The following is a 55,569-nucleotide window of genomic DNA, read 5'->3' on the forward strand; positions in this document are numbered from 1 at the left end:
CCCTGCCCGCCGCGCTGCGCGTCGCCGTACCTGCCGATGCATGTGGCCCTCCTGATAGTAAGCGTTTGCTGTCGTGATTGGCAGTAACCATGAAACGTTCACCGCCTTGCTGTCAAGCACTAACTGGAACTTGTCTTGACCTGTGGTGGTCGAGCTGTCTACGGTTTCTAGTAACCGTTTACTAGGAGTGATTCGTGCCGAACCCCCACGCTGTCCCGCGCCTACGCACCCTCGTAGCCATGCCCGTGGACACCTGGTCAGAGGTGATCACCCCAGCCGCCCGGCACCGGCTGGAAGACGCAGCCGACCTGCTCGGATTGGATCCGGGCGGTCGGCCGCGGTTGGAGGCGTCGTTCGACGAGGTGGGCGACGAGTTGGCTGCGGCGGAGGTGTTGCTGACCGGTTGGGGATGCCCGCGGATCACGGTCGACGTACTCGATGCGGCGCCGAAGGTGCGGGCGATCGTGCACGCGGCCGGGACGATCAAGACGTTCGTCGATCCGGCAGTGTTCGAGCGCGGGATCGAGGTGTCGTCGGCGGCCGCGGCGAACGCGATCCCGGTGGCGGAGTTCACGCTGGCGGCGATCGTGCTGGCTGGGAAGCGAGCGTTCCGGCACCGGGAGTGGTTCCGGGATTCGGGTGTGAAGAGACCGTTGCCTGGGGCACCGATTCTGGGAACGCTCGGTACGACGGTCGGCGTGCTGGGCGCGTCACGGATCGGTCGGCTGGTGATCGCGCGGTTGCGTTCGCTGGACGTCGAGGTGCTGGTGAGCGATCCGTACCTGAGCCCGGCGGAAGCTGCCGAGCTGGGTGCTCGATGGTGCGACCTGCCGACACTCTTCTCCGCGAGCGACATCGTCACGGTGCATGCGCCACTCCTGCCGGAAACCCACGGACTGGTCTCCGCGGAGCTGCTCTCGTCGATGCCGGACGGCGCGGTCTTGATCAACACCGCGCGTGGTGCGCTGGTAGATCACGCAGCTCTCGAACGCGAATGCGTCTCCGGCCGGCTGGACGCCGTACTGGACGTGACCGACCCCGAACCCCTACCGCCAGAATCTCCGTTGCTGCGGGCCCCCAACGTCTTCATTACCCCCCACCTAGCCGGGGCCATGGGCAACGAAACCACCCGCCTAGGTGAAGCGGCCGTAGCCGAGATCGAACGCCTCGCAGCCGATCAGCCGCTTGCCCACGGCATCAACCGCGCCGACCTGGGTCGCATCGCATGAGCCGGAGTATGCGGTTGCCTGCGCCTGATCGGGTGTTGTCGTCGCGGACGGGGTATACGCGGGAGACGTGGTTGGCGGTGGCTGATCATCTGCTGGACTCGTTGGTGCCTTGGTTTTCGGCGAGTGCGGCTCAGGTGCGGTTGCCGGGGCGGGGGAGTTGGTCGGGGGCCGACTGTGACGGGTTGGAGGGGTTTGCTCGGTCGTTCCTGCTGGCTGCGTTTCGGATTGCGGCGACGGACGGAGATGAACGGCTGGTCGAGCGGTACTCGCGCGGGCTCGTAGCGGGTGCGGCGGGTGAGTGGCCGCGGTTGACACCGTGTTCGCAGCAGATGGTGGAGGCGGCGGCGATCGCGGTCGGGTTGCACGAGTCGCGGGCATGGCTGTGGGACAAGCTCGACGTACCCGAGCAGGAGAAGGTGGTCGACTGGCTGAGCGGGTTCGTCGGGTCGCGGACGTGGGACAACAACTGGCGGTTGTTCCAGGTTGTCGGAGAGCAGTTCCTGGCGTCGGTCGGTGCGCCGTACTCACAGGACGACATCGACGCGGGTCTCGACCGGATCGAGGATTGGTACGTCGGCGATGGTTGGTACTCCGACGGGGACGGCCAGAACTTCGACCACTACATCGGCTGGGCGATGCACCTGTACCCGGGCCTGTGGACCCGCATGGCCGGCCCGTCCGCCGACGGTCGCCTCGCCGTCTACAAAGAACGCCTGCACCGGTTCCTCGAGGACGCCGTACACCTCACCGGCACCGACGGCGCACCGATCCACTTCGGGCGCTCGCTCTGCTATCGGATGGCCACCGTCGCGCCGTACTGGATGGGTGCCCTCCTCGACGCGACCCCGCTGACCCCCGGCCAAACCCGCCGCCTGTGCTCCGGCACCCTCCGCCACTTCGTCGACCACGGCGTACCCGACGACCGCGGCCTCCTCACCCTCGGCTGGCACCACCACTTCCTCCCCACCACCCAGCCGTACTCCGGCCCAGCCTCCCCCTACTGGGCCTCCAAGGGCTTCCTAGGCCTCCTCCTCCCCGCCCACCACGAGGTCTGGACAACCCGCGAATCCGCCCTACCCCTGGACGAGCACGACCAACTCCGCCCCATGCCCGCCCCCGGCTTCCTCATCCAATCAACCAAACACGACGGCATAACCCGCCTCCTAAACCACGGCTCCGACCACAACGGAGAAGGAGACCCCCACTACAACCGCCTGGCTTACTCAACCCGAACGGCCCCGGAACTCACCGGGCCTGCTGGTGGTGCCGATGGCACCGGGCGTGTGGGTGGTGCCGGTGGCACCGGGCACTCTGGGGGTGCCGGGGGCACCCAGCTCGGTGACCGGAGTTGGGAGCACCTCGACAACCATCTCTTGCTTGTTGGCGCCGGTGGGTTGCCTGGGCACCGGCGAAGCATTCGGCGCCTTGGGGTGACGGGAGGGCAGGCGGCTTCTTGGTGGGAAGCGGGGGAGGCGCGGTTTGAGGTGGTGAGTTTGGTTTGGGGGCGGGTTGAGGTGCGGTGTGTGTTGGTTGAGGGGCCGGAGGGGGTGGTGCGGCATGGGGGGTATGCGGTGGCGGGGGTTGAGCGGCCTGGGGTGATTGCGGATGAGATGTGGGCTCAGGCGACGCGGGTGGATCGGCTGACGAGTGTGGTGGTGGGGTTGTACGGGTACGACGGCGCCGGCGTGCGGCGTGGGCTTGATTCGAATGCGTTTGGGCCGCATTCGGCGACGCCTTACCTGGAGGCTCAGTACGACGGAAGAGGTCCGCGGGTGCTGGTCGCGGCGGTGGTACTGTCCGGCGACACGGTCTGGCCGGAGGCGTTGGCGGAGAGTATCGAGGTCGCGGTCGACGGGTTCGACGTACGCGTGCGGTTCCCGGACGGTACGACGGCCGACGTACGACTGGGCGAGGAGGTGGGTGATGGCGGAGCAGCCCCGGACGCGGGCGCGCCGGCGTGACCCCGAGTCCGCCCGGACGATCCGTGACGTCGCGGCCCGCGCGGGCGTCTCCACCGCGACCGTCTCGCGTGTTGTCAACGGCAACTATCCGGTCGCGGCCTCGACCCGCGCCGCGGTCGAACGCGCGATGCGTGACCTCGGGTACGTCGCCAACGCGCACGCCCGCGCCCTCGCCGGCTCGACCACCCGCGTCGTCGGCATAGTGGTCAGCGAGATCGTCGACCCGTTCTTCGCCTACATCGCCCGCGGCGTACAGGCCGAAGCACTCGCATCCGGCCGCCTGTGCCTGGTCTGCTCCACGCAAGGCGGCGAATCCGCCGAGCTCCGCTTCGTCGACCTCCTGCTCGAGCAGCGCGCCGACGCGGTGATCCTGGTCGGCGGTGCGGTCGAGGACAAGGAGTACTTCGCGGCCGTCGGCCAACGGGCTCGTCAGCTTGCGAACAACGGCTCCAGTCTCGTCCTCTGCGGCCGGCCGGGGCTCGAGACCGGCGTACCGGCGTACGCGGTCGAGTACGACAACCTCGGCGGCGCCGCGGCGATCACCGACCACCTGCTCAGCGCCGGCCACACGAAGATCCTGTACCTCGGCGGCCCGACCACCCTGTCGACGACGACCGCTCGCCTGGAGGGCTTCCGCCAAGCGTTCGCCGCTCGCAAGCTCGAGCACGACCCGAGCCTCGTCCGCACCGGCGCGTTCGGCCGTCAGTGGGGCTACCAGCAGACCCTGCGCGCGCTCGACGACGGCCTCGACTTCACCGCGATCTTCGCCGCCAACGACATCGTCGCCGCGGGGGCGTACGTCGCGCTGCGCGAGCGCGGCCTGAGCATTCCCGGCGACGTCTCCGTGGTCGGGTACGACGACGTGCCGGTCGCGACGGAACTGCAGCCGGCCCTGACCACCGTCCGGGTGCCGCTGGAGGAGCTCGGCCGCGCCGCCGTCCGGGCCGGTCTCGCCGGGCAGGAGCCGAACGCGGACCCGTTCGCGCACCAGCAGCCGATGACCACGCTCGGGACGGTCGTCGTGGTCCGTGATTCGGTCGGTCCGCCGCGGTGATCACTCACAGCTAACTCCCAGCGTGAGCATCCCTCGGTGATCATCGTGATTCGCAGCGTGACCAGCGATGACACTATGTCAGGACCTGGTGGGGCTCGTATCTCAGCGTGACTGGGGAGTGCTTGACATATCCGGTGGGGACGATTGAGACTCAGGTCACTTTCGCGATCCGAGAGCGCTCTCAACTCCGTCCAAGTTCCAGGGAGCACGTCACATGCGGCCCAGCGCCCGCTACCGCCCCATCGCCGGACTGCTGGCCTGCGCCGCGGTCCTGCTCGTCACCGCGGCCTGCGGCGGCGGTTCCAGCTCGTCCGATCCGACCGCCGCCAAGACGGACGGACCGAAGATCGAGCTGACCATCGCGACCTTCAACGAGTTCGGGTACGACGACCTGTACGCCGAGTACGAGGCCGCGCATCCGAACATCACGATCGTCGAGCAGCACGCCAAGACGGTCGACGACCACGTCAAGAACCTCGACGCGAACCTGGCGTCCGGGACCGGGCTGGCCGACATCGAGGCGATGGAGGTCAGCTGGATCTACAAGTACCTGGCGAAGTCGGACAAGTTCGTCGACCTGCGGCAGTACGGCGCGGACGACCTGAAGGACCGCTGGCTCGACTGGAAGGTGGCCGGCGCGACCACGCAGGACGGCAAGATCATCGGGTACGGCACCGACATCGGCCCGGAGGCGATCTGCTACCGGCGCGACCTGTTCGCGAAGGCCGGGCTGCCGACCGACCGTGCGCAGGTGGCGAAGCTGTTCCAGGACTGGCCGTCGTACTTCGCGAACGGGCGCAAGTTCAAGGAGAAGGTGCCCGGCTCGGCGTGGTACGACTCCGCCGTACTGACCTGGGAGGCAATGCGCAACCAGCTGATCCAGGCGTACTACTCGAACCAGGACCGCTTCCTCGCCGGCGAGAACCCGCGGCTGAAGTCGACCTGGAACCAGGTGGTGGCCGGGAGCAAGGACGGTCTGTCCGCCGGGTTGGTCGCCTGGAGCGACGAGTGGAACGCGGCCTTCCGCACCGACAAGTTCGCGACGATGGCCTGCCCGGGCTGGCTGCTCGGCGTGATCCAGGACAACGCGGGCAGTTTCGGCAAGGGCAAGTGGGACGTCGCCGACGTGTTCCCCGGCGGTGGCGGCAACTGGGGCGGCTCGTACCTGACCGTGCCGATCCAGTCGCCCCAGCCGGAGGAAGCCGCGAAGCTGGCCGCCTGGCTGACCGCGCCCGAGCAGCAGGTGAAGGTGTTCAAGAAGATCGGCTCGTTCCCGTCGACGCTCGACGCGTACAACGACCCGCAGGTGAAGTCGCAGGTCAACGCGTACTTCAACAAGGCGCCGGTGGGGCAGATCTTCATCGACCGGGCCCGCAACGTGATCCTCAAGCAGCACAAGGGTCCCCGGGACGGCGAGATCAACCAGATCTTCAGCGCCGCGCTGGCTCGCGTCGACAACGGCAAGCAGTCGCCGGACGCAGCCTGGGCGCAAGCCGTCGACGAGGCGGACAAGGTTGCGAATACCCGGGTCGGGAACTGAAGAAATCTGTCAACACGCCCCGGCGGGTGGCCAATGGCTGACGCGCGTTCGACCTAGGACGTACTACCGTGTGAACGCAGGCCGATCGACAGCCGAGGAGGGCCGATGGACGGATCTGGTTCTCCGACGTTGGAGCAGGTCGCGGCGGTCGCCGGGGTGTCGCGGGCAACGGTCTCGCGGGTCGTGAACGGTTCGCCGAAGGTATTGCCGGACACGGTCGCCGCGGTCGAGCAGGCGATCAGGCAGTTGGGGTACGTACCGAACCGGGCGGCTCGAGCGCTGGTGACTCGTCGTACGGATTCGGTGGCGATCGTCGTACCGGAGCCGGACACCCGAGTGTTCTCGGACCCGTTCTTCGCTGGGATGCTCAGCGGGGTCAGCCGGACGTTGGCGCCGACGTCGTCGCAGCTGGTGCTACTGATCGAGCCGGCCGAGGGGGACGACCAGCGGTTCATTCGGTACTTGCGCGGCGGGCATGTGGATGGCGCGATCATCATCAGCCACCACGGGCGCGACAACGTGCTGCAGGAGATCGCGCAGTTGCCTTTGCCGATCGTCTTCAGCGCACGGCCGCTCGGGGTCGACGTACCGGTGGCCAGCGTCGACGTGGACAACGTGGCCGGGGCGCGGACCGGGGTTCAGCATCTGCTGACGATCGGGCGGCGGAAGGTCGCGACCGTTGCCGGGCCTTTGGATATGACGGCCGGGCTTGATCGGTTGACCGGCTACAAGGACGTGATGAAGGAAGCCGGGCTGCCGGCTCTGATCGAGTACGGCGACTTCACGGCCGACGGCGGCGAGCAGGCGACGCTGCGATTGCTCGATGCGCATCCGGATCTCGATGGCTTGTTCGTGGCGTCGGACCTGATGGCGACTGCCGCTCTTCGGGTGCTGTCCGAGCGGGGGCGTCGGGTGCCAGGAGACGTCGCCGTCGTCGGCTTCGACGACTCGGTCCTGGCTACCACGACCACTCCCAAGCTCACCACCGTCCGCCAGCCGGTAGAACAGCTCGGCGCCCGCCTGGCCGAGATCCTCCTCGCCAAGATCGGCGGCGCGCACCTCACGAGCCCGGAGATCTACAACACCGAACTGATCATCCGCGACAGCGCCTGACGCTTCCCCGGCACACGGCACGCTTGTGTTCGGTGTATATGTTGGTGGTGCCAACGTTGGCATGGCCAATATAAACCTGGGAGTTCGAATGAACGCACGTGTGTTGGTTGTGGGGCGTAGTCCGAGTGTGCTGGAAGCAACTGTGGAGCTGTTGCGGGCGGGCGGGTACCGCGCGGATGCCACCAACCAGTTCGAGCGGGTGCTCGACGACTATGACGTCAGCGCGCTGGACGTGCTGGTGTTCGGCGGCATGGTGCCTCCGGACACGAAGAAGTATTTGAGGACGGAGATCGGGCAGCGGAACGCTGGGATCGCCGTCGTACAAGGGCTGGTGGGGATTCCGGGGGTTATTGCCGCGCAGGTTGATGTGGCGACCCGCGGAGAGCAGGCAGCGGACGTCGAGTACCTCGAGGAAAGCAGGACCATCAGGGTCACGCTGCCGAGCGACGTGCGGGTGAGTGTCGACGCGTTCTGGATGACGTCGTGGACGCCGCCCGAGCCAAGCAGCACCTCCTCAAAGGTGTTCGACAGTGAACTCGCGGCGGGAACGCATGACCTCGCGCTACCGGACCGCGTGCCGCGCGAGGGATCGTTCGCGGTGGTGACGGTCGGCGTCGAGGTGTGGGCGTTTGCGGTCGGGCCGATGCCGGCGGCGCTTGCGCGGATGGCTCCGAAGTCGGCGGCTGATCAGCGGCTGCCTGAGGTCGCAAAGGTCAGCACCCACACCGACTAGGGCGGGTCGTTCTGGAACTGGAACTGGACTCGGATCGAGTCGTCGAGGGGGATGACGACGGTGGTGTTGGAGGGGGACCAGGTTTGGGGGACCAGGAAGAGGCGGTTCTGGCCTACTACCAGTAGGCGGAGGCCTCGGTAGCGGTAGTTGAAGGTCTGGCCGGTGCCGGCGCGCAGCGCAGTTTCTTCGATGCCGGGGGAGCGGAGGGCCAGCTTCTCCTTGGTGTCGAGGATGACGACCGGGAAGCGGTTGAGGTGGCGCGCGTCGGCGCGGGCCAGGCCACGGCCGGAGTAGTGCGCTGTGGTCGCGGTTGCCCAGAAGGCGCAGGTGACGGTGGCGACGGCGAGCAGGGCGATGAGGATGCGTTGCGGCCCGAGGGTCGGGTCGGCTTTGCGGCGCAGATAGGTGAGGTAGGCAAGCGCCGCAGCGGAGAACCCGATCACGGCGGGGATGATGAGGGCGTAGTACGGGATGTGGCCGATGAGCGGATACGCGAGCAGACCGGCTACGCCCACGACGAGGATCAGTACGGCGACGCGGGCGGCGCGGCGTACTGCGACGGGTGTCGGGTGGATCGCGTTGTGCAGCAGAAGAGCCGCCACCGCGAGCAACGTGATCACCAGGAGCGGGACGAGCAGCGGCTGGGGACTGCGGATCACGTAGTCCTGCGTGCTCAGGCCGATCGTGTCGACGTCGATCCCGAAGTACTCGTACTGCGAACGCGAGGAGACGTACCCGAAGTAGAACAGCAGTGCGCTGAGCAGCGTCACCGGCGTGATGATGCCGGCGGCGAAGCTGATCCAGCGCTCGGCCTGCGATCGTTCGTCGGCCATCTGTCAGCCGCCGGATGGGGTCTCGGCCGGCAGGGCGGTCAGGACGATCTGGCTGCCGCTCCGACCGAGCAGACTGTCGCAGTCGGACTGGCTCTCGCACGTGGCCTGGCCGGGGACCTGGAGTGTGGTGCTGCCGGAGCTGACAAGCTGGCGGACGCCGACGTAGCAGGTGTCGTGCTGGTCGGCTGTCCACTGGACGCCGGTGCAGGCCGGAAGGTCACCGGGGCAGGACTGCTGGTCGGCCGCGAAGACGCCCTCGGGATCGAAGGTTGCCGAGCCCAACTCGATCGTGGTGCCGGCCGGGACTGACGTGTCGGTCAAGCTGACAGACCAGCAGTTCGGATGCTGGTCGTCGACGGACGAGCCGCCGATCGGGAGCGAGGCGACGCTGATCGACGGTTGCCTCTGTTCCGGTTGGGTCGATTCGGCGCCGGTCGGTTCGGGTGCCGGTTCGGTGGTGTCGTCGGCGGTCGCGGTCACGACAGGCGTCGGCGTACCCCCGTCACTCGACGAGCATCCCGTCAGCAACAGGACTGTCACCGAGATCGACGCAACCAACGCTCGCATGACAACCACCCCCACGACCCAGAATGACCCTCTGTGCAGACTGCGACAACCTTTTGTTCACTCTCCGCTGCGACAACGGTTCATCCGTGATATCCCTATGGACAAAAGGGGGACCTGAATGACCGACCACGAGATCCGGATCGCGCTGGTTCTGAACGGTGGTGTCAGCCTGGCGGTCTGGATGGGCGGGGTGACGCACGAGCTGGATCTGATCCGGCGTGCGTCCGGCGGGTCCGACGCGCCGGAGTCCCAGCCGTACGACGCTGTGCTCGCGGACCGCTGGCGCGAGTTGTGCCACCGGGGCGAGGAGCGGCGGCGCGTGGTGGTCGACGTGATCGCGGGGACGAGCGCCGGCGGACTGAACGGTTCGTTGCTGGCGACAGCGATCGCGAACGGTTCGACGCTGGACCCCGACGGCGACAACGGTCCCTGGCTGCGGCAGAAGTGGGTCGCGCTCGGATCGCTCGACGTCGGCAAGCTGGTGCCGTCGGCCGGCGCGAAGTCGTCGTCGGTGCTCGACGGCAAGTACTTCCTGCAGCAGCTCGAGGACCTGCTCAAGGGTGTGGCCGACGCGGGCGACAGCGACGCCGAGGAGCCGGTGACGTTGTTCGTGACGGCGTCGGGGCTGGGCGTGCAGCAGTTCAAGGCCAAGGACGCGGCCGGACAGGCATTCGTCGTACCGGATCATCGGTATCTGTATGGGTTCACGAGCGAGGACGCCCCGACGTACGACGGGGCCAAGCGCAAGTTCTCGGTCAAGGACACGAACGGTTTGAAGGACACCGAGTTGCTCGCGCGAGCGGCGCGGGCGTCCGCGTCGTTCCCGGCCGCGTTCGGTCCCGTTCTGGAGACGCCCGAGCTGGCGGCGAGCCCGCCACGGATGCAGCCCGGTCCGGCCGAGGCGGGGTCGTGGCTGGTGGACGGCGGCGTGCTCGACAACGCGCCGTTCGGTCCCGTGCTCGATGTGGTCGCCCGGCGGCCGGTGACCGGCAAGGCGACGCGATACGTGCTGTACGTCGTACCGTCCGCCGGGATCGGGCACGCGTCGACCGCGTTGCCCGGTGCGAAGGAGCCGAGCTGGCGGGTGTCCGCGTTGTCCGCGGTGCAGTTCCCGCGCGAGGTGGACTTCCGGTCGGACGTCGAGCAGCTCGAGCGGTTGCTGCTGGAGGCCGACGCGTCCTGGTCCGACACCCAGCGGCTCTTCGACCGTTGCCTGAAGCAACCAGAAGAGCGAGCCCGGTTGAAGGCGGCCGCGGCGGCGCTGCAACCGGCGTACTCGCGGGGTCGTGCGGCCGGCGGGGTGTGGGAGGCCGTGACGATCGCGAGCCACGACCAGTCGACCGTGCTGGATGCCGCGACCGCGTTGTCGGAGCCGGAGATCGACGAGATCCTCGCGACCAAGCATCCGTGGGTGCCGGGGCCCGACGGCTCGACGACCGCCGTACGCGACGATGCCGACGGCAACCCGAGCTGGCTGTGGGGGACCGGCGCGGCCGAGCGGATCGTCCGGCTGATCCTGCGTTCGCTGCGGAATCGGATCAGCAAGGCCCCACACGCCGAGCGCGCGGAGCTGGACAAGCGGCTGACCGCGGCGAGCGACTGCCTGATGAAGGTGCAGGCCGTCCGCGACGCTCTCGACGTCGCGTTGGCCGCCGCGGATCTGGACCTGCGGCCGGCCGGTGGCGCGGAGGCTGTTGCGGTCGGGTTGAACGACATCTTCGAGCAGTTGCAGATCCAGCGGGCGCTCGGTGACGCTTTCGCCGAGTTGGTCACGGTCGTCGGCTGGGAGCTCGTCGACACTGCGCTCGAGGTAGAGATCGTCTCTCGCTGTACGTCGGCGCGCACTCCGCAGCAGCGCAGCGCGCCGTTCCAGTTCCTGCGGCTCGGGCCGGACATTCCACTCGCCGTGCTCGACGAGCTGCAGGAAGGCTCGATCGCGAACCAGCTCAACGAGCGCATCCTGTACGGCAGCCAGGTCGGGCACTTCGGCGCGTTCGGCGCGGCCGACTGGCGGCGGTGGGACTGGCTGATGGGCCGCCTGCACTGCGTCGCGCACCTCGGCTCGATGCTCGGCGCTGACGCGGACTGGATCCGCGAGACCCAGCGGCAGGTGCTGCAGGCCGAGGGCTGGCAGATCAGCGCGGTCGCCGAGCGGATCGAGCGGCTGGCCAAGGACTTCCCGGTCGACGCCGGGATGGGCGCGCTGGTGACAATGCGGAACGAGCTGAACGCGTCGCCCGAGGGCCGCGCGATCACCAAGGGCATCGCCGACCGGATGGTCGACGTCTCGTCCGGTCTCGGTCCCGAGGTCGGCAACTGGGTGAAGGCAGCAGCGGGCCGCAAGCATCAGCCCGGATCGTGGCTGTTGCGTACGGCGCGCTGGTTCACCGAGCCGGCCCGCCAGACGGCGTGGGAGCGGATGGTTCGCGGCGTCAAACTGAGTCCGGCGCACCGGCCGCAGATCTTCGAGCCATGGTTGCCTGCAGCAACGGCTGTGATCGGCATCCTGCTGCTGATCCTCGCGGGCACCGTCGACGGAGTGCGCTTCGTCGCAGCGCTCCTTGCCGGGGCGGTGCTTGCCTTGAGCGCCGTACTCGGTGTCGTCACCTGGTATGTACGGCGCGCCCGCCGGCGGATCCGCGCGTGGCTCGAGCGGCGGATGCCGGCGATCAGTCCAGAGTCACGAAATCGATGAGCTCCTCGACCCGGCCCAGCAGCGCCGGGTCGAGATCGGCGAAGCTGTTCACCTTCGACAGGATGTGTTTCCAGGCCGCGGCCACGTCGGCCTGATCGGTGGCCGGCCAGCCGAACGACTGCAGCACGCCCTTCTTCCAGTCCTGCCCGTGCGGGATGCGCGGCCAGGCCTTGATCCCGACCGACGACGGCTTCACCGCTTCCCAGATGTCGATGTACGGGTGTCCGACGACGCGCACATAGCGGTTGCTGACCTGCGCGGCGATCTTCGATTCCTTCGATCCCTCGACCAGGTGATCAACGAGTACGCCGAGCCGCCGGCCGGGAGCGGGCTGGAACCGGTTGACGATCTCGACCAGGTCGTCGACGCCTTCGAGGTACTCGACCACGACGCCCTCGATCCGCAGGTCGTCGCCCCAGACCTTCTCGACCAACTCCGCGTCGTGCCGGCCCTCGACGTAGATCCGGCTGGCGCGCGCGACCTTGGCCCGGACGTTGTCGACCGCGACCGAGCCGGACGCCGTCCGGGTCTTCTTCGCCGGGCCGGCCTTCTTGGGTGGCTTGAGGCTGACCGGTTTGCCGTCGATCCAGAAGCCCGGACCGAGCGGGTACGTGCGGATCTTGCCGTGCCGGTCCTCGAGGTCGACGACGCCGTGCTCCCAGCGCACGATCGCGCCGACGAACCCCGAAGTGGGCTCCTCGACGACCATCCCCTTCTCGATCTCGACCTCGACGGTCCGCCCGTTCTTCGGCTTACGCCAGTCCCCACTGAGTACGTCGTTCCCATACCTGTCAGCCACCCGCCCAACGGTATGTGACGCAGGTGCCCCGGCCGGGGTCGACACAACTACTCGTGGGCTGACACAGGCAATAAGGTGAGTCAGCCCACCGGTTCCTGTGTCAGCCTGGCGGGTTGGCGGGCGGAGGTGGCGGCGGTTAGGGCGAAGTACGCGACGAAGCCGACTACTAGGCCGACGGCCCAGGAGTAGTCGTAGAGGGGTTTGAGGAAGGGGATGAGGCCGTCATGCGGGAACGGGCCGGCGCCCGGGTTCGAGTACGCGCCGCCGACGGCGAGCAGTGAGCCGAGGAGGGTCGCGACGACACCGCGCCAGTTCCAGCCGGCGGTGTACCAGTAGCGGCCGTTCGGTTCGTACAGGTCGGCGAGGAACAGGTTGGTCCGGTCGATCAGCCAGTACCCCGCGATCAGCACGCCGGCGACCGACGCGAGCAGACCGCCGTAGAACGACAGCCAGACGAAGATGTAGATCGACGGGTCCGAGATCAGCCGCCAGGGCTGGATCACGATGCCGATCACGCCGGTGACCAGGCCCGCGGTCCGGAAGTTCAGCCAGCGCGGCAGCGCGTTCGCGAAGTCGTACGACGGGCTCACGACGTTGGCCGCGACGTTGCAGGACATCGTCGCGAGGATCGCCATGATCAGGCCGATCGTGACGATCACCGGGTTCTCGAACCGGCGGGTGAGCTCGACCGGGTCCCAGATCGCCGAGCCGTACAGCACGACCGTGCCGGAGGTGGTGATGATCGAGACCAGCGCGATGAACGACATCGTCGTCGGCAGGCCGATGATCTGGCCCCAGACCTGTTGCCGCTGGCCCTTCCCGAACCGGGTGAAGTCCGGCATGTTCAGCGACAGCGTCGCCCAGAACGCGATCATGCCCATCAGCGACGGCGCGAAGATCTTCCAGAAGTCGGCGTCCCAGCCCAGCTTCGACGGCTGCGACAGGATCGGGCCGAAGCCGCCGGCCTTGACCAGGATCGCGACCATCAGCGCCACGAACGCGACCGTCACCAGCGGCGCCGCCCAGTTCTCGAACCGGCGCAGACCCTCGATACCGCGGAAGATCAGCACCATCTGCAGCACCCAGAAGAACGCGAAGCTCAGCCACATCGTCCACGGATGCCCGCCGATCGCCGACGCGTTCAGCCAGCCGTTGCCGAACAGCTCGCCGAGGATCACGTAGATCGCCTGGCCGCCGATCCAGGTCTGGATCCCGAACCAGCCGCAGGCGATGAACGCCCGCAGCAGCGCCGGGAAGTTCGCGCCGCGCACGCCGTAGAACGCCCGCGCGAACACCGGGAACGGGATGCCGTACTTCGTTCCCGCGTGGCTGTTCAGCAGCAGCGGGACGAGCACGATCAGGTTCCCCAGCGTGATCGTGAGGAACGCCTGCAACCAGTTCATCCCGATCGCGACCAGGCCGGACGCCAGCAGGTAGCTCGGGATGTTGTGCGCCATCCCCATCCACAGCGCCGCGTAGTTGTACGTCGTCCACGTCCGCTGCGGCAATCGCGTCGGCGCGAGCTCGGCGTTCGCGTACAGGCTGTTCGCCAGCGCGTCGGGATCGGTCAGTTCAACTCGTCCATCGGAGTGAACAGTCTGCTCGGCAGTGGCCACAGGTCCCACCTCATCCGGTCGGGCGATGTCCGTTCCGAACAAGTTGCGCGACAAGATGACGTCGTGTCAACGGACAACTACCCGAAAGGGTCATCCCGGGCCGAGCAAGGGCAGAGTCGGGCGCTGCGGCGCACCTAATGCTCGGTAGCCGCGGCGGATCGCGTCCTGGAGTTTCTCGACCGGCCACGGCCAGTCCTCGGTGTGCTTGAGGGCGTCGTCGAGCGGCGTGCCGGCGTGGTGCAGCGTCGAGATCGTGTTGGCGACCCTGCCCAGCTCGATCGCCTGGTCGCGGGCGAACTCGATGTCGACGACCGCGCCGTGCCCGGGAACGATCTTGGTTGCCGCGGTCATCATCCCGACCACGGCTTCGATCGTGTCGGGCCACTCGAGCGGGAACGAGTCCTCGCCGAACGACGGGGGCGCCGACTCCTCGATCAGATCGCCGACGAAGACCACGTCCGCATCCGGTACGACGACGACCGCGTCGCCGGACGTGTGCGCGTTGCCGACGTACAGGAGCTCGACGCGGCGGTCGCCGAGATCGATCACCTTGGCGGCGGCGAACGTCGTACCGGCGAGGTTTTCTTCGGTCGCAGCGTTCTCGTGCAGGTAGACGGTTGCGTCGGTGAAGACGCTGTTGCCGGCGACGTGGTCGAAGTGTGCGTGGGTGTTGACGACCCAGCGGACGGGCAGGTCGGTCAGCTCGCGGATGTGTTCACGCAGTTGCTCGGCCTCTTCGGTGGTGGCACGGGTGTCGATCACCAGTGCGCCCTCGGAGCCGACGACGAGGCCGACGTTCAGGTCCCATTCGTCGTACCGCCGGACCCAGGTGCGGTCGCCGATTTCCGTCCACTCATTCATGCGGTCGAGGTTACTTGCTGAGTACGTCGCCCTTGATCACCTGGTCGCGCTGGATGCCGCGGAGCAGCAGGCCGACGTTGTCGCCGGCCTTCGCGGTCTTCACGATCTTCCGGAACATCTCGACGCCGGTCACCTCGACCTGCAGCATCGGCTGCCCGGCTCGGCTGAGCAGCACCTGCTCGCCGACCGACACCGTGCCGGCCTGCACCCGCCCGGTCACGACCGTGCCGCGCCCGGTGATCGAGAACACATCCTCGACCGTCATCCCGAACGACCCGACCGGCAACGTGTCCTGCGGCCGCGGCGGTCCCGGAAAGGTCGGAGCGTCCTTCTTCCAGAACTTCCAGCTCATCCTTCGACACTAGCGGTTGGCAAGCCCTCTCCTCGGGACTTAGGCTCGCAAGTGTTCCGATCGGAACGTCGAAACTTTCGAAGGGTGGTCGGTGTGACGACACGACGTGCTGTGGTGGTCCGGGGCGGTTGGGAAGGGCACTCCCCGGTCGAGGCGACCGACCTGTTCATCCCGTTCCTGAAGGAGAACGGCTACGAGGTCACGGTCTCCGACACGACCGCGAGCTACCTCGAGCTCGACGGCGTCGACCTCGTCGTGCAATGCGTCACGATGAGCGAGATCGAGCCCGAGCACTTCAAGGGTCTGGAGGCGGCGATCCGGCGCGGCACCGGGTTCGCTGGCTGGCACGGCGGTATCGCGGACTCGTTCCGCAAGAACGTCGACTACAGCTTCATCACCGGCGGCCAGTTCATCTCGCACCCGCACGGCTTCACCGACTACCGCGTCGAGATCGTCAAGGATCACCCGATCGTCGAAGGCATCGAGCACTTCGACGTGCACACCGAGCAGTACTACGTGCACTACGACCCGACCAACAACGTGCTGGCCACGACGACGTTCAAGTCGCACCCGGACTACCCGTGGATCGAGGGCGCCGTGATGCCGGCGGTCTGGACCCGCACCTGGGGTGAGGGCAAGGTTTTCGTCTGCACGGTCGGCCACAAGCTGGACGATCTGGAGACGCCCGAGGTACGCACGATTATCGAGCGGGGGCTGCTGTGGGCGAGCAAGTGACCAACATCGGCATCGTCGGCACCGGAGTCATCTCCGGCACGTACCTCGACCACCTGGCCAAGCTGCCAGGCGTCGACGTCATCGCAGTGGCCGACCTGGACCGCAGCCGCGCCGAGGCGATCGCGGACCAGCACGAGGGCATTCGCGCGCTCACCCCGGACGAGCTGTACGCCGCGGACGACGTCGAGATCGTGCTCAACCTGACCATCCCGGCCGCGCACGCTCCGGTGCACCAGGCCGCGATGGAAGCCGGCAAACACGTGTACGGCGAGAAGCCGCTCGCCGTGGACCGTGCCGCCGCCGAGCCGCTGCTCAAGTACGCCGCGGCGAACAACCTCCGCGTCGGCTGCGCACCGGACACCGTGCTCGGCACGGGAACCCAGACCGCTCGCGCAGTGATCGACCGCGGCGACATCGGCGTACCGCATGCTGCTTTTGCGGCCTTCACCACGCCGGGCCACGAGCTGTGGCACCCGGCGCCGGAGTTCTACTACCAGCCGGGTGGCGGCCCGGTCCTCGACATGGGGCCGTACTACGTGACCAGCCTGGTCACCCTGCTCGGTCCGGTACGCCGGGTCACCGCGCGGGCCGGTCAGTCGAAGCAGGAGCGCAAGATCCACTCCGGACCGCGGGAGGGTACGACGTTCCCGGTCGAGGTGCCGACGCACGTCACCGGCGTACTGGAGCACGAGTCCGGTGCGTTGACCACGGTGTTGATGTCGTTCGACGTCTGGGCGGCCCGGCTGCCGCGGATCGAAGTACATGGGACCGAGGGCAGCCTGTCGGTGCCGGACCCCAATGGCTTCGACGGCACGGTCGAGATCGCTACGGCTGCGCAGCGCGAGTGGACCGAGGTCCCCGTCGCCGGTGGGTACGCCGGAGCCGGCCGGGGCGTCGGCGTGGCGGACATGGCACGCGCACTGCGTCGCGGTGAGCCACATCGCGCTGACGGAGCGTTGGCGTACCACGTGCTCGACGTACTCGAGTCACTGCTCGAGGCGGCGGTCCAGGATCAGCCCGTGGACGTCGCGAGTACGGTCGAGCGGCCTGCCGCCGTACCGTTGGGGGCGTCGCCCGAGATCGCCTGAGACCCGTCCCACGCCGGAGTGCGTCGGCGTGGGTACTACGGCTCGGTAGACTGGCACTCGGAACTTTCGAGTGCCAAGGTCGATCGAGAGAGGGTGGTGTGCGCGTGCTGGATGACCGCAAGCTGGATGTGCTCCGCGCCATCGTCGAGGACTATGTGGCGACCCATGAGCCGATCGGGTCGAAAGCGCTGGTCGACCGGCACAACCTCGGCGTCTCGCCGGCGACGGTCCGCAACGACATGGCCGCGCTGGAGGAGGAGGGGTACATCACCCAGCCGCACACCAGCGCCGGGCGGATCCCGACCGACGCCGGGTACCGGCTGTTCGTCGACAAGCTCAGCACGGTCAAGACGCTGTCGGTCGCCGAGAAGAAGGCGATCACGTCGTTCCTGGCCGGCGCGGTCGATCTGGACGACGTGGTCCGCCGTACCGTCCGGCTGCTCGCGCAGATCACCCGCCAGGTCGCGATCGTGCAGTATCCGTCGCTGAACCGGTCGAGCGTGCGGCACATCGAGATCGTCACGATGAGCCCGCGCCGGCTGCTGCTCGTGCTGATCACCAGCAACGGCCGGGTCGAGCAGCGGATCGTCGAGCACCCGCACGACGTCGACGAGCAACTGATCGCGGACCTGCGTTCGCGGCTCAACTCGGTGCTTGCCGGACAGCGCCTGACCGACGCGACGACGTCGCTCGGCGGCGTGCCGGAGCTGTTCGCGCCGGGCGACCGGGCGCTGGTCGCGTCGATCGTCACCACGCTGCTCGAAGCCTTCACCGACGAGGTCGGCGAGCAGCGGATCGCGGTCGGCGGCGCGGCCAACCTGACCCGGTACGGCGACGACTTCGAGCGGAACGTGAAGCCGGTGCTGGAGGCGCTCGAGGAGCACGTCATCCTGCTGCGCCTGCTCGGCGAGGCGACGAACCCGCAGACGCTGACGGTCCGCATCGGTCACGAGAACCCGTTCGAGGAGCTGGCCACCACGTCGGTGGTCGCGACCGGATACGGATCCAAGTCGGAGGCGCTGGCCACCCTCGGCATCGTCGGCCCGACCCACATGGACTACCCGAGCACAATGGGCGCAGTACGAGCCGTAGCCCGCTACGTCAGCCAACTACTGGCCGACTCCTGATGATTACTACCCCCTGGTCTGGAGTATGAGCACCGATTACTACGCCGTCCTTGGCGTCAGCCGTGACGCCTCAGCGGACGAGATCAAGAAGGCGTACCGCAAGCTGGCACGCCAGTACCACCCGGACGTGAACGACTCCGAGGACGCGCACCAGAAGTTCCAGGAGATCGGGCGCGCGTTCCAGGTGCTCAGTGACCCGCAGAAGCGGCAGATGCACGACCTCGGCGGCGATCCGTTCGCGACCGCGGGCGCCGGGCCGGGCGGAGCCGGGTTCGGGCAGGCGTTCACGTTCACCGACATCATGGACGCGTTCTTCGGCCAGACCGGCGGCGCGACCCGTGGACCGCGGCCACGGACCCGGCGCGGTCAGGATGCGCTGATCCCGCTGCGGATCGACCTGGCCGAGGCGGCGTTCGGTACGACGCGGGAGCTCAAGGTCGACACCGCCGTACTGTGTCCGACCTGTAGCGGGTCCGGTGCGGCCGCCGGGTCCGAGCCGGTCACCTGCGAGATCTGCCACGGTCGTGGCGAGGTGACGCACACGCAGCGGTCGTTCCTCGGCGAGGTGCGGACGATGCGCCCGTGCCCGAACTGCCGCGGTTACGGCACCACGATCCCGAGCCCGTGCGTCGAGTGCGCCGGCGACGGGCGGGTGCGCTCGCGCCGGACCGTCACCGTGAAGATCCCGGGCGGCGTCGACAGCGGGACCCGGGTCCAGCTGTCCGGCCAGGGCGAGGTCGGCCCCGGCGGCGGACCGGCCGGCGATCTGTACGTCGAGATCGAGGTCGAGCCGCACGACATCTTCACCCGCAACGGCGACGATCTGCACTGCACGGTCACGCTGCCGATGACGGCGGCTGCGCTCGGTACGACGATCGACCTGCCGACGCTCGAGGGCGAGACGACCCCGTTGGAGATCCGGCCGGGTACGCAGTCCGGGACGGCGCAGACGCTGACGGCGCGCGGCGTACCGCGGCTGCGGCACGCGGGTCGTGGTGACCTGATCGTCCAGGTGATCGTCGAAACCCCGACGAAGCTCGACGACGACCAGGCTGACCTCCTCCGCCAGCTGGCGGTTGCCCGCGACGAGGAACGCCCCCAGGGCCACGTCCAAGCCACCCACAAGGGCGTCTTCGGCCGCCTCCGCGACGCCTTCGGCGCCCACTAGATGCCGGACCGGCGCATGCTCCGCCTGCCCTCGGTTGCGCAGGCGGAGCCTGCTTGTGCGGGAGGTGCTGGGTAGGTGGGGGTTGCGGTGTTCTTTCACCCCGGCCTTGGCGGGGACGAACTGGTGCTGGACGGCCCGGAGGGTCGGCATGCCGCGGTTGTGCGGCGGATCGGGCCGGGTGAGCGGATCCGGCTGACGGATGGGCAGGGTACTTGGGCTGAAGGGCCTGTGGTGGGGGCTTCGAAGGCTGGGCTGACTGTGGCGGTGGATGAGCGCGGGACGGTGGCGGCCGCTGATCCTCGGGTGGTTGTGGTGCAGGCTCTGCCGAAGGGGGAGCGGGCCGAGCTTGCGGTCGAGATGCTGACTGAGGTCGGCGCGGATGTGATCGTGCCGTGGAACGCGGAGCGGAGTCAGTTCCGGGCCAACCCGGAGCGGGTTGAGAAGACGCTCGCGAAGTGGCGGGCGTGGGCGTTCGAGGCGAGCAAGCAGTCGCGGCGCTCCTGGTTCGCCGAGGTCGCTCCGCTCGCGTCGACGGCCGACGTCGCGGAGCGGCTCGCCCGCGCGGCGCTGCCCGTCGTACTGCACGAAGAGGCGACCGTCCCGCTGGCGTCGCTGGACGTTCCGCCGTCGGGCGACATCGTGCTCGTCATCGGCCCCGAGGGCGGGATCGCCCCGGCCGAGCTCAAGACCTTCGACGTCGAACCGGTCCGCCTCGGCGACACCGTACTGCGGACGTCGACCGCCGGCGTCGCCGCAGCAGCCGCCCTCCTCGCGCCGACCCGCTGGACCTAACCCCGCACCGCCTGCTGGTACGCCGCGAGCGCATCCGCGTCGTCGATGCTCCCGTGGTGATGAACCTGCCGCCACGCCCCGTCGTACGCGAAGATCCGCGTCGTCCGGATCCGCAACGGCTGCTCACCCAGCGCCGGATGCTGGTACGTCCCAACCTCCCGCCCCGCGAACACCACCGAGCCCTCAAGCCAGTACGTCGCCGCGTCGCCGAACGTCACCTGCACATCCAGCGACCCCGCGAACACCCGCTCGTACAGCGACCGCACCGCCTCCCGCGACCGCAAGATCCCGCCGATCGGGTTGTTCAGCTGCACCAGCGGATCATCCGCCCAGCCGGCGACCAGCGTCTCCAGGTCCTTCCCGTTGAGCGCGTAGTAGAACGTCTCCAGCGCCGCGAGCGCACCCTCCCGCCCCGGCAACCGCGCTTCGTCCGCCCGCGACCGCGCCCCGGGCCCGAATCCGTAGTCGACCAGCTCGATCATCGCGAACCCCTCGCTAGACTGTTAGACAGGAACCGAACATAACTGTACGACAAGGATCGAACACCATGGTCGTCGAGTCAGCCCGCGCCCGCACGCTCAGCCACGTGGATCCGGCCGAGGTGCCGTTGCAGACGGCCCTGGACGCGCTCGCGGACCCGGTCCGGCGTTCGATCCTGCGCGACCTCGCGACCCACGACGACTGGACCCGCGCCTGCGGCACCTTCGACCTCCCGGTCAAGAAGGCGACCGCCAGCCACCACTTCGCCGTACTGCGTTCCGCCGGTCTGATCGAGCAACGCGACGAGGGCGCCCGCCGCCTCAACCGCCTCCGCCGCGAAGAGTTCGACCGGTCCTTCCCCGGCCTGTTGTCCGCAACCGTCGACCGCGCGGACTGACGAACTCTTACAAACCCCGAACACTGCCCCGAAGCTCCTCGAACGCCCGCCGGGCAGAGTCGTTCTCGTCAGCACGAACGAGCACGAACGACAACGAGGAGCACCCCATGCGCAGGTCTGTGCGCGGCGCGATCGCGGCCGGTACGTCGGCCGTCGTCCTGGTCGGCGGACTCGTCGCGAGTACGACGATCGCGGCGGCCGATCCGACCCCGAAGCCTTCGGCGAGTACGTCGTACAAGCCGGTCACGCTGAGCCCGGAGGAGTCGCAGAAACTCTGCGCCGACCGGCTGCCGAAGATGATCGCGCGGCGCGACAAGCTGGCTCAGCGGATCAATGGTGGCGCCGACGTGAAGGGTTCGGTCGCGTGGATCAAGGCACGCGCGGCCAAGCAGAAGGCGAACGGCCACGAGAAGGCGGCCGCGCAACTCGAGAAGCGGGCCGAGCGCCGCTCGGAGCGACTGAAGCAGCTCGGCACGGTGAAGACCAAGCTCGAGGCCTTCAAGACCGAGCACTGCCAGGCGGTCAAGTGATGCGCAAGGCGCTGGCCGTGCTGCTCGGTACGGCGTGTCTCGGCCTCGGACTGTCCGGATGCGGCAGCTCCGGCAACCAGCCCGGTGGGCAGGGCACCGGTCCTGCTCCGGCGACCCAACAGGTGGGGTCGCCGGAGCAGGAGCTGGATCAGATCGGGTCTACCCTGGACGCGATCGATCGCGAACTGGCCGGGGACGACGCACCCTGACCGAGAGTCTCCAGGAGCAGAGGATGGCCGAAGCCGGCCGCGGGCTGGTTCTGGTGGTGGAGGACGAGGCAGCGATCGCCGAGGTGATCGAGCTGTACCTGCGCCGCGACGGCTTCGACGTCCGGACCGAGTCCGACGGCGAGGCGGCTCTCGCTGCGTGGCGGCGGCTGCGCCCGGTCGCGGTGGTCCTCGACATCGGACTGCCGGGGCGCGACGGCGCGGACGTCTGCCGGACGATGCGGGCGGCGGGGGACTGGACGCCGGTCCTGTTCGTCACCGCCCGGGACGACGAGGTCGATCGTCTGCTCGGGCTGGAGCTCGGCGCGGACGACTACATCACGAAGCCGTTCAGCCCGCGGGAGCTGGCCGCCCGCGTCCGGACGGTCCTCCGGCGTACGGCGGGCGGCGTTTCGGCAGGCGGCGCTCAGGCGGCAGGCGAGGTGCTGTCGGTGGGTCTGGTGCGGGTCGATATCGGCCGCCGCCGGGCCTGGGCGGGTGAGGCCGAGGTGAGCTTGACGTCGACCGAGTTCGACCTGCTGGCGCAGCTGTTCCGGCGCCCCGGCCGGGTGTTCGAACGCGACGAGCTGCTCAGTTCGGTCTGGGGCTACCAGTCAGCCGCAGGCACCCGGACCGTCGACGTACACATCGCCCAGCTGCGCGCGAAGCTCGGCGAGGCCAGTCCGATCCGTACCGTGCGCGGCGTCGGCTACGCGGCCGACCGCGACTGATGGCCGTCGAGGTTCGGACCCCGGACGAGGCCGGCCGTGGCTCACTGGCCACCCGGATCGTGCTGACCTGTGTGGCGGTCGCAGGGATCGCTGTGCTGGTTGCGGGTCTGGTGATGGCAGGGCTCGCCAGGCGGTCCGCCCAGAACGTGCTGCAGCAATCGCTGGCCGCGCAGGCCGACGTGATCGCCGGCCAGGTGGATCAGCGTGGCCTGAGTTCGCGTGCGGCCGGGCTCGGAAGGGTCGCGCAGGTCGTCCGCGGCCAGGGCATCGTCGTCGTACTGCTCCTGCCGCGGCGCGGCGTCCAGTCGACCGACGGCAACTCCACCCAGGCAGCGATCACGGCAGGCCTCGACGGCATCGGCAGTACGCAGCGGATCTCCACCGAGGTACCGGTCGGCGGCACCGATTACCTGGTCGAAGCTCGCGGTCTCGGCGACAGCTCGGGGTTCGCCCTGGTCGAACCGGTCCGGCTGGCCGCCGACACCCAGCGGATCCTGATCCGCAACATCCTGTTCGCGCTCGGCGCCGGTCTGCTGGTCGCCAGCCTCGCCGGTGCCCTGCTCGGACGGCTCCTGGGACGTCCGCTGCGCCGTACGGCGGACGTCGCGGCCGCGATGCGTCAGGGCCGGCGTGATCTCCGGGCACCGGTCGAAGGGCCGACCGAGGTGGCCGAGGTCGCCGCCGCGGTCAACGAACTCTCCATCGCCCTGCAGCACAGCGAGGCGCGGCAGCGCGAGTTCCTGCTCTCGGTCTCGCACGAGCTGCGTACGCCGCTGACCGCGGTTCGCGGGTTCGCCGAGTCGCTCGCCGACGGGGTCGCGACCGATCCGCGGCATGCCGGTCAGGTGATCCAGCAGGAGTCGCTGCGGCTCGAACGGCTGGTCAGCGACCTGCTGGACCTCGCGCGGATCGGTGCGGATCAGTTCCGGCTCGATCTCGTCCAGGTCGACCTGCGCGAGACGCTCGTCGCGTGCGCCGAGGTCTGGCGGGTGCGTTGCGAGCGGCAAGGCGTCCGGTTCCACCTCGACCTGCCGCCGGTGCCGGCCGTCGCGACGACCGACCCGCGACGGATCCGGCAGGTCCTGGACGGCCTGGCCGAGAATGCTCTCCGCATTACCCCGCCGGGTGCGCAGCTGACGATGGCGCTGGATCGAACGCCGGGAGACATCACGATCCAGGTGCGCGACGGCGGTCCGGGCCTGGCGCCGGAGGACTACGCGGTCGCCTTCCAGCCCGGCGTGCTCAACCAGAAGTACCGCGGCCGGCGGCCGGTCGGGTCGGGAATCGGGCTCGCGCTGGCTGAGGGACTGGTCATCAGGCTCGGCGGCGCGCTCACCGCGGGGCCGGCGCCGGAGGGCGGCGCCGGGTTCACGATCGTGCTGCCGGCTACCTGACCAGGATCGTCTTCGAGTCGGTGTTGGTGACGCTGCCGTCGGCGTCGGAGATCAGATAAGCCTCGATCTGCCACGGCCCCGGCGTCAGCGAGACCGAGAACGCGAACGGCGAGAACTTCTGACCCTCCGTCGTATTGGTGAAGCTCTTCTTCGTCTCGCGGGTCTTCAGGTTCGTCAGCTGATAGTTGACGGTCGCCTCGAAGGCGCTCGCGGTGCCTTCGACGGTGACCTTGCTGCCGGTCACCGCGCCCTGACTGGGCGAGGTGATCCAGACCAGCGCCTGCACATCCGCGGCCTGCGCGCGGCCGAGCGGAGTACTGGTGTCGACCTGCCCGAAGAGCTTCCCGACCGCGCGGCCGGCTTGGGTGACCTGGATCGAGGTCGTGTCGTCCTGGAGCGCGCCCTGCACGGTGTAGATCAGCTGCTGGGTGGCGACCCGCGCGAGATCGGGGTCGAGGTCGGTCTTCGGGAGCTGCTTGAAATCGACCGTGACGACGTCGTCCGAGCGGGTGACCCGGTTCACCGCGGCACCACGCCAGACCGAGTAGTAGTCCGGGTCCTCCGGCTGCTTGGTGGTCATGATGCGGACCGCTTCTTCGGCCGGATGGCCGCTGACCTCCGCCCAGGTGCGATACAGCTTCGCGGCCGACTTCTTCGGTACGCCGACCTGCTGACCGAGCCAGTAGACCGGGACAACCGCGTTGCTCACCGATTGCTCGGGTACGCCGCGGTCGGTCGGGCCGGCCGTCTTCACCGCTGACGATGGCGACGTGGCCGGCGGCTGGGTGGCCGCGGTGGGGACCGGTGACGGTGCGGGGGAGACGACGGACGGCGTCTGACTCGGGAGTACGCCGGTCGCGCTGGTCGTCGTACCCGGGCCGGCCACCGCGTCGCCGTCGTTCGCGGTGTTGTTGTTTCCGTTGAACACGGTGAACGCACCGACCGCCGCGGCGGTGCCGAGCGCGGCCACGCCGGCGGTCAGGAGCCAGGGGCGTCGGGCGACCGGCCGGCGCTGGGCGTGCGCGCGGGCGCGGATCTCCGGCAGCGCGTCGGCCGGCTCGATCCGGTGCGCCTCGTCCCGCAGGGCCCGGCGCATCAGCTCGTCGAACTGCTCGTTCGGGTTCTGGTCGTTCATGCGTTCTGCTCCAGGAGCTGGCGTAGCGACTTGGTCGCACGCGCGGCGTGGCTCTTCACGGAGCCCCGGCTGATGCCCATCGTGTCGGCGATCTCGGCCTCCGACAGGTCGCCGTAGTACCGGAGCACCATCACCGTGCGCTGCTTCTCCGGCAGGGTCCGCATCGCCTCGATGACGCGATCGGTCTCGGCGGTCCGCAGGACCGCCTGCTCCGCGCTGGGCTCGTCAGGGAGTGACTTCGGGGTGTGCTTGTCCACCACCACCAGGTGGCGCTGGCGGGACCGGCATCGGTTCACCACCGCGGTCCGCAGGTACGCGAGCGCCTTGTGCGGGTCGCGGAGCCGGTGCCAGCGACCATGCATCGCGACGAACGCGTCCTGCACGATCTCCTCCGCACTACCGGTGTCGCGCAGCAGCAGGGAGCCTAGGCGGACGAGCGAGGTGTAATGGGCGGTGTAGACAGCCGTCAGCGCCTCGTCGGCATCCCACGAGGACTCATGTGTCACGCACTCTTCGTACACCACGGCCGGTTGAGCCACGAAAAGACGACGCTAAGACCCTGTCCCAGGTTGACAACAGGTTGGCCCGATCTGGTGGGAACCTGAAGGGATGAAGCAGCGCGGTGACGGCCGGTGGTCGGGCCATCACGACATCACGTACGCCGCGGTCACACGGCTCTACCAGCACCTCGCCGAGCCGGACGCGACGATCCACGGTCTGCGACAGGACGAGTACGCCGCCGCGCTCGACAAGGCCCAGGCGTATCAGGACCGCCCGCTCGGCGCCGGCGTGATCACGAACTTCGGCGGACTCGGCAAGTCCTTCCCGTACGTCGGCCTCGGTCCGACGACGCACTCGGCGTACGCGAACCCGGACGCCCAGCGCGAGCACTTCATGGCCGACCCGTTCCGCAAGGGCTGGGACAACCTGGACACGAACACGGCGTACGTCTTCGAGCAGCTCGCCACCGCGCAGGCGTCGCCGGCCCTCGAGTTCGGGCATCTCGGTGCGGCCGCGCATGCCCTGCAGGACAGCTACTCCGGAGCGCACGCCTGGCGCGAGGACTCGGTGTACGACGGTGATCCGACCGCCCCGCTGGTCTCGCTGCACGTGTTCACGCCGGCGCACACGGTGGGAGTCGACGACGGCAGGAACACCCACTCCGACGAGTTCGACACCCCGCCGGCGACCTCCGGGTCCACGCGGGCGGCAGTCGAGGCGACGTACCGGATGTTGCGTTCCTACGAGCTCAACCGGGGATCTTCGCTGGAGAACGCGTTGCAGGCCGACCTCGGTCCGATGCTTCGGCCGTCCGTGGCCGGGGTCACTGTCAGCCTGCACCCGAGCCGGGAATGGTCCCTCGAACGGAACCGGCGGCTCGCGCTCGAGCACGGTGTGATCACGCCCGGTCCGGAAGCGGACGAGGTCGCCCGGCTGAGCGGGATCCTCGCCCCGAACGCCGCACCGGGCCGGCCGAGCACGCAGCAGACCACGCAGCAGACCACCCAGCAGACCACCCCGGCGAGGCCCTCCGGGAGCGTGTCCCGGGGAATTTCGAGTGAGGGTGTCGGACGGGGCGGCTAGCATGGACAACCTCAGCAACACTCGACCCAGGAGGAAGAGCCTGTCCAGGCCACGCAGTATCGAACCGGAGGCGCGCGCGAACGGCACCGTTCAAGGCGCAGCCGCCAGCGCGCAGGCGTCGCACAAGATCGTCGTGCCGAACAGCATCGACATGGTGGCCCTGCTCGGAGCCCGGGACGAGTTCCTCCGCATCGTCGAGAAGGAGTTCGCCGCCGACATCATGGTCCGCGGCAACGAGATCACGCTCAACGGCGAGCCGGCCGAACTGGCCCTGGCCGAGCGGCTGATCGACGAGCTGATCGTGGTGATCCGGACCGGGCACGGGCTGACCGCCGACTCGGTCGAGCGCAGCATCGCGATGATCAAGCAGGCCACGGCCGAGAGCCCGGCCGACGTGCTGACGCAGAACATCCTGTCCAGCCGCGGCCGCACGATCCGCCCGAAGACGCTGAACCAGAAGCGGTACGTCGACGCGATCGACAAGAACACGATCGTCTTCGGCATCGGCCCGGCCGGTACCGGTAAGACCTACCTGGCGGTCGCCAAGGCGGTCCAGGCGCTGCAGGCGAAGGAGGTCAGCCGGATCATCCTGACCCGGCCGGCCGTCGAGGCCGGTGAGCGGCTCGGGTTCCTGCCCGGCACGCTGTCGGAGAAGATCGACCCGTACCTGCGCCCGCTGTACGACGCCCTGCACGACATGCTCGACCCGGAGTCGATCCCGCGGCTGCTGACGGCCGGCACGATCGAAATCGCGCCGCTGGCCTACATGCGCGGCCGGACGCTGAACGACGCCTTCATCATCCTCGACGAGGCGCAGAACACCTCGCCGGAGCAGATGAAGATGTTCCTCACCCGGCTCGGATTCGGCTCGAAGATGGTCGTCACCGGCGACGTCACCCAGGTCGACCTGCCGACCGGGACGAACTCCGGTCTGCGCGTCGTCCAGGACATCCTCGAAGGTGTGCAGGACCTGACCTTCTGCCGGCTGACCTCGCACGACGTGGTCCGGCACAAGCTGGTCGGCCGGATCGTCTCGGCGTACGAAAACTATGAAGGTAGTGCTGACAACCACCGATGAACGTCGAGGTCAACAACGAGTCCGGGGTGGAGATCGACGCCCACGGACTGATGCGGCTCAGCAGGTTCGTGATGTCGTCCCTGAAGCTGCACCCGGAGTGTGAGCTGTCGATCAAGCTGGTCGACGAGGACACCATGGCGCGGTATCACGTCGAGTTCCTGGACCTGCCGGGTCCGACCGACGTGATGTCGTGGCCGATGGACGAGCTGCGGCCGGGTCCGTCCGACGATGACGACGGCGACCTGCCGCTCGGTCATCTCGGCGACATCGCGCTCTGCCCGACCGTCGCGGCCGCGCAGGGCGCGAAGGCCGGCCACGGCACGTGGGCCGAGCTGGAGTTGCTGACGGTGCACGGCATCCTGCACCTGCTCGGGTACGACCACGCGGAACCCGCCGAGAAAGCGGAGATGTGGGACGTCCAGGGCCGCCTGCTGGAAGCATGGCGGGCACCTGGGAACCGGCTCGAGAGTGTCTGAGGCAGGAGTGACGTTGCGGTGACCTCCCACGACCTCGTTCTCCTGGTTGTGGCTGCGGTGCTCGTCCTGCTCGCCGGTCTCTTCGCCGGCGCCGAGGCAGCGCTGTCGTCGTACTCGAAGGTGCGCGCGAACGAGCAGGTCGAGCTGGGCAACCTGCGGGCCGTCCGGCTGCGGGACCTGCTGTCCGACGCCCCGCGGTACCTGAACTCGCTGCTCCTGCTCCGGCTGATCTGCGAGATCACCGCGATCGTGCTCGTCACCCAGGCGCTGTCCGAAGTCCTGTCGGTGACCTGGGAGCACATCCTGATCACCGCCGTGGTGATGGTGCTGGTGTCGTACGTGATCATCGGGGTCGCGCCGCGGACGCTCGGCCGGCAGCACTCGGACCGGTTCGCGATCATCTCGGCCGGTCCGGTGATGGCGCTGACCAAGATCCTCGGACCGCTGCCGAAGTTCCTGATCCTGATCGGCAACGCGCTGACCCCGGGCAAGGGATTCGCCGAGGGGCCGTTCGCGACCGAGGCCGAGCTGCGCGCGCTGGTCGACTACGCGGAGAAGTCGGCGGTGATCGAGTCCGGCGAGCGGCAGATGATCCACTCGGTCTTCGAGCTCGGTGACACGATCGTCCGCGAGGTGATGGTGCCGCGGACCGACATGGTCTACATCGAGCGGCACAAGAAGCTCCGTCAGCTCACGTCGCTGGCGCTGCGCTCCGGCTACTCGCGGATCCCGGTGATCGGCGAGTCGCTCGACGACATCCTCGGCGTCGTCTACCTCAAGGACGTGATGCGCCGCGTCTACGACAACGCGCAGGCCGAGTCGACCGAGCGGGTCGAGTCGGTCATGCGGCCGTGCATGTACGTCCCGGACTCCAAGCCGGTCGACGAGCTGCTCCGCGAGATGCAGGCGGCCCGGATGCACCTCGCGATCGTCGTCGACGAGTACGGCGGCACGGCGGGCCTGGTGGCGATCGAGGACATCCTCGAGGAGATCGTCGGCGAGATCACCGACGAGTACGACGAGGATCCCGACTCGGTGCAGGAGCTGTCCGACGGCTCGTACCGGGTGTCGAGCCGGTTGCCGATCGACGAGCTGGGCGAGCTGTTCGGCGTACCGCTGGACGACGACGATGTGGACACGGTCGGCGGTCTGATGGCCAAGCTGCTCGGCAAGGTGCCGATCCCCGGCGCCGAGGTCGCGATCGAGGGCCTGTCGCTCACGGCGGAGCGGCCGTCCGGCCGCCGCAACCAGGTCGGTACGGTTCTGGTACGACGCGAGGAGACCACCCCCGCGCCCCAGGACCAGAACCACCAGCACGCCTAGCCCCCACCACCCCTCCTTTGGAGCTTTTGTTGTCAGACCTTTCGGCGGAGGACGCCAAACTTGTCACGCTCGCGCGCGCTGCCCGGGCCCGGACTCGGGCCGCTGAAGGGGCCGCTGTCCGCGACTCCGACGGGCGCACGTACGCCGCGTGCACGGTCGCGCTCGACACCGTCGAGCTGACCGCGCTGCAGCTCGCGGTCGCGATGGCGCTCGCGTCGGGTGTGAAGGGTCTGGAAGCCGCCGCGGTCGTCACCGACGCGGATTCCGTCGACGTCGGGGTCGTACGGCACTTCGCCGGCGCCAACGTTCCCGTAGTACATGCCAATGGCACCGGAGAGGCCCGCGATGTCGTCCACACCTGAGAACTTCAAGGCAGGGTTCGCCTGCTTCGTGGGTCGGCCCAACGCCGGCAAGTCCACGCTCACCAACGCGTTGGTGGGCCAGAAGATCGTCATCACCTCGTCGAAACCGCAGACCACGCGGCACGCCGTCCGCGGGATCGTGCACCGGCCGGATGCCCAGCTGATCCTGGTCGACACCCCCGGACTGCACAAGCCGCGCACGCTGCTCGGCGAGCGGCTGAACGACGTGGTGAAAACCACCTGGGCCGAGGTCGACGTGATCGCGGTCTGCCTGCCGGCCAGTGACAAGATCGGTCCCGGCGACCGGTTCCTGGTGAGCGAGGCGGCGAAGGTCGCGAAGACGCCGAAGGTTGCCCTGGCCACCAAGGCGGACCTGGTCGAGCCGGATCGGATGGTCGAGCACCTGGCCGAGATCGCCAAGCTGGGGGAGTCGGTCGGGATCGAGTGGGCGTCCGTGGTCCCGGTCTCGGCGACGTCCGGCTACCAGGTCGACGTGGTCGCCGACGAGTTGGTGAAGCTGCTGCCGGTCGGTTTCCCGCTCTACCCGGACGGTGACATCACCGACGAGCCGGAGGAGACGCTCGTCGCCGAGCTGATCCGCGAGGCCGCGCTGGAAGGTGTGCGGGACGAGCTGCCGCACTCGATCGCGGTCACCATCGACGAGATGAACCTGCGCGAGGACCGTCCCGAGGACAAGCCGCTGCTGGACATCTACGCGAACATCTTCCTCGAGCGGGAGAGCCAGAAGGGGATCGTGATCGGCCACAAGGGCGCCCGCCTGCGCGAGGTCGGCGCTGCGGCGCGCAAGCAGATCGAGTCTCTCCTCGGTACGCCGGTGTACCTCGACCTGCACGTCAAGATCGCCAAAAACTGGCAGACAGACGCGAAGAACCTGCGCAAACTGGGATTCTGATGAGCCTCCAGAACCCTGTGTACGCCGCCCTCACCGGCCCGCACTCCCACCTCGCCGAGATCCGCGGCAACGCCCGTCGCTATCCGTCGGCCGTCGCCCCGTTCCTCGCCCTGCCCGACGAGCCCACCGAGCAGGACTGGTCCGACGCGGCCGCACTCCTCGGCCCCGGCACGACGGGCGCGCTGATGCGGCCGGACTTCCCGGTTCCCGCGTCGCTCAAGCTCGACCGGCAGTTCGACCTGGTCCAGTTCGTCGCCCCCGAGGGCCTCGCGGCGCCCGACGACGAGGCGATCCAGCTCGGCCCGAACGACGTCGCAGAGATGCTCGCGCTCGTCGCCCTCACCGACCCCGGCCCCTTCCGCAGCCGCACCATCGAGTTGGGCACCTACCTAGGCATCCGCCGCGACGGCGACCTCATCGCCATGGCCGGCACCCGCTTCGCGCTCCCGGACTACACCGAGATCAGCGCCGTCTGCACCCACCCGTCGTACCAGGGCCAGGGCCTCGCTCGCCGCCTGATCGCAGCCGTAGCCGCCCACATCACCACCACCGATCGCACCCCGTTCCTCCACACCGGCGCCACCAACACCAACGCCATCCGCCTCTACAAATCCCTCGGCTTCACCCTCTCGAACGAAATGAAGGTAACGATCGTCGAGCCGGCATGACTGATCTCGCCCACGTTTACTGGCTCGGGGGCGGCACGGGCGGCGGCAAGTCGACAATCTCTCGCCGACTGGCCGACCGGTTCGGCCTTCGCCGGTACGACACCGATCGCGTGATGAGCGACCACACGGCGCGCAGCAGTCCCGGCGAAACGCCGTACCTGCAGCACTTCCTCGCCATGGACATGGACGAGCGCTGGGCGAACCGCTCACCGGAGGTCATGCTCGACACCTTCCATTGGTTCCGCGGCGAGGCCTTCGAGCTCATCGTCGAGGATCTGCTGAGCCTGCCGGCGGAGCGGGTCGTGGTGGAGGGTTTCCGCCTGCTGCCGGAGCTGGTCGAGCCGCTGCTGGCCGATCGACGGCAGGGCGTGTGGTTGCTGCCGACGCCGGGCTTTCAACGAGCTGCGTTCGAGCAGCGGGGGTCGCTCTGGGACATCGCCGGGCGGACGAGTGCGCCGGAGCGGGCCCTGGGCAACTTGTTGGAGCGGGACCGGATGTTCACCGAACGAGTCACCGGTCAGACGGACCGTCTCGGTCTCACCGGCCTCGTGGTCGACGTCGGCCGCACCGAAGACGAGCTGGCAGACCAGGTCGCCGAGTTGTTCGGCCTCACCTAGTTTCGCCCTCTTCGACGAGATGAAGGTCACAGTGGTTCAGGCGGTCTAGCCTGGAACTGTTGCAACAAGGTGCAATTGCGGCGCTTTCCGTCCCCTGCGCGCGTTATGCTCGCGCCCGACCTCGAGGCCCATCGAGGTCATTCATGTCCTGAGGGGGACTCCCAGTATGAAATTGCAGCGCTTCGCGCTCGCCCTGGCCGGGGTCGGTATGCTCGCCGCCACGGCCGCCGCCGGCCCGGCCACCGCCGCCGTCCGGTCCGACCCGACGCCCGCGATCGCCAACTCGGCCAAGGGCAACCTGAAGACCACGCCGAACACCAAGCTCGCCTCCGGGGGATGCCTGCAGGATGTCGGCTTCAACACCCCGACGCCGGGGATCAACGACGTCCTGGTCACGCCGGCCAAGCCCCCGCGCGGTGAGTTCTTCGGCGAGTTCAAGTTCGTCGGCACCCGCCTCAACACGACGTGGTACGGCGTGCAGACCGACACGCACTTCTACTACCACAGCCTGTTCGTGCAGGGCGGCACGCTGTACCGCGGTGTCACCTACTTCGACACCGACAACGCGCGGCCGACGTACGCGCGGATCGGCTCCGGCTGGACCAGCTTCACCCAGCTCGTGACGTCGAACTACGCCATCACCGCGCCGAACCGCTCGTACCTGTACGGGCTGAGCACCAACGGCAGCCTCTACCGCTACGCGGCGTCGGGTGCCACCTTCCGGGCGCTCGGCCACTTCGCCGGCTTCAAGGGCTTCAAGGCGATGACCGTGGTGGCGGAGAACCCGTCGTACGACACGCTGCTGATGACCACCAAGGCCGGCGCGCTGTGGACGGTCCGGATCCCGGCCGCCGCCTCGACGAAGCCGATCCTGAAGCTGGTGCGCAGCACGGGCTTCGCGGCGTACGAGTCGCTGGCCGCCCGGGGCTGCGGTGACAAGGGCGGCTCGCTGGTGACCGGTTTCGACAACGACACCGACTCGGCGTACCAGTACGCGACGAGCAAGTTCAACGGCTCGGCGACGGCTGTCACGTCCTACGGCCGGGTCACCGGCGGCACCATCCCGGGCACCGGCATCTTCCCGATCACCGGCCACTGGAACCAGCTCGTGGGCGAGTGAGCTTTCAGCAGTAGAAAGCCGGGGGCGCCGCTGGTTGCGGCGCCCCCGGTCTGTTTCAGAGCTTCTTCTGGTAGGCCAGGATCCGTGCGATGACTCTGTAGTTGAGTTGTTCGTTGATGCTGATCATGTGGTTGTTGGACTCGGCGTTCCAGGTGTCGACCTGGGTGAGAGCCGGTTCGGTGTCGCGGAGCCAGAGGAGCATGGCGGACTTCACCAGGGCCCCCAGGCGATGGCCTCGGTGGGCTCGGTCGACCGCGGTGTCGTGTTGTTCGCCGACGTGGGGACGCTCGCGCTCGACCGAGATGACGGTGTGGCCGGCAAGGGCACCGGTCGACTTCTCACGGGCGATCACGCGGTAGACGGTGTGGTCGCTCTTGGACTGCGCCTCTTCGTACGCCCGCAGTCGCGCGGGGCTGTAGACGTCGTCCTCCATGTCGAGGTCGTCCTTCGGCGCGTCGTTGATGGAGCTGGTCAGCGTGACCATGTCCTCCAGCAACTCCTCCGGCAGCGGCCCGGTCAGCTTGGTCAGTTCGTACGACGTGGACGCGGCGACCGCGTCGTCGTACAGCCGCTGGACCACGCCGTAGTCCAGCCCTGTCAGGTCCTGCCGACGGTTCACCTCGACGGCCTTCTGGACGAACCCGTGCCGCCGGGCGAACGCGTCCGCCTTCGGCAGGTCCACGCAGCCGTAGCCGATCGTGTCCCGGCCCAGCTCGCGGGTCAGGCTCTCGGCGTACTCGAACAGTGCCGACCCGACACCACGGCCACGATGATCCGGATGGACGTCGACGTCGATCCAGACCTGGTTCGTGTTGTCGTAGAGGTTGACGCCCATGGCCAGCAGTCCGATGGCGTTCCCGTCGGCGTCGCGCGCCAGGTAGGCGTACTCGGGCTCCATGTCCCACCCGTAGCGCAGCATGTTCGCATAGCTGCGCGCGGTCGGCTGCAGCATCTCCGGGCAGTCGAGCTTGGCGGCTGAGTTCTTCAGCGCAACGGCTTCGGCGCACCCGGCTTCGTCGTCGGGTAGCAGTTTCGAGATCTCCACCGCCCCAGCGTCCACCGAGCGACCCAGTTACCGCGACTGGTTTATCCGCGGTCGAGAAGTTCCTCGCTGAGCTTCCACAGCCGCCGCGCGTTCTCCGGGTCGATCGCATACGGCAGTACGCCGAACGCGCCCGGCGTCACCGCAAGCACCCCGGTGTCCGGTACGTCGGACGCATGCACCACCGCGATATCGACGTCCTCGCAGTACACCCCGCCGTACCCGTCGAGCTGCGGGCTGACCGCGCACCACACCTGCGTCGCCGCGCCCTGCTCGGCTGTCTTCAGCCCACGCGCCGGATCGATGATCGGCTCGTAGTTCTCGTCCAGGAACCCGCCCTCGCGCAACGTCTCGCGGTCCGAGTAGCGGGCCAGATGCGTGATGATGCTGCCCGGATGGACGGCGAACGCGCGGATCCCATTCGCCCGCTCCCGCTGGTCCAACTCGACGGCGAAGAGGATGTTCGCGGTCTTCGACTGCCCGTACGCCGGATACGGCGCGTACTCGCGATGCTCGTAGTTCGGGTCGTCGAAATCGACCGCGCTGTACCGATGCCCGCGCGACGACACCGCGACCACCCGCGCGCCACCGGCCTGCCGCAACGCCGGCAGCAACCGCGTCGTGAGCTGGAAATGCCCGAGATGGTTCGTCGCGAACTGCGACTCGTACCCGCGGGCGTCACGCGTCAGCGGATTCGCCATGATCCCCGCGCTGTTCACCAGGATGTGCAGCGCGCGCCCCGACGCCAGGAATCGATCCGCGAACGCATCGATGCTCGCCGGATCGAGCAGATCCAGCTCCTCCACGACAACCCCGTCGATATCCGCCAGCTCGGCGGAAGCCCGCGCCACATCGCGCGCCGGCACGATGACGTCGGCTCCCGCGGACCGGAAGGCGCGGACAGTCTCCTTGCCCAGCCCGGAGTACCCGCCGGTGACGATCGCGACCTTCCCGTGCAGCTCGACGCCGTCGAGTACGTCGTACGTCGTGGAAGCCGCGCTGAATCCTGAACCCATCGGTGTTTGCATCCTTCGACGGTAGGCCGGGATATCCGGACGCAGAATGCTTGAGAGTGCCGATAACTTGCGCGATAGTACGGAGGTGACCGATCCGCTCACCGACACCCTCGCGCTGACCGAGGCGCACTGCCACGTCTCCCGCGGCTTCGAGGCGATCGGCGAGTGGGCGCTGCACTACCCGGCGACGAACCGCCTCAAGTTCACCGCAGCCGTCGAGGGAACCTGCTGGATCGACTTCGACGACGAGCTCGCCACCGGCCGCATCGAGCTCGAGCCGGGGGATGTCGTGCTGTTCGACGGCCGGCACGAGTTCGTGAAGGGCAACTCCGACGCCGTACCGGTCGAGGATGCGGTCGCCGCGTTCGGCGCCAGCGACGGACCGATCGCCCGCTTCGGCAGCGGCGTCCTGACCGGCGAGGGCCCGCGGGTGGTCGGCGTCGGCGGCCACGTCAGCCTGAACCGCACCGGCGAAGAACTGCTGATGCGCGCCCTTCCGCCGGTCATCCATCTCCGCGTCACCGACGAGCGGTCGGCGACCTTCCACTGGCTGCTGAACCGGTTGTTGCATGAGGCAACGACTGCCGAGCTCGGTGCGAGCCTGGCTGCCGACGACGTCGCGCACCTGCTCTTCCTCGAGGCGCTGCGTGCCTGCCTCGCACAGGCCGAGGACCTCCCCGTCGGCTGGCTGCGCGCGATCGCCGACGAGCGCATCGCCCCAGCCCTGCGTCTGATGCACGACGAGCCCGGCCGGGCGTGGCAGCTCGACGAGCTCGCTCGGGCCGCCGCGATGTCGCGTACGACGTTCGCCGAGCGCTTCCGCTCCGTGGCCGGCGTGCCGCCCCTCACGTACCTGCTCAACTGGCGCATGCGCCTCGCCGAGCGAGCGCTGCGCGACGACGATCAGTCGCTGTCCGCCCTCGCGCATTCGCTCGGCTACACGTCCGACAGTGCCTTCAGCAACGCCTTCAAACGCGTCAACGGCATGGCGCCCCGGCGCTACCGCGAGGCCGCCCGGGCGGCCCGAGTGACTCCCGACCTAGACGAAGCTACGGCTTAGGCATCCCGTAGGCGTGGTCGACGGTCATCGAGAACATCAGCCGCTTGTCCGCGACCATCACCGCGCGATACTCGTCCCAGTCCGGGTGCTCGCCCGACGCGGTCCGGTAGTAGTCGACCAGGTCCTCGACAACGGCGTCGTGCGGATCGGCCGCGACCGGGCTGAGTTCGGCCTTACCTTCCAGTACGACGTACGTGCGCCCGCGCGGCCCGTCGACGTACAAGCTGGCGCGCGGGTCACGGCGCAGGTTCTTGGTCTTCGCACGACCGTCGGTCAGCGAGACCCGCACGCGGGTGCCGTCGAACACGTACGTGACGTTGGACAGCTGCGGCCGCCCGTCGCGCTTGATGGTGACCAGCACGCCGAGCCCATGCGTACCGATCCGCTCGAGGAGGGTCATTTGTTGCTCCAGGATCGCGTGCAGAGCACGAGCCGGTAGGAGTCGGGATCGACGATCGTCACACCCCAAGTGTCCCAGTACGGGTTGCGCGACGGTACGACGCGACCGCCCGCCGAGACCAGCCGTTCGACCAGGTCGTCCGGCACCGGTCCGTCGAGGTAGATCACCAGCAGATCCTCCTCGGTCGGCTGCGGCCGCACCTCCGGATCCTCGACCAGCTCCAGGTGCCATTCGGCGTCGGGCCGGCCGACCATCAGGAGATGGTGGTGCTCGTCTGCCTTCCGATACAGCACGCTCAAACCGAGACCGTCGACATAGAACCGCTCGATCGCCGCCAGGCCGGTGCTCGGCCGGGCGATCCTCATCTGAGTCATGCCGAGCACGCTAATAGCTCAAGTTTCCTTGAAGGCAAGGATGCGCGGACCACTGACCAGCAAGATGCCGGCCACGATGACGAGCAACCCTCCGATACGCGGCCGCTCCCGAAGTACAACAGCACCGAGTGCCGCGCCGACCACGACGTTCAGCGTCCGTCCGATCGCCACCGCCCCGACCGACGCGAACGACAGGGCCAGCAGAACCAGCCCATAACTGGCCGGCGTCAAGACGGCAACCGGCAGCGCTCGCCGCCAGTCCGCTAGCGCACTCCGGCGCGCCAACGGCGACAGCACAACGACCTGCGCCACATTCGCCACCGCGAGATACATCAGCAGGTCGACGTGCAGCGACGTGACGGCGTACGCATCCCAGAGCGTGTACGCCGCCGAGCAACCCGCAACCGCCAGCCCGAGCCCGACGCCACGCGACGACCGCGGCCGCTCCATCAGGAGTACGCCGACCAACACCAGCGCCGCCCCGCCATACACCTGCGGTCCGCCCAGAGTCACGACCGCCACCAGCGCCGGAGCGGACCCGCGACTCACCGAATAGACGGTCGAGAACGCGCCAGCGCCGTACGCCTTCTGCAGCGTGACGGCGTACGTCGTGTGCAGCGCCATGCTCACGAGTCCGGCCCACCAGGCAGCCGACCCGCGGGCCAGCAGCACGAGCGAGATCGGCAGCGTCAACAGACCGCACATCCACACGAAGGCAGGACCGCCGAGACCGCCCTTCTTCAGCAGCAGGTTCCACGTCGCATGACAGCCCGCGGAGGCGGTCAGCAAGCCGAGAGCGATCACGTAGACAGTGTCTACAGCACCGCCATAGACGGTGTCTACTCAGGACCTGTGGATCGGCTGAAGAAAGCCGCCGGATCCTGGTCCGGGGGCCGCGGACTGGAAACCATCGGGGACATGACCGAGATCAGCGAGCGGGCCGTCGTACGGCGGCTGAACGACCGGTTCGGGTTCGGGCCGGCGCCGGGTGACCTGGAGACCGGCGTCGAGGCGACCGTACGGCGACTGCTGGGTCCGGCGAAGGATGCGGCGGCCGCCGCGGTCCCGGCGCCGACCGGTCTGGAGCCGCCCGAGACCGTGAAGAAGAAGGATCAGGACAAGGACGCGAAGAAGGCCGCCAACAAGCAGCGGGCCGCGCAGGAGCGGAAGCTGACGATCTGGTGGCTCGACCGGATGGTGGTCAGCCGAACCGCGACCGAGCGGCTGACCTGGTTCTGGCACGGGCATTTCGCGACCAGCAACCAGAAGGTTCGCAACGCGGCCTGGATGCTGGCGCAGAACCAGACCCAGCGCACCGTCGCCCTCGGCCGGTTCGGCGACCTGGCCCAGGCGATGATCGTCGACACCGCGATGATCCGCTGGCTCGACGGCCAGAAGAACCGCAAGGGTTCACCGAACGAGAACCTGGCCCGCGAGTTCATGGAGCTGTTCACGCTCGGCATCGGCCACTACCAGGAGGCCGACGTCGCCCAAGGCGCCCGCAGTCTGACCGGTTGGGTGTTGCGCAAGGACGCTGCGGCCTTCGAGCGGAAGCGGTTCGACACCGGCAGTAAGACAGTGCTCGGCAAGACCGGCGACTTCGACGCGAAGGGGTTCGCGCGGCTCGCGCTCGCCCAACCCGCGTCGGCCGGGTTCGTGATCGGACGGCTGTGGTTCCGGCTGGTGTCGGCGACGCCGCCCGATGCGGCAACAGTCGCGCGGCTGACAACGGCGTACGGCGTGAACCGTGACGTGAAGTCGTTGCTGACGGCAATGGTTGCCGAGGCGGCGTTCAAGGACCCGGCGTCGAGTCTGGTGAAGGAGCCGGTGGAGTGGGCGGTCGGGTTGATGCGGGCGCTGCGACTCCGGCCGAGCAAGCTCGAGGAGAAGGAGCAGACCAAGCTGCTCGCCGGCCTGCGCGGCATGGGCCAGTTGCCGTACCGCCCGCCCAGCGTCGGCGGTTGGCCGGCCGGATCGAGCTGGCTGACGACCTCGGCCGGTGTCACCCGGCTCCAACTCGCGCAACAGCTGGCGAAGAAGGCCGACCTGTCCGCAGTCAAGGACGCCAACGCCGTCGCCGCCCTGCTCGGCGTCGACGGCTGGTCCGAGCGGACCAAGACCGCGCTGGCCGGCCTGAAAGACGCAGCGCAACTGACAGCAGTCGCAGCCTGTGCACCCGAGTACGTCGTGAGTGGATGAGTGGAGGACCGATGAACATCGTGACGAGAAGGCGGTTCCTGGCGCTCAGCGGGGTGACGGCGGCCGGGGCGCTGGCCGCTGGAGCGACCCAGGTGAACTGGTCCGACCTGATGGCCGCGGCCGTCGACGATCCGTTGCCGAGCGACCAGTCGGTCCTCGTCGTCATCACTTTGTACGGCGGGAACGACGGGCTGAACACGGTCGTGCCGGCGGCGGACCCGGCGTACCAGAAGGCGCGGCCGGATCTGGCCTACCAGCCGAACGAGGTGCTCGACCTCGGCGACGGGCTCGGGCTGAACCCGGGGATGAAGGGCCTCAAGGGCTTGTGGGACGACAAGCGGCTCGCGATCGTGCGCGGCGTCGGGTACCCGGACCCGGATCGCAGCCACTTCCGGTCGATGGCGATCTGGCAGACGGCATCGCCCAAGTCGCCGATCCCGACCGGCTGGCTCGGCCGCTGGCTCGACGCCACCGGCAGCGACCCGCTGCGTGCGGTCTCCGTCGAACCGACCCTGCCGCCACTCCTGGCCGGCGAGACCACGGCCGCTGCCTCGCTCCCGTTGCGCGGGCTGTCCTTGCCAGGCGGCGCATTAGGTACGGCGTACGCCGCGCTGGGCAAGCCGAGTCCGGGTGAGGGCCACTGGCAGGCGCGGGCGGCCAAGTCCGTGCTGGACCTGCAGAACGCGACGCAGGTGCTGGGCAAGGCGGTCAAGAGCGGACACGACCAGGAGGACGATGACGACGAGGAGCGCACCAAGGGTGCATCCGCGGGCGGTACGTCGCAGCTCGGCGCGCAGCTCGAACTGATCGCCGGCCTGATCGAGGCCGGCGTGCCGACTCGGGCGTACTCCGCTTCGCTCGGCGGATTCGACACGCACGCGGATGAGCGCGGCACACAGCAGCGACTGCTGACCGAGCTCGACGGCGCGCTGACGCCGTTCGTCCAGCGGCTGCAGAAGACGGACCGTGGGAAGAACGCCGTCGTGCTGGTGTACTCCGAGTTCGGCCGCCGGGTTCAGGCCAATGGAAGCGACGGCACCGACCACGGGACCGCCGGCCCGGTCTTCGTGCTCGGCGAGAAGGTTGCCGGTGGCTTCTATGGCAACCAGCCGAGCCTGACCGACCTGTCCAACGGCGACCTCAAAGCCGGCACGGATTTCCGCGATGTCTACGCCACGATGGTGCAGCACGTCCTCGGCGAAGACCCGGGCAAGATCCTCGCCGACCACACCACGACCATCGACGGGCTACTGCGGGTGTGACAGCCGCAGGCAGAAAGCCGCGCCGGACTTTCCGTCGGCGCGGTCTCCGACAGTGAGGTCGCCGCCGTGAGCTCGGGCGACACCGCGAGCGATGGCCAGACCAAGACCCGCGCCCTTGCTGTGCGGGCCATGGACGAGGCGCTCGAAGATCCGCTCGCGAGCTTCCGGCGGTACTCCGGGACCGTCGTCCTCCACGAGTACGCCGGACGCGTCGACGGTGAGGCGGATCGTCTGGGCGCCCGCCTGCCGGGCGTTGTCGACGAGGTTGGCGAGGACCTGGGCCAGCCGCTCCGGGTCGGCGGAGACGATGGCCGAGCCGTCGACCTCGACCTCCAGATCGGGTGCGACCAGCCGGAGGCGAGCGGCCTGCGATTCGGCGAGGTGGTGGAGGTCGACCTGCGTGAGATGCAGCTGCAGGCCGGCGTCGATTCGACTCAGCTCCAGCAGGTCGGAGACCAATGTGCCGGCGCGGCGAGACTCCCGCACCAGCAGGAGTTCGAGCTGTCCGCGCTGGGTAGCCCGCGGGCCGAGCTGGATCAACGTTTCGGCGGCCGTCTGGAGACCGGCGATCGGAGTACGCAGTTCGTGCGCGGCGTCCGCGACGAACTCACGCATCCGATCTTCCGAACGTCGCGCAGCGCCCTCGGCGCCCTCGAGCGCATCGAGCATCTCGTCGAACGCGGCCGCCGTACGCCCGAGCTCCGTGTCCGCGCGCTCCGGCTGCAACCGCCCGCCTCGCCGACCGGCGGCGATCGATCGCGCCAACCCGGTCATCGCATCGAGTGGAGCCAGTGCGAACCGCATCCCGATCACCAGCGCCAGCGCGGTGATGAGGATGGCCAAAGCGCCGGAGATCAACAGCACCGTTCGAAGTCGTGCGCTCGCGTCGGCGAGCAGGCTGGTGTCGGCGGACAGCATCAGCGTCGCGCCCTTCGTCTGCTGTCCGGCCTGCAGCGTCGCCTTCACCTGCCGCACGGTCCCGCCGGCGTCGATCGGCGGTGCGCCCACCTGTCGCCCGTTCCGCAGGATCAGCGTGACCCGCACGCCGTCGGCATCGACCCGTCGTACCAAGTTGCCTGGAGCAACATTCTGGCGGGCGAGTTGCTGAGCGAGCTGGGCGCGACCGGTGAGCAGCGAGTCGAGGCTGCGCTCGGCCTGCGCGTCGAACACCGCCTTCACCGTCAGCCCGGTGATCGGCAGCACGACCAGCAGTACGGCGATCGCCGTCGCCGTCACCCGAACGCGCAGCGATCCGGTCCGCAGTCCTCTCATGGCCCCTCACACGCACGGAGCACGTACCCGGACCCACGGACGGTGTGCAGCAGCCGCGGACCGTGCGCCTCGAGCTTGCGTCGCAGCCCGCTCACGTACACCTCGACCAGGTTGTCCGCGTAGTCGTCGTACCCCCAGACCGCGGTCAGCAGCTGCGTCTTGCCGACCACTTTCCCGTCGCGCCCGGCCAGGAACGTGAGCAGCTTGAACTCGGTCGCGGTCAGCTCGATCGGCGTCCCGCCCCGGCGTACCGATCGCGCCTCGACATCCACCTCGAGATCGCCGACCTCGAGAACCGTTCGCAGTCGTCCCATCCGCCGCAGGACCGCCTCGACCCGCGCGATCAGCTCGGCCAGGACGAACGGCTTGACCACATAGTCGTCCGCGCCGGTCCGCAACCCGTGCAGCCGATCGCCGACGGCGTCACGCGCGGTCAGCAGGATCACCCCGGCATTCGACGTCTCCCGCGTGACCGTGAGCAGCTCGAATCCGTCCCGGCCGGGCAGCATCACATCGAGCAGCACCAGGTCCGGCCGGTACTCCGCGAGGTCCCGCTCGAGCCCCTCGCCGTCCGGGCGGGTGAGCACGGTGTGGCCGGCTTCGGTCAGCGCGATGCCGACGGCGGTCCGGATCGGCTCCGCGTCCTCCACCACCAGCACCCGCGCAGTCATCGGGCCATCCTCGCACCGTCGCACGACCGGCGACCGAACCCCGGATGCAATCCTCAGCACATCCTCAGCGAGCACGACGTCACTCTGAGTGTCTCGTCCGTCGAGACCCCCGGTTCGACGGGCCGGGGGAGTTGTGCATAGAGTGGTTGCCATCATGCGGCACCAGCTTCTCCTCCTTCGCTGCCGCGGCGAGGCCTGTTAAGGCCGGTTCCCTCGCCGCGGAGTTCTGTCGTTCGCCGGTCGTCCTAGCGACCCCGCAGTAGACAGCTTCTCGAGGAGAACCCCCGTGGCACCGAAGAACCAGCCCAAGCCCGTCCAGCAGCCGTCCGGTATGCCGACCCATCGCTACCGTGCGTTCCCGCCGATCGACCTGCCCGACCGCACCTGGCCGGCCAAGTCCGTCGACCGTACGCCGCGCTGGCTGTCCACCGACCTCCGCGACGGCAACCAGGCCCTGGTCGAGCCGATGTCGCCGGCCCGCAAGCGGCGGATGTTCGACCTGCTGGTGAAGATGGGCTACAAGGAGATCGAGGTCGGCTTCCCGAGCGCCAGCCAGTACGACTTCGACTTCGTCCGCAGCCTGATCGAGTCCGACGCGATCCCGGACGACGTGACGATCTCGGTGCTGACCCAGGCGCGCGAGGAGCTGATCGAGCGGACCGTGCAGTCGCTGCAGGGCTCGCCGAAGGCCACGATCCACCTGTACAACGCGACCGCGCCGCTGTTCCGCCGGGTCGTCTTCAACGTCGACAAGGCCGAGTGCCGCACCATCGCCGTCCGCGGCACCGAGACCGTGATGAAGTACGCCGACGAGATGCTCGGCGACTGCGAGTTCGGGTACCAGTACAGCCCGGAGATCTTCACCGGCACCGAGCTGGAGTTCGCGCTCGAGGTGTGCGAGGCGGTCAGCGACGTCTGGCAGCCCGCCGAGGGCCGCGAGATCATCCTGAACCTGCCGGCCACCGTCGAGATGTGCACCCCGAACGTGTACGCCGACCAGATCGAGTGGTTCGGCCGGCACCTGACCCGGCGCGAGCACAGCGCGATCAGCCTGCACCCGCACAACGACCGCGGTACGGCGGTGGCCGCGACCGAGCTCGCGCTGATGGCCGGCGCCGACCGGGTCGAGGGCTGCCTGTTCGGGCACGGCGAGCGCACCGGCAACGTCGACCTGGTCACGCTGGGGATGAACCTGTTCAGCCAGGGCATCGACCCGCAGATCGAGTTCTCCGACATCGACGAGATCCGCCGTACGGTCGAGTACTGCACGCAGATGCGCGTTCCCGAGCGCCAGCCGTACTCCGGCGACCTGGTCTACACCGCTTTCTCCGGCTCGCACCAGGACGCGATCAAGAAGGGCCTGGAGGCGCTGGACAAGCAGGCCGCGGCCGAGGGCAAGCCGGTCGGCGACATCGCCTGGGAGGCGCCGTACCTGCCGATCGACCCGAAGGACGTCGGCCGCAGCTACGAGGCCGTGATCCGGGTCAACTCGCAGTCCGGCAAGGGCGGCGTCGCGTACATGATGAAGTCCGAGCATCGGCTCGACCTGCCGCGCCGGCTGCAGATCGAGTTCAGCCGGGTGATCCAGCAGCACACCGACAACGAGGGCGGCGAGGTCGGCCCGCAGCAGATGTGGGACATCTTCGCGGCCGAGTACCTCGCACCGGGCAAGCTGTCGCTGCTGAGCGTCAACTCGACGTCCGGCGAGGGCCAGGGCGACCAGCTCCGGGTTCAGGTCTATTCCAATGGCGTGCCCCACGAGTTGGTTGGCGAGGGCAACGGCCCGGTCTCGGCCTTCGTCGACGCGATCAAGCCGCTGAAGTACGACGTACGGGTGCTGGATTATCACGAGCACGCGCTGTCCGCGGGCGGTGACGCGCTCGCCGCGGCGTACGTCGAGTGCGAGGTCGGCGAGGACGTTTTCTGGGGTGTCGGGCGGGACGCGAACATTCTCACTGCTTCGCTGAAGGCAGTTGTCTCGGCTGTCAACCGCGCCACGCGCTGACTGCGTCACATTCCTCCGGCGAATCGCCCGTCTCTGTTTCAGGGGCGGGCGATTCCAGTACGCCCGGGTACCGTTGCGTCACTGACCGCAACGTTGTCTCAACGTTGCCTCAAGACGTTGACTCGATGACCGGGGTTGCGCACACTGTCGTCACTATGCGCAGATCCTTGCAAGACAGCGTTACTAAGTCGTGCTGTTGAGTGGTCTGCGCCACCGACTTTCCCTGGCAGTCGCGTGGAGGTGAGCAGTGAGCGGTGCGGTCGAGACACCCGCGTCGGAGCTGATCGAAGGACCGGTTGTCGAACCGAGACCCTCGGCCGCTCGGCGGTTCTTCAACGCCTGGCTTGTCCGAAGACTTTTCAAGGCCGTCTTGACCGTCTTCATCGTCACTACCGGTACGTTCTTCCTGGTCCGGCTGCTGCCGGGTAACCCGGTCGACACCTACATCCAGACCCAGATCGCGCAGACCGGCATCTCGTACGAGGCTGCCGCCGCGCAGGCGAAGAACCTCTTCTCCCTGGACCCGAACGCGCCGCTGATCCAGCAGTACGCGACGTACATGCTGAACCTGCTGAAAGGCGACTTCGGCAACTCGGCGCTCTCGCCGGGCACGACCGTTGCCTCGGTCATCAAGACCTACCTGCCGTGGACGCTGTTCTCGGTCGGCGTGGCTACGGTGCTCGCGTTCGTCATCGGCATCGCGGCCGGCATGATCATGGCCTATCGCCGCGAGACCTGGGTCGACCATACGCTCACCTCGATCGGCGCGTTCCTGCACGCGATCCCGAACTACATCCTGGCGATCCTGATCGTCGTCTTCCTCGGGGTGAAACTGCAATGGTTCAACCTGACCGAGGCGCGCGGGTCGTACACACCAGGCGTGCATCCGTCGTTCAGCCTGGCCTTCCTGAACGACATCTTTTACCACGCGGCGCTGCCGATCCTGGCCTACACGCTGACCACGGTCGGCTCCTGGGCGCTGGTGATGAAGTCGTCGACCGTGGAGACGCTCGGTGAGGACTACGTGACCGTCGCCCGGGCCCGCGGCCTGTCCGACTCGCGGATCAGGAACGGGTACGTCGGCCGCAACGCCGTCCTGCCGCTGTTCAGCGCGCTCGCGGTCTCGCTCGGATTCGTGGTCGGCGGATCGATCTTCGTGGAGAAGATCTTCGGCTATCAGGGCATCGGATTCAGCCTCTTCAACGCGGTCAACGGCCGCGACTACGCCGTGCTGCAGGGGATCTTCCTGGTCATCACGATCTCGGTGGTGGCGGCCAACCTGCTCGCCGACATTCTCTACAGCCGGCTGGATCCGCGGATCCGCGTCCAGGGCAAGGGGTGACGAGATGACTGAAGCAACGATCCCGGTCACCGCGATCGGAACCACCGGCGTCTCCCGCTTCGCCGGCATCCTCAAGTCGCTGCGGCGCAGTCCGGCCGGCTTCATCGGCTTCGTGCTGGTAGCCCTGCTGGTGCTGATCAGTGCGATCGGGCCGTTCTTCACCCCCGAGGTGGCGCCGAACATCAAGGAGATCCTGCTCCCCGCGGGGACGCCCGGGCATCTGCTGGGCACCGACAACGAGGGCAAGGATGTCCTGATCCAGATGATCAGCGGCGGCCGGACGGTGATCTTCGTCGGCTTCGTCGCCGCGGCGATCTCCACCACGATCGCCATCGTGCTCGGCTCACTGGCGGCCTACCTCGGCGGCTGGGTCGACTCGGTCGTCGTCACCGCGGCCGACGTGTTCCTCACCGTCCCGCAGATCGTCCTGCTCGCGGTCCTCGGCGCGTTCTTCAAGCTCGACTCGCCGGTCCTGCTGGCGCTGCTGGTCGGCGGTCTGTCCTGGCCGGTGCTGACCCGGGCCGTCCGGGCCCAGGTGTTCTCGCTGAAGGAACGTGAGTTCGTCGAAGCCGCCAGGCTGCTCGATCTCGGCACGCCGCGGGTGGTGTTCGTCGAGATCCTGCCGAACATGGCCAGCTTCATCCTGATGAACTTCATGATCGGCGTGACCAACGCGATCTACCAGCTGGTCGGCCTCTACCTGCTCGGTCTGGCGCCGTTGACCGGATCGAACTGGGGCATCATGCTCAACCGCGCCTGGATCGCCGGCGCGATCTTCAACGACAACAGCCTGGCCTGGATCCTCAGCCCGATTGTCGCGATCATCCTGCTGCTGCTCGGATTGGTGATGATGACGAGATCCCTCGAAGAGATCCTCAACCCGCGTCTCCGGGACCGGTGACGATGGTGACGACAAGTACGTCGGGAGCCACCCGCGCGGCGCGTGGCGGCGAGGGCAAGCCCCTGCTGTCGATCCGCGACTTCAAGGTCGAGTACCGCACCGGCTCCGGCGCGACGGTGCAGGCCGTCCGCGGCGTAGACCTCGACCTGTACCCGGGCGAGAGCCTCGCCCTGGTGGGGGAGAGCGGCTGCGGCAAGACGACCTTCGGGCTCGGGCTGCTCCGGCTGCTGCCGCGGCTCGGTCACGCCAGCGGCAAGGTGATCTTCAACCGCGGCGACGGTACCGAGATCGACATCCTGGGCCTGGACGGGCGCGACCTGCGGCAGTTCCGCTGGCGGGACGCGGCGATGGTGTTCCAGGGCGCGATGAACGCCTTCAACCCGGTGCTGAAGATCCGCGCGCACATGCACGACACGATGCGCGCGCACACCAAGGCGACGCGTCAGGAGATCGAGGACCGCGCCGGTGAGCTGCTCCGGCTGGTGCGGCTGGAGCCGGAGCGGGTGATGGACTGCTACCCGCACGAGCTGTCCGGCGGTATGCGGCAGCGCGTGCTGATCGCGATGAGCCTGCTGCTCGAGCCCGAGGTCCTGATCCTGGACGAGCCGACCACGGCGCTCGACATCCTCACCCAGCGGTCGATCGTCGACGTCCTGCACGAGGTGCGGGAGCGGCTCGGCTTCTCGATGATCTTCATCTCGCACGACCTGTCGCTGGCCGCCGAGCTCGCCGACCGGGTCGCCACCATGTACGCCGGACGCCTGGTCGAGACCGGCGGCGTACGGGATCTGTTCTACCGCCCGCGGCACCCGTACACGCTCGGGCTGATCAAGGCCGTGCCGCCGATCGTCGGCGATCTGCCCGACCTGGAGTCGATCCCGGGCGGTCCGCCGAGCCTGGCCGCGCTGCCGAAGGGCTGCACCTTCAACCCGCGGTGCAAGTTCGCCACGGACGAGTGCAGAGAGGCCGAACCGGACCTGCTCGCGGTGACCGACGAGCCGGGTAGCGCGCACGAGGTCGCCTGCATCCACTGGAAGGACGTGCACCTCGACCGCGAGGCGCCCAGTCAAGACTTGGGGACCGCGTCATGAGCGCGCTGGAGAAGACACCGGAGACCCCTGAGACCTCAGCGGACAGCCGTGCGCCGTTGATGACGCTGGCCGGCGTCAGCCAGGTGTTCGACACCAAGGCCGGTCCGATCCGCGCGGTCGACAACATCGATCTGTCGGTCAACCCCGGCGAGGTGCTCTGCCTGGTCGGGGAGAGCGGCTCGGGCAAGACCACCGCGGCCCGGATGGCGGCGGGTCTGGCCCGGCCGACCGACGGCAAGGTCGAGTTCGCCGGCAACGACATCTGGTCGATGAACCGGCGCGACTTCGGCACCTTCCGGCGCAGCGTGCAGTACGTCCACCAGGACCCGTACGCCTCGCTGAACCCGACCCGGACGATCCTGCAGACGATCACCGCGCCGCTGCTCAAGCACGGCGTGGTGAAGGGATCCAAGGCCGCGGCCGACAAAGCGGCCGAGCTGCTCACCAAGGTCGACCTGACCCCGCCGGAGAACTACCTGCCGAAGTTCCCGCATCAGCTGTCCGGCGGACAGCGCCAGCGGGTCGCGGTCGCGCGGGCGCTGACGCTGGACCCGAAGCTGATCATCGCGGACGAGTCGACCTCGATGCTCGACGTGTCGATCCGGATCAGCGTGCTGGCGATGCTCGGCCGGCTGCGCGACGACCTCGGCGTCGGGTTCTTGTTCATCACCCACGACCTCGCGATCGCGAAGTACTTCGGCTGGCACGGCAAGACCGCGGTGATGTATCTCGGCCGGATCGTCGAGTTCGGTCCGACGCCGAAGATCATCAACGCGCCGACGCATCCGTACACCCGGGCGCTGATCGACGCGATCCCCGAGCCGGATCCGGATCTGACCAAGACCAAGGGCCGGGAATCCCTGCGCAGCCTGGAGATCCCGAGCCTGGCTCACCTGCCGAGCGGATGCTCGTTCCACCCGCGCTGCCCGCTGTTCGAGGACGGGCTGTGCGACGGAGCGGTCCCCGAGCTGATCGAGATCCGTTCCGGTCAGTCCGCGGCCTGCCACGTGGTGGCCCGCGACGGCGCCGGGGAGGTCCGGCCCGATGAGCCGGTGGCCTGATGTCACCGCAGATCGGCCGGGCGGCGCTCGGCTGGGCGGCGTTCCTGGTACTGGCCAGCGGAGCTTTGCTGCTCACGCTGTCGCCCGGTACTCCGGAGTTCGTCGTCACCCTGTTCACCTTGTGTTTGGGCCTGCTACTGGGCCTGATCGTCGTCGTCGGGGTCGTCTGGACCCGGCGGCGGGAAAAACGCGAGGGCGGTTCGCAGTAACTCAAACCAGTAGTGCCTGACGCACACAGTCGTGCGATCAGATCAGAAAGGACGAAGGAATGAGTCCCACCGGCACCAACGATTCCGGCACCAACTCCCCGGGGGCCAGCCCCCGGACCAACGCGATGTCGCGCCGGCATGTGCTCCAGCTGTTCGGCATCGCCGGTGTCGGCGTGGCCGGCATCGGGTCGCTGGAGGCCTGCTCGCCGAGTACCCCGAACAGCAACAGCGGGGACAGCAGCAAGAACGCCAACAAGGAGTTCCACGGCGCGTACCCGTACCAGCTGCCGCCGAAGGGTCACTTCAACCTGGCCGCCGGTGTCACGGACGGCATCCAGCAGCAGAGCCCGTACCTCGACCTCGTCTACCCCAGCGGCGGCCTGTACTACTGGGCCGACAAGAAGTGGGAATGGATGATGGCCGAGTCCGGCACGCTGGACGCGGCAAGCAGCACCTACACGATGAAGCTGCGCTCCGGGCTGACCTGGAGCGACGGCAAGCCGGTCACCGCCAAGGACGTCGTGTCGACGTTCAACCTGCACTGGCTGATGCGCCAGCAGTCGTGGACGTTCCTGTCCGACGTCACCGCCAAGGACGACACCACGGTGACCTTCACCATCGGTACGCCGTCCACCGTGCTCGAGCGGTACATCCTCCGCGCGCCGATCATGCCCGACTCGGTGTACGGCGAGTGGGCCACCAAGGCCGAGACGATGCGCAAGGCCAAGACCAGCCTGGACAGCGCCGAGGGCAAGCAGCTCAACGGCGACTTCCAGAAGTTCCGTCCGGAGAACCCGGTCGTGTCGGGTCCGTTCAACTTCGACGCGAAGAACATGACCAACGCGCAGATGAACCTGGTCAAGAACGACAAGGGCCTGTTCGCCGACAAGATCGGCTTCAGCAAGGTTCTCCTGTACAACGGTGAGACCTCCGACATCACCCCCGTCGTCCTGAACAAGGACGTCGACTACGCGACCCACGGCTTCGCGGTCGCGACCGAGAAGACGCTGCAGTCCAGCGGCTTCCGGATCCTCCGGCCGCCGGTGTACTCCGGCCCGGCGCTGGTGTTCAACTACACCGCGCACCCGGAGCTGTCCGACCCGAAGGTACGCCAGGCGATCGCGTACGTCCTCGACCGCGCCGAGAACGGCACGGTCGCGCTCGGCGACTCCGGCAAGCCCTGCAAGTACATGGCCGGCTTCTCCGACATCGCCGTGCCGGACTGGATCTCCGACGCGGACCAGAAGAAGCTGAACGCCTACGAGAAGGACCTCGCCAAGGCCACCAGCCTGCTGCAGTCGGCGGGCTGGAAGCAGACCGGCGGCAAGTGGATGCTGCCGAGCGGCAAGCCGGCGGCGTACGACATCAAGTTCCCGACCGAGTTCGCCGACTGGAACCCGGCCGCCACCAACGCGGCCGACCAGCTGAACAAGTTCGGGTTCAACATCACCAAGCGGGGTATCACCTTCACCCAGCTGAACCCCGACGTCCTGGCCGGCAAGTTCGACTTCGCGATCCAGACCTGGGGCGCGTCGAACCACCCGCACCCGTACTTCGCCTTCGTCCAGAACCTGTACACGTTCAACTACGTGACGGCGGCGAACTCGGGCGGCAAGGGGATGAACTTCCCGCTGAAGCAGACCACCTCGGCCGGTCCGATCGACCTGCAGTCCGTGGTGGACAAGTCCGCACAGGGCCTGAACCTCGACGAGCAGAAGAAGAACGTCACCGCCGCGGCGATGGCCTTCAACGAACTGCTGCCGATCATCCCGCTCTGGGAGCGCTACGGTAACAACCCGGCGCTCGAGGGCACCCGGGTGGCGAAGTTCCCGGCCGACGACGACCCGATCCTGAAGAACGCGCCGTACGCGGACAACTTCGTGATCATGTACATGTACCAGGGCAAGGTCGCGCCGGTCTAAACGGTTGGCAACTGACCTCGTTGTCTGATTGGGTCGGCCGGGTGATCTTCGTTCGCGAGATCGACCCGGCCGACCTGGCCTTGTTCGACGAGTGGTACGACGCCTTCCGGGCCGGCGCGGTCGCCGGCCGGAAGGCTGCGCTGGTGGCAGGGCGTGAGACGCTCGGCTACTCGCTGCGCAACCCCAGCCCGCTGAAGCAGCGGATCGCGGTGGCTGCGTTCGAGGACGACCGGGTGCTCGGCGGCATGCTGTTCGAGTACCGGCGGACCGACAACCTCGACACGGTCGAGGTCGAGATCGACGTGCCGGCGGAGCACCGGCGGCGCGGGATCGGTACTGCGCTGTGGCAGTGGGCCGTCACGCGCTCGGCCCAGCTCGGGCGGACCATTGTCCAGACGGAGCTCGGCGTCCCGTGTGAGCCCTGGGCGGGTGCCGCGTTCGCGGAGCGGCTCGGCTTCGAGGTGGAGCACGTCGAGGAGCATCTCGTCGTACCGCTGCCGTACGACGACCTGCGGCTCGACGAGCTGCGCGAGTCGGCGGGGCGGCTGAACGGTTACCAGCTGACCTCTTGGGCGGGCGTGTGCCCGCCGGAGCATCAGCAGGCGTACGCCGATCTGCACACCGCGATGGACCTGGACGTGCCGACCGGTGGCATGACCCGCGAGCTTGTCCCGTGGACGGTCGACAAGCTCGAGGCGAGCGAGGCGCGGATCGACCGCAACTACCTTGCGCTCGTGACGATGGCGCACACTCTTGACGGCAAGCCGGCGGGGTACACGTTGCTCTACCTGCCGCGCGCCGACGCCGAGCACGCCCAGCAGGACGACACGCTCGTACTGCGGGAGCACCGCGGCCACAACCTCGGCACCCACTTGAAGCTGGCGAACCTCGAGCAACTGGCGAAGCACCGTACGACGCAACGCTTCCTGCACACCTGGACCGCGCTGTCGAACGCCCCGATGCGCAAGGTCAACGCCCGGTTCGGCTTCCGCGCGGTCGAGGAGCACCGCGAGCTGGAGCTGCGCCTGCCGAGCCTGCGCCCGGCGGCTCGTGCGGTCATTGTGGATGAGGACGAGCGCATCCTGCTGGTTCGCTTCGAGTTCGACGACGGCCCGTTGTGGGCGACGCCCGGCGGCGGTCTCGAGCCTGGCGAGACTGTGTTGGAAGGACTGCGCCGTGAGCTCGTGGAGGAGGTGGGCCTGCGCGACTTCGCCGATCCGGTGCACCTGTGGCATCAGGAAGTCGTTGCCGAGGGCCACGCCACCGGGTACGACGGCGTGCTCAACGACTACTTCCTGATCCGCACGGAGGCGTTCGACCCGGCCGGGACTCTCAGCGCTGCCGAGCTGCGCGCTGAGAACGTCCACGCGATGAAGTGGTGGACCCTCGCCGAATTGAACGCTCACGAGGGTCGCTTCGCCCCGCGTGACCTGCCGACCCTGATCGACCGCCTCCTGTCGGCCGGCCCGCCGACCACGCCGACGCAATTGGGTCTGTGAGAAACCTGTTCGAACCCCGTGAGAACAGGGGATGCGGGCAACAAAACGGCCTAGCTTCGAAGTGTGAGCACTCGACATACCAATGATTGGTTCGTCCCCGTCCGCTGCGTCGGCGATATCGCCACCCTCCAGACCGGACGGCTGCCCGACGGACTCCACGTCGGCATCGCCTTCAGCTCGCTGGACCAGCTCCGCGCGGCTTCCGGTGCCCAGGACTTCATGCGTGTTTCGGAAGACGCCCTCCACGACATGCTCGAGCAGGTCGGGATCGTGAGGATCCAGCTCGACCCGACGCTGGTCGCCGTACCGGTCAGAGGCGCCGTAGCCAGCTGAGGTGGCCCTCGTCCATCACGGCGTGGCCGTCGGCGCTGTCCGCGACATTCGGGTCGTGGGTGGCGATTACAACGGCCGCGCCGCGGCGGGCTTCCTCGTGCAGCAGGTCGAGGACGCGCTCGCGGTTGGTGCTGTCGAGTTCGCTGGTCGACTCGTCGGCAAGGATCACCCGGCCCTGCTGGGCGATCCCGCGAGCGACCGCGACGCGCTGCTGCTCGCCGCCGGACAGCTCCTCGACCAGGTGGTCGCCGCTCTCCTCGAGCCCGACGCCCGCGAGCGCCTGCTCGATCGTCCGTTCCACCTCGTCACCCGGCTTACGCTCGGCCAGCAAGGGGAGCGACAGGTTCTCGCGCGCGGTCAGCACTCGCGCGAGTCCATTGCCCTGCGGGATCAGTACGACGCCGTGCGCGGCCGCCGCCGGACGGTCGGCGATCACCAGCCCGTCGATCTCGACCTGGCCCTTCGCCACCGGCACCGCGCCGGCGATTGCCCACAGCAACGAACTCTTACCTGCCCCCGACGGCCCGCTGACCGCGAGCACGAACCCCGGCGGAACGGTGAACGACACGTCGGACACCGCGGTCAACTCGCCGTACCGCACGGTCACCTGGCTGACGTTGATCACTGGTTCCCCTCCTGCTCCACGGGGGTGAGCCGGATGACGCCGTCGTCGGTCGTGACCTGGACGAGCGTTCCGGCCGGCAACAGCTCGGCCACATGCGGTGGCAGCGGCAACGATCCGTCGACCGCGACCACGGCGTACTCCTCACCGGATCTGCCCTCGGAGGCGATCCGGCCGTCGCGGATCGTGATCGTGCGCGGGAGGGTGGCGGCGACTTCGGGGTCGTGCGTCACGAGCAGGACGGTCATCCCGGTCTCCGAGTTGATCGTGCGGAGTGCCGCGAGGACCTCGTCACGGGCGTGGTGGTCGAGCTGGCTGGTCGGTTCGTCGGCGAGCAGCAGGCCGGGAAGTGTTGCGATGCCGACGGCAACGGCACACAGCTGGACCTGGCCAGGTGTCAACTGGGACAGAGGTGTGGCCGCATGGTTGCCTAGGCCAACGAGTTCGAGGATGGTCTCCGGCGTGGGCAGGTCGCGCTCATCGGGCGCGGCCTGCTGGGCGTAGCGGATGTTGTCGGCCGGGGTGAGGTACGGGATCAGGTTGCGTCCGGCACCTTGGAGCACGATGCCGACGTCACCGGACCGCATCCGGTCCAGCTCGGTGTCGGTCATTGTGGCGACGTTATGCTCGCCGACCTGCAGCCGGCCGGCGCTCGGCGTGAGCAGACCGCCGCACAGTTGCAGCAACGTCGACTTCCCGGCACCGGACGGCCCGAGCAGCCCGACCAGCTCGCCCGGCCGGACGGTGATCCCGATCCCGGACAGCGCGGCGACGTCATGGCCGTGCGCACGGTAGATGTGCACGAGTCCCGTCGTACTGATCGCGAGCCCCCGCGACGGAGTCGCGGCATTCAGCACTGTCACGTCAGCTCCTCCCGGATCCGGTTGTAGGTGGAGCGTCTGTTGACGCCGCTGCCGAGGAACAGCGTCGCGGTTGCGAGGATCGCCGTACCTCCGGCCCAGAGGATCACTGCGACCGGCCAGCTGATGCCGAGGTCGAGAGGCACCGCGCCGCTGCTCGTGGCGAACAGCGGTATCAGCGGCAGCGCGACGTGCGCGCCCACCAGCCCGCAGATCGTCCCGAGCAGGACGGCCAATGCGACCGGCCCGGTCTGCTCCCAGCGTGCGGCTCGGCCGGTCGCGCTCGCCGGTACGCCGGTGATCTTCAGGCTCGCGTAGTCCTGCGCCCGCGACCGCCACGACGTCACGACGGTCAGCAGCAGTACGACGAGCGCCAGCACCCACGCCGCGATGCCGACCACCGGCGTCAGCTGTAACGCGAGCGCGCTCGCCGAACGCCCGTACGCCGCGATCCGGTCGTCCCGGCGATCCACCAGGTCGGCGTTGTACCCGGCCTGGGCGAGCTTGCCGGTGATCGTGTCGACGTTCGCCAGCCCGTCCTTGTTCAGCCAGAGCTCGAAGTCGGTGCCAGCTTCGTCCACGACACCGCCGAGCCGCCGTACCGTCTCGAGATCGACCACCGCGGTGTGCTCGCTGTACCGGTTGACGGGCCCGGTGAGCCGGTCGATCCGGGCCAGGGTCATCGGGCTGCCGTCGGCCGCCGGGGTGGTGGTAGCACCGTCGACCCAGTGGTACTCCGGGGTGACCAGCGCGGGCACGACGGGCGGCACCGTCGCGTACTGCACGTACATGTCGGTGCCGAAGCTCTTCATCGCGATCGTCAACGCACCGCCCGGCTTGGCCGCAATCGAGCTCTGGTCGGAGCCGAGCTGCGGGACGGTCTGCCAGGATTCCGCCTTGCCCAGGGCAATCGTCGGGTGGTCGTCGCTGGAGATGTTGCTGATCACAACGTTGCCTTGGACACCGGCCGGGTCGAGCGCCTCGCGGCCGATGCCGAGCCGCAGCAGGTCGCAGCCGCCGAGGCAGTCCACGTCGGCCTTCAGTACGACGGGCTTGGTCGACGGGAACCGGATCGGCGGGAACGAGACCAGGAAGCGGGATCCGTCGCGGTGACTGACCACGTTCGCGCGCAGGACGACGGACTTCGGCGT

General features: G+C 68.4%; 58 protein-coding genes (2 of these 58 cut by a window edge). 38 read left to right on the forward strand and 20 right to left on the reverse strand.

Annotated features, from left to right (window positions below):
- On the reverse strand, positions 1–42 hold the start of the coding sequence (locus ACQPYH_RS13665; RefSeq protein ID WP_432890884.1) for an ABC transporter permease. The gene continues 909 nt to the left of window position 1, outside the view; only the first 42 of its 951 coding nucleotides appear in the window; it begins with the start codon at positions 40–42; the stop codon falls past the left edge of the window.
- A gap of 197 nt (positions 43–239) precedes the next feature.
- Between ACQPYH_RS13665 and ACQPYH_RS13670 the strand changes: the two genes are divergently transcribed.
- From ACQPYH_RS13670 to ACQPYH_RS13695, 6 genes are all read left to right on the forward strand, one after another.
- Positions 240–1,229 carry a hydroxyacid dehydrogenase gene (locus ACQPYH_RS13670; RefSeq protein WP_432890887.1) on the forward strand — a complete coding sequence of 330 codons (990 nt, stop codon included), beginning with the start codon at positions 240–242 and terminating at the stop codon, positions 1,227–1,229.
- Between the two features lie 77 nt (positions 1,230–1,306).
- A complete protein-coding gene (locus tag ACQPYH_RS13675) occupies positions 1,307–3,190 on the forward strand; it encodes a DUF2264 domain-containing protein (RefSeq protein WP_432890890.1) in 1,884 nt (627 codons plus the stop codon).
- Positions 3,153–4,244: a LacI family DNA-binding transcriptional regulator gene (locus ACQPYH_RS13680; RefSeq protein ID WP_432890893.1), complete on the forward strand. Its 1,092-nt coding sequence runs from the start codon at positions 3,153–3,155 to the stop codon at positions 4,242–4,244. The genes ACQPYH_RS13675 and ACQPYH_RS13680 overlap by 38 nt, the downstream gene beginning before the upstream one ends.
- Positions 4,245–4,458: 214 nt before the next feature.
- Entirely contained in the window at positions 4,459–5,784 is a 1,326-nt protein-coding gene (locus ACQPYH_RS13685; RefSeq protein WP_432890895.1) for an ABC transporter substrate-binding protein, read from the forward strand.
- A 105-nt stretch (positions 5,785–5,889) separates the two neighbouring features.
- Positions 5,890–6,897 (forward strand): LacI family DNA-binding transcriptional regulator, encoded by a 1,008-nt coding sequence (locus tag ACQPYH_RS13690; RefSeq protein WP_432890897.1) that lies wholly within the window; start codon positions 5,890–5,892, stop codon positions 6,895–6,897.
- Positions 6,898–6,985: 88 nt separating this feature from the next.
- Positions 6,986–7,630: a hypothetical protein gene (locus tag ACQPYH_RS13695; protein ID WP_432890899.1), complete on the forward strand. Its 645-nt coding sequence runs from the start codon at positions 6,986–6,988 to the stop codon at positions 7,628–7,630.
- Here the strand turns inward: ACQPYH_RS13695 and ACQPYH_RS13700 are convergent.
- Both ACQPYH_RS13700 and ACQPYH_RS13705 read right to left on the reverse strand, forming a co-directional pair.
- Positions 7,627–8,463 (reverse strand): hypothetical protein, encoded by an 837-nt coding sequence (locus ACQPYH_RS13700; protein ID WP_432890902.1) that lies wholly within the window; start codon positions 8,461–8,463, stop codon positions 7,627–7,629. The two genes, ACQPYH_RS13695 and ACQPYH_RS13700, sit on opposite strands and share 4 nt — an antisense overlap.
- 3 nt (positions 8,464–8,466) lie before the next feature.
- On the reverse strand, positions 8,467–9,030 hold the full coding sequence (locus tag ACQPYH_RS13705; RefSeq protein ID WP_432890904.1) for a hypothetical protein: 564 nt from the start codon (positions 9,028–9,030) through the stop codon (positions 8,467–8,469).
- Positions 9,031–9,148: 118 nt separating this feature from the next.
- On the opposite strand from ACQPYH_RS13705, the gene ACQPYH_RS13710 reads away from it, so the two are divergent.
- Positions 9,149–11,725: a DUF3376 domain-containing protein gene (locus tag ACQPYH_RS13710; RefSeq protein ID WP_432890907.1), complete on the forward strand. Its 2,577-nt coding sequence runs from the start codon at positions 9,149–9,151 to the stop codon at positions 11,723–11,725.
- On the opposite strand, the gene ACQPYH_RS13715 is transcribed toward ACQPYH_RS13710, so the two are convergent.
- The 4 genes from ACQPYH_RS13715 to ACQPYH_RS13730 all read right to left on the reverse strand — a co-directional run bounded on the left by ACQPYH_RS13715 (position 11,700) and on the right by ACQPYH_RS13730 (position 15,353).
- A complete protein-coding gene (locus ACQPYH_RS13715; protein WP_432890910.1) occupies positions 11,700–12,524 on the reverse strand; it encodes a DUF3097 domain-containing protein in 825 nt (274 codons plus the stop codon). The genes ACQPYH_RS13710 and ACQPYH_RS13715 overlap by 26 nt on opposite strands.
- A gap of 80 nt (positions 12,525–12,604) precedes the next feature.
- Positions 12,605–14,140 (reverse strand): NCS1 family nucleobase:cation symporter-1, encoded by a 1,536-nt coding sequence (locus ACQPYH_RS13720; RefSeq protein ID WP_432890912.1) that lies wholly within the window; start codon positions 14,138–14,140, stop codon positions 12,605–12,607.
- 90 nt (positions 14,141–14,230) lie between these two features.
- Positions 14,231–15,001 carry an MBL fold metallo-hydrolase gene (locus tag ACQPYH_RS13725; RefSeq protein WP_432890915.1) on the reverse strand — a complete coding sequence of 257 codons (771 nt, stop codon included), beginning with the start codon at positions 14,999–15,001 and terminating at the stop codon, positions 14,231–14,233.
- A gap of 10 nt (positions 15,002–15,011) precedes the next feature.
- Positions 15,012–15,353 carry an EF-Tu/IF-2/RF-3 family GTPase gene (locus ACQPYH_RS13730; RefSeq protein WP_432890916.1) on the reverse strand — a complete coding sequence of 114 codons (342 nt, stop codon included), beginning with the start codon at positions 15,351–15,353 and terminating at the stop codon, positions 15,012–15,014.
- A gap of 93 nt (positions 15,354–15,446) precedes the next feature.
- Between ACQPYH_RS13730 and ACQPYH_RS13735 the strand changes: the two genes are divergently transcribed.
- The 5 genes from ACQPYH_RS13735 (at position 15,447) to ACQPYH_RS13755 (ending at position 20,263) form a co-directional block, all read left to right on the forward strand.
- Entirely contained in the window at positions 15,447–16,088 is a 642-nt protein-coding gene (locus ACQPYH_RS13735; protein ID WP_432890918.1) for a ThuA domain-containing protein, read from the forward strand.
- A complete protein-coding gene (locus tag ACQPYH_RS13740) occupies positions 16,073–17,176 on the forward strand; it encodes a Gfo/Idh/MocA family protein (RefSeq protein ID WP_432890921.1) in 1,104 nt (367 codons plus the stop codon). Before ACQPYH_RS13735 ends, ACQPYH_RS13740 begins: the two co-directional genes overlap by 16 nt.
- A gap of 104 nt (positions 17,177–17,280) precedes the next feature.
- Positions 17,281–18,303: a heat-inducible transcriptional repressor HrcA gene (hrcA, locus tag ACQPYH_RS13745; protein WP_432894394.1), complete on the forward strand. Its 1,023-nt coding sequence runs from the start codon at positions 17,281–17,283 to the stop codon at positions 18,301–18,303.
- 25 nt (positions 18,304–18,328) lie between these two features.
- A complete protein-coding gene (gene dnaJ, locus ACQPYH_RS13750) occupies positions 18,329–19,471 on the forward strand; it encodes a molecular chaperone DnaJ (protein ID WP_432890923.1) in 1,143 nt (380 codons plus the stop codon).
- 75 nt (positions 19,472–19,546) lie between these two features.
- Positions 19,547–20,263, forward strand: coding sequence for a 16S rRNA (uracil(1498)-N(3))-methyltransferase (locus ACQPYH_RS13755; RefSeq protein WP_432890925.1), 717 nt, complete (start codon positions 19,547–19,549; stop codon positions 20,261–20,263).
- Here ACQPYH_RS13755 and ACQPYH_RS13760 read toward each other — a convergent pair.
- Positions 20,260–20,745, reverse strand: coding sequence for a YybH family protein (locus tag ACQPYH_RS13760; protein WP_432890928.1), 486 nt, complete (start codon positions 20,743–20,745; stop codon positions 20,260–20,262). The two genes, ACQPYH_RS13755 and ACQPYH_RS13760, sit on opposite strands and share 4 nt — an antisense overlap.
- A gap of 65 nt (positions 20,746–20,810) precedes the next feature.
- Between ACQPYH_RS13760 and ACQPYH_RS13765 the strand changes: the two genes are divergently transcribed.
- From ACQPYH_RS13765 to ACQPYH_RS13785, 5 genes are all read left to right on the forward strand, one after another.
- Positions 20,811–21,140: an ArsR/SmtB family transcription factor gene (locus tag ACQPYH_RS13765; RefSeq protein WP_432890931.1), complete on the forward strand. Its 330-nt coding sequence runs from the start codon at positions 20,811–20,813 to the stop codon at positions 21,138–21,140.
- 107 nt (positions 21,141–21,247) lie between these two features.
- The gene (locus ACQPYH_RS13770) at positions 21,248–21,670 is read left to right on the forward strand and encodes a hypothetical protein (protein ID WP_432890934.1); all 423 of its coding nucleotides are present in this window, start codon (positions 21,248–21,250) and stop codon (positions 21,668–21,670) included.
- Entirely contained in the window at positions 21,670–21,879 is a 210-nt protein-coding gene (locus ACQPYH_RS13775) for a hypothetical protein (protein WP_432890937.1), read from the forward strand. The genes ACQPYH_RS13770 and ACQPYH_RS13775 overlap by 1 nt, the downstream gene beginning before the upstream one ends.
- Before the next feature lie 23 nt (positions 21,880–21,902).
- Positions 21,903–22,607 carry a response regulator gene (locus ACQPYH_RS13780; RefSeq protein ID WP_432890940.1) on the forward strand — a complete coding sequence of 235 codons (705 nt, stop codon included), beginning with the start codon at positions 21,903–21,905 and terminating at the stop codon, positions 22,605–22,607.
- On the forward strand, positions 22,607–24,001 hold the full coding sequence (locus ACQPYH_RS13785; RefSeq protein ID WP_432890943.1) for a sensor histidine kinase: 1,395 nt from the start codon (positions 22,607–22,609) through the stop codon (positions 23,999–24,001). The genes ACQPYH_RS13780 and ACQPYH_RS13785 overlap by 1 nt, the downstream gene beginning before the upstream one ends.
- Here the strand turns inward: ACQPYH_RS13785 and ACQPYH_RS13790 are convergent.
- Complete coding sequence (locus ACQPYH_RS13790; RefSeq protein WP_432890946.1) at positions 23,994–25,136, reverse strand: Gmad2 immunoglobulin-like domain-containing protein; 1,143 nt, start codon at positions 25,134–25,136, stop codon at positions 23,994–23,996. The two genes, ACQPYH_RS13785 and ACQPYH_RS13790, sit on opposite strands and share 8 nt — an antisense overlap.
- Positions 25,133–25,642 carry a SigE family RNA polymerase sigma factor gene (locus ACQPYH_RS13795; RefSeq protein ID WP_242000724.1) on the reverse strand — a complete coding sequence of 170 codons (510 nt, stop codon included), beginning with the start codon at positions 25,640–25,642 and terminating at the stop codon, positions 25,133–25,135. Before ACQPYH_RS13795 ends, ACQPYH_RS13790 begins: the two co-directional genes overlap by 4 nt.
- Before the next feature lie 103 nt (positions 25,643–25,745).
- Between ACQPYH_RS13795 and ACQPYH_RS13800 the strand changes: the two genes are divergently transcribed.
- The 9 genes from ACQPYH_RS13800 to ACQPYH_RS13840 all read left to right on the forward strand — a co-directional run bounded on the left by ACQPYH_RS13800 (position 25,746) and on the right by ACQPYH_RS13840 (position 33,277).
- A complete protein-coding gene (locus tag ACQPYH_RS13800; protein ID WP_432890948.1) occupies positions 25,746–26,720 on the forward strand; it encodes a hypothetical protein in 975 nt (324 codons plus the stop codon).
- Positions 26,721–26,871: 151 nt separating this feature from the next.
- A complete protein-coding gene (locus ACQPYH_RS13805) occupies positions 26,872–27,798 on the forward strand; it encodes a PhoH family protein (protein ID WP_432894396.1) in 927 nt (308 codons plus the stop codon).
- Positions 27,795–28,274 (forward strand): rRNA maturation RNase YbeY, encoded by a 480-nt coding sequence (gene ybeY / locus ACQPYH_RS13810; RefSeq protein WP_134097364.1) that lies wholly within the window; start codon positions 27,795–27,797, stop codon positions 28,272–28,274. Before ACQPYH_RS13805 ends, ybeY begins: the two co-directional genes overlap by 4 nt.
- Positions 28,275–28,292: 18 nt before the next feature.
- On the forward strand, positions 28,293–29,597 hold the full coding sequence (locus ACQPYH_RS13815) for a hemolysin family protein (protein ID WP_130447148.1): 1,305 nt from the start codon (positions 28,293–28,295) through the stop codon (positions 29,595–29,597).
- Positions 29,598–29,623: 26 nt separating this feature from the next.
- Positions 29,624–29,959 carry a cytidine deaminase gene (locus tag ACQPYH_RS13820; protein WP_432890953.1) on the forward strand — a complete coding sequence of 112 codons (336 nt, stop codon included), beginning with the start codon at positions 29,624–29,626 and terminating at the stop codon, positions 29,957–29,959.
- Positions 29,943–30,872 carry a GTPase Era gene (era, locus tag ACQPYH_RS13825; RefSeq protein ID WP_432890955.1) on the forward strand — a complete coding sequence of 310 codons (930 nt, stop codon included), beginning with the start codon at positions 29,943–29,945 and terminating at the stop codon, positions 30,870–30,872. The genes ACQPYH_RS13820 and era overlap by 17 nt, the downstream gene beginning before the upstream one ends.
- On the forward strand, positions 30,872–31,540 hold the full coding sequence (locus tag ACQPYH_RS13830; protein WP_432890958.1) for a GNAT family N-acetyltransferase: 669 nt from the start codon (positions 30,872–30,874) through the stop codon (positions 31,538–31,540). The genes era and ACQPYH_RS13830 overlap by 1 nt, the downstream gene beginning before the upstream one ends.
- On the forward strand, positions 31,537–32,157 hold the full coding sequence (locus tag ACQPYH_RS13835) for a hypothetical protein (RefSeq protein ID WP_432890960.1): 621 nt from the start codon (positions 31,537–31,539) through the stop codon (positions 32,155–32,157). The genes ACQPYH_RS13830 and ACQPYH_RS13835 overlap by 4 nt, the downstream gene beginning before the upstream one ends.
- A 166-nt stretch (positions 32,158–32,323) precedes the next feature.
- Complete coding sequence (locus ACQPYH_RS13840) at positions 32,324–33,277, forward strand: hypothetical protein (protein ID WP_432890963.1); 954 nt, start codon at positions 32,324–32,326, stop codon at positions 33,275–33,277.
- A 55-nt stretch (positions 33,278–33,332) separates the two neighbouring features.
- Here the strand turns inward: ACQPYH_RS13840 and ACQPYH_RS13845 are convergent, their stop codons facing one another.
- Both ACQPYH_RS13845 and ACQPYH_RS13850 read right to left on the reverse strand, forming a co-directional pair.
- Entirely contained in the window at positions 33,333–34,322 is a 990-nt protein-coding gene (locus ACQPYH_RS13845; RefSeq protein WP_432890966.1) for a GNAT family N-acetyltransferase, read from the reverse strand.
- A gap of 41 nt (positions 34,323–34,363) precedes the next feature.
- Complete coding sequence (locus ACQPYH_RS13850) at positions 34,364–35,335, reverse strand: oxidoreductase (protein ID WP_432890968.1); 972 nt, start codon at positions 35,333–35,335, stop codon at positions 34,364–34,366.
- 85 nt (positions 35,336–35,420) lie between these two features.
- On the opposite strand from ACQPYH_RS13850, the gene ACQPYH_RS13855 reads away from it, so the two are divergent.
- Positions 35,421–36,395, forward strand: a complete 975-nt coding sequence (locus ACQPYH_RS13855; protein WP_432890971.1) for an AraC family transcriptional regulator — start codon at positions 35,421–35,423, stop codon at positions 36,393–36,395.
- Here ACQPYH_RS13855 and ACQPYH_RS13860 read toward each other — a convergent pair.
- The 3 genes from ACQPYH_RS13860 to ACQPYH_RS13870 are packed head-to-tail and all read right to left on the reverse strand — an operon-like array spanning position 36,385 to position 37,973.
- Positions 36,385–36,795, reverse strand: a complete 411-nt coding sequence (locus ACQPYH_RS13860; RefSeq protein WP_432890974.1) for a PPOX class F420-dependent oxidoreductase — start codon at positions 36,793–36,795, stop codon at positions 36,385–36,387. The two genes, ACQPYH_RS13855 and ACQPYH_RS13860, sit on opposite strands and share 11 nt — an antisense overlap.
- Positions 36,792–37,169 carry a VOC family protein gene (locus ACQPYH_RS13865; RefSeq protein WP_432890976.1) on the reverse strand — a complete coding sequence of 126 codons (378 nt, stop codon included), beginning with the start codon at positions 37,167–37,169 and terminating at the stop codon, positions 36,792–36,794. The genes ACQPYH_RS13860 and ACQPYH_RS13865 overlap by 4 nt, the downstream gene beginning before the upstream one ends.
- 18 nt (positions 37,170–37,187) lie before the next feature.
- Positions 37,188–37,973 carry a hypothetical protein gene (locus ACQPYH_RS13870; RefSeq protein ID WP_432890979.1) on the reverse strand — a complete coding sequence of 262 codons (786 nt, stop codon included), beginning with the start codon at positions 37,971–37,973 and terminating at the stop codon, positions 37,188–37,190.
- A gap of 114 nt (positions 37,974–38,087) precedes the next feature.
- Between ACQPYH_RS13870 and ACQPYH_RS13875 the strand changes: the two genes are divergently transcribed.
- Both ACQPYH_RS13875 and ACQPYH_RS13880 read left to right on the forward strand, forming a co-directional pair.
- Positions 38,088–39,368, forward strand: a complete 1,281-nt coding sequence (locus ACQPYH_RS13875) for a DUF1800 domain-containing protein (RefSeq protein WP_432890982.1) — start codon at positions 38,088–38,090, stop codon at positions 39,366–39,368.
- An 11-nt stretch (positions 39,369–39,379) separates the two neighbouring features.
- Entirely contained in the window at positions 39,380–40,630 is a 1,251-nt protein-coding gene (locus ACQPYH_RS13880) for a DUF1501 domain-containing protein (protein WP_432890984.1), read from the forward strand.
- Here the strand turns inward: ACQPYH_RS13880 and ACQPYH_RS13885 are convergent.
- Positions 40,616–41,902: a sensor histidine kinase gene (locus ACQPYH_RS13885; protein WP_432890986.1), complete on the reverse strand. Its 1,287-nt coding sequence runs from the start codon at positions 41,900–41,902 to the stop codon at positions 40,616–40,618. The two genes, ACQPYH_RS13880 and ACQPYH_RS13885, sit on opposite strands and share 15 nt — an antisense overlap.
- Complete coding sequence (locus ACQPYH_RS13890) at positions 41,899–42,573, reverse strand: response regulator transcription factor (protein WP_432890988.1); 675 nt, start codon at positions 42,571–42,573, stop codon at positions 41,899–41,901. The genes ACQPYH_RS13885 and ACQPYH_RS13890 overlap by 4 nt, the downstream gene beginning before the upstream one ends.
- A gap of 331 nt (positions 42,574–42,904) precedes the next feature.
- On the opposite strand from ACQPYH_RS13890, the gene leuA reads away from it, so the two are divergent.
- From leuA to ACQPYH_RS13935, 9 genes are all read left to right on the forward strand, one after another.
- A complete protein-coding gene (gene leuA / locus ACQPYH_RS13895) occupies positions 42,905–44,578 on the forward strand; it encodes a 2-isopropylmalate synthase (protein ID WP_432894398.1) in 1,674 nt (557 codons plus the stop codon).
- Between the two features lie 247 nt (positions 44,579–44,825).
- Complete coding sequence (locus tag ACQPYH_RS13900) at positions 44,826–45,920, forward strand: ABC transporter permease (protein ID WP_432890991.1); 1,095 nt, start codon at positions 44,826–44,828, stop codon at positions 45,918–45,920.
- A 4-nt stretch (positions 45,921–45,924) separates the two neighbouring features.
- Positions 45,925–46,821, forward strand: coding sequence for an ABC transporter permease (locus ACQPYH_RS13905; RefSeq protein WP_432890993.1), 897 nt, complete (start codon positions 45,925–45,927; stop codon positions 46,819–46,821).
- Positions 46,822–46,823: 2 nt separating this feature from the next.
- Positions 46,824–47,912: an ABC transporter ATP-binding protein gene (locus ACQPYH_RS13910; RefSeq protein WP_432890996.1), complete on the forward strand. Its 1,089-nt coding sequence runs from the start codon at positions 46,824–46,826 to the stop codon at positions 47,910–47,912.
- Entirely contained in the window at positions 47,909–48,973 is a 1,065-nt protein-coding gene (locus ACQPYH_RS13915) for an ABC transporter ATP-binding protein (protein ID WP_432890999.1), read from the forward strand. Before ACQPYH_RS13910 ends, ACQPYH_RS13915 begins: the two co-directional genes overlap by 4 nt.
- Entirely contained in the window at positions 48,973–49,182 is a 210-nt protein-coding gene (locus ACQPYH_RS13920; protein WP_198681903.1) for a hypothetical protein, read from the forward strand. Before ACQPYH_RS13915 ends, ACQPYH_RS13920 begins: the two co-directional genes overlap by 1 nt.
- A 59-nt stretch (positions 49,183–49,241) precedes the next feature.
- Complete coding sequence (locus tag ACQPYH_RS13925) at positions 49,242–51,104, forward strand: ABC transporter substrate-binding protein (RefSeq protein WP_432891002.1); 1,863 nt, start codon at positions 49,242–49,244, stop codon at positions 51,102–51,104.
- Positions 51,105–51,145: 41 nt separating this feature from the next.
- The gene (locus tag ACQPYH_RS13930; RefSeq protein ID WP_432891005.1) at positions 51,146–52,603 is read left to right on the forward strand and encodes a GNAT family N-acetyltransferase; all 1,458 of its coding nucleotides are present in this window, start codon (positions 51,146–51,148) and stop codon (positions 52,601–52,603) included.
- Between the two features lie 63 nt (positions 52,604–52,666).
- Positions 52,667–52,936, forward strand: a complete 270-nt coding sequence (locus tag ACQPYH_RS13935; protein WP_432891007.1) for an SAV_915 family protein — start codon at positions 52,667–52,669, stop codon at positions 52,934–52,936.
- On the opposite strand, the gene ACQPYH_RS13940 is transcribed toward ACQPYH_RS13935, so the two are convergent.
- The 3 genes in view from ACQPYH_RS13940 to ACQPYH_RS13950 are tightly spaced (each overlapping or abutting the next) and all read right to left on the reverse strand, a layout consistent with a single transcriptional unit that may run on beyond the window.
- Complete coding sequence (locus tag ACQPYH_RS13940) at positions 52,914–53,561, reverse strand: ATP-binding cassette domain-containing protein (protein ID WP_432891010.1); 648 nt, start codon at positions 53,559–53,561, stop codon at positions 52,914–52,916. The genes ACQPYH_RS13935 and ACQPYH_RS13940 overlap by 23 nt on opposite strands.
- Positions 53,558–54,421, reverse strand: coding sequence for an ABC transporter ATP-binding protein (locus ACQPYH_RS13945; RefSeq protein ID WP_432891013.1), 864 nt, complete (start codon positions 54,419–54,421; stop codon positions 53,558–53,560). Before ACQPYH_RS13945 ends, ACQPYH_RS13940 begins: the two co-directional genes overlap by 4 nt.
- Positions 54,418–55,569, reverse strand: partial view of an FtsX-like permease family protein gene (locus ACQPYH_RS13950; protein WP_432891015.1) — the final stretch only. 1,935 nt of this gene lie beyond the right edge of the window; only the last 1,152 of its 3,087 coding nucleotides appear in the window; its start codon lies off the right edge, out of view; it ends in the stop codon at positions 54,418–54,420. Before ACQPYH_RS13950 ends, ACQPYH_RS13945 begins: the two co-directional genes overlap by 4 nt.

Origin of the sequence: Kribbella sp. CA-245084 (assembly GCF_050942355.1) — a bacterium.
Classification (GTDB): Bacteria; Actinomycetota; Actinomycetes; order Propionibacteriales; family Kribbellaceae; genus Kribbella.

What these genes read in the sequence shown, in the direction of transcription:
- ACQPYH_RS13805 (WP_432894396.1), top strand. Translation starts at nt 26,872, where the DNA reads ATGGTGGCCCTGCTCGGAGCCCGGGACGAGTTCCTCCGCATCGTCGAG.
- dnaJ (WP_432890923.1), top strand. Translation starts at nt 18,329, where the DNA reads ATGAGCACCGATTACTACGCCGTCCTTGGCGTCAGCCGTGACGCCTCA.
- ACQPYH_RS13725 (WP_432890915.1), bottom strand. Translation starts at nt 15,001, where the DNA reads ATGAATGAGTGGACGGAAATCGGCGACCGCACCTGGGTCCGGCGGTAC.
- ACQPYH_RS13920 (WP_198681903.1), top strand. Translation starts at nt 48,973, where the DNA reads ATGTCACCGCAGATCGGCCGGGCGGCGCTCGGCTGGGCGGCGTTCCTG.
- ACQPYH_RS13760 (WP_432890928.1), bottom strand. Translation starts at nt 20,745, where the DNA reads ATGATCGAGCTGGTCGACTACGGATTCGGGCCCGGGGCGCGGTCGCGG.
- ACQPYH_RS13700 (WP_432890902.1), bottom strand. Translation starts at nt 8,463, where the DNA reads ATGGCCGACGAACGATCGCAGGCCGAGCGCTGGATCAGCTTCGCCGCC.
- ACQPYH_RS13830 (WP_432890958.1), top strand. Translation starts at nt 30,872, where the DNA reads ATGAGCCTCCAGAACCCTGTGTACGCCGCCCTCACCGGCCCGCACTCC.
- ACQPYH_RS13905 (WP_432890993.1), top strand. Translation starts at nt 45,925, where the DNA reads ATGACTGAAGCAACGATCCCGGTCACCGCGATCGGAACCACCGGCGTC.
- ACQPYH_RS13710 (WP_432890907.1), top strand. Translation starts at nt 9,149, where the DNA reads ATGACCGACCACGAGATCCGGATCGCGCTGGTTCTGAACGGTGGTGTC.
- ACQPYH_RS13865 (WP_432890976.1), bottom strand. Translation starts at nt 37,169, where the DNA reads ATGACTCAGATGAGGATCGCCCGGCCGAGCACCGGCCTGGCGGCGATC.
- ACQPYH_RS13785 (WP_432890943.1), top strand. Translation starts at nt 22,607, where the DNA reads ATGGCCGTCGAGGTTCGGACCCCGGACGAGGCCGGCCGTGGCTCACTG.
- ACQPYH_RS13850 (WP_432890968.1), bottom strand. Translation starts at nt 35,335, where the DNA reads ATGGGTTCAGGATTCAGCGCGGCTTCCACGACGTACGACGTACTCGAC.
- leuA (WP_432894398.1), top strand. Translation starts at nt 42,905, where the DNA reads ATGCCGACCCATCGCTACCGTGCGTTCCCGCCGATCGACCTGCCCGAC.
- ACQPYH_RS13690 (WP_432890897.1), top strand. Translation starts at nt 5,890, where the DNA reads ATGGACGGATCTGGTTCTCCGACGTTGGAGCAGGTCGCGGCGGTCGCC.
- ACQPYH_RS13685 (WP_432890895.1), top strand. Translation starts at nt 4,459, where the DNA reads ATGCGGCCCAGCGCCCGCTACCGCCCCATCGCCGGACTGCTGGCCTGC.
- ACQPYH_RS13670 (WP_432890887.1), top strand. Translation starts at nt 240, where the DNA reads ATGCCCGTGGACACCTGGTCAGAGGTGATCACCCCAGCCGCCCGGCAC.
- era (WP_432890955.1), top strand. Translation starts at nt 29,943, where the DNA reads ATGTCGTCCACACCTGAGAACTTCAAGGCAGGGTTCGCCTGCTTCGTG.
- ACQPYH_RS13695 (WP_432890899.1), top strand. Translation starts at nt 6,986, where the DNA reads ATGAACGCACGTGTGTTGGTTGTGGGGCGTAGTCCGAGTGTGCTGGAA.
- ACQPYH_RS13730 (WP_432890916.1), bottom strand. Translation starts at nt 15,353, where the DNA reads ATGAGCTGGAAGTTCTGGAAGAAGGACGCTCCGACCTTTCCGGGACCG.
- ACQPYH_RS13890 (WP_432890988.1), bottom strand. Translation starts at nt 42,573, where the DNA reads ATGACTGCGCGGGTGCTGGTGGTGGAGGACGCGGAGCCGATCCGGACC.
- ACQPYH_RS13765 (WP_432890931.1), top strand. Translation starts at nt 20,811, where the DNA reads ATGGTCGTCGAGTCAGCCCGCGCCCGCACGCTCAGCCACGTGGATCCG.
- ACQPYH_RS13910 (WP_432890996.1), top strand. Translation starts at nt 46,824, where the DNA reads ATGGTGACGACAAGTACGTCGGGAGCCACCCGCGCGGCGCGTGGCGGC.
- ACQPYH_RS13780 (WP_432890940.1), top strand. Translation starts at nt 21,903, where the DNA reads ATGGCCGAAGCCGGCCGCGGGCTGGTTCTGGTGGTGGAGGACGAGGCA.
- ACQPYH_RS13800 (WP_432890948.1), top strand. Translation starts at nt 25,746, where the DNA reads ATGAAGCAGCGCGGTGACGGCCGGTGGTCGGGCCATCACGACATCACG.
- ACQPYH_RS13680 (WP_432890893.1), top strand. Translation starts at nt 3,153, where the DNA reads ATGGCGGAGCAGCCCCGGACGCGGGCGCGCCGGCGTGACCCCGAGTCC.
- ACQPYH_RS13705 (WP_432890904.1), bottom strand. Translation starts at nt 9,030, where the DNA reads ATGCGAGCGTTGGTTGCGTCGATCTCGGTGACAGTCCTGTTGCTGACG.
- ACQPYH_RS13860 (WP_432890974.1), bottom strand. Translation starts at nt 36,795, where the DNA reads ATGACCCTCCTCGAGCGGATCGGTACGCATGGGCTCGGCGTGCTGGTC.
- ACQPYH_RS13835 (WP_432890960.1), top strand. Translation starts at nt 31,537, where the DNA reads ATGACTGATCTCGCCCACGTTTACTGGCTCGGGGGCGGCACGGGCGGC.
- ACQPYH_RS13925 (WP_432891002.1), top strand. Translation starts at nt 49,242, where the DNA reads ATGAGTCCCACCGGCACCAACGATTCCGGCACCAACTCCCCGGGGGCC.
- ACQPYH_RS13915 (WP_432890999.1), top strand. Translation starts at nt 47,909, where the DNA reads ATGAGCGCGCTGGAGAAGACACCGGAGACCCCTGAGACCTCAGCGGAC.
- ACQPYH_RS13880 (WP_432890984.1), top strand. Translation starts at nt 39,380, where the DNA reads ATGAACATCGTGACGAGAAGGCGGTTCCTGGCGCTCAGCGGGGTGACG.
- ACQPYH_RS13840 (WP_432890963.1), top strand. Translation starts at nt 32,324, where the DNA reads ATGAAATTGCAGCGCTTCGCGCTCGCCCTGGCCGGGGTCGGTATGCTC.
- ACQPYH_RS13885 (WP_432890986.1), bottom strand. Translation starts at nt 41,902, where the DNA reads ATGAGAGGACTGCGGACCGGATCGCTGCGCGTTCGGGTGACGGCGACG.
- ybeY (WP_134097364.1), top strand. Translation starts at nt 27,795, where the DNA reads ATGAACGTCGAGGTCAACAACGAGTCCGGGGTGGAGATCGACGCCCAC.
- ACQPYH_RS13770 (WP_432890934.1), top strand. Translation starts at nt 21,248, where the DNA reads ATGCGCAGGTCTGTGCGCGGCGCGATCGCGGCCGGTACGTCGGCCGTC.
- ACQPYH_RS13775 (WP_432890937.1), top strand. Translation starts at nt 21,670, where the DNA reads ATGCGCAAGGCGCTGGCCGTGCTGCTCGGTACGGCGTGTCTCGGCCTC.
- ACQPYH_RS13790 (WP_432890946.1), bottom strand. Translation starts at nt 25,136, where the DNA reads ATGAACGACCAGAACCCGAACGAGCAGTTCGACGAGCTGATGCGCCGG.
- ACQPYH_RS13875 (WP_432890982.1), top strand. Translation starts at nt 38,088, where the DNA reads ATGACCGAGATCAGCGAGCGGGCCGTCGTACGGCGGCTGAACGACCGG.